This window comes from Klebsiella sp. TF21-TM, from assembly GCF_019753495.1.
GTDB lineage: Bacteria > Pseudomonadota > Gammaproteobacteria > Enterobacterales > Enterobacteriaceae > Klebsiella > Klebsiella quasipneumoniae.
Map to the genome: position 1 here is coordinate 113,824 of NZ_JAIJYL010000007.1, position 56,212 is coordinate 170,035.

General features: G+C 57.2%; 51 protein-coding genes, 1 tRNA gene and 2 pseudogenes (1 of these 54 cut by a window edge). 30 read left to right on the top strand and 24 right to left on the bottom strand.

All coding sequences use genetic code 11. The features are described 5' to 3' along the window. The first annotated feature begins 176 nt into the window (after positions 1–176). The 4 genes from dpaL (at position 177) to K5R89_RS09160 (ending at position 5,248) form a co-directional block, all read left to right on the top strand. Positions 177–1,388, top strand: a complete 1,212-nt coding sequence (dpaL, locus tag K5R89_RS09145; RefSeq protein WP_072413625.1) for a diaminopropionate ammonia-lyase — start codon at positions 177–179, stop codon at positions 1,386–1,388. Positions 1,389–1,510: 122 nt separating this feature from the next. After that, entirely contained in the window at positions 1,511–2,800 is a 1,290-nt protein-coding gene (locus K5R89_RS09150) for an aromatic amino acid transport family protein (RefSeq protein WP_217259080.1), read from the top strand. A 24-nt stretch (positions 2,801–2,824) separates the two neighbouring features. Then, positions 2,825–4,063, top strand: a complete 1,239-nt coding sequence (locus tag K5R89_RS09155; protein WP_217259081.1) for a Zn-dependent hydrolase — start codon at positions 2,825–2,827, stop codon at positions 4,061–4,063. Positions 4,064–4,081: 18 nt separating this feature from the next. Further along, complete coding sequence (locus K5R89_RS09160) at positions 4,082–5,248, top strand: M20 aminoacylase family protein (RefSeq protein ID WP_044521930.1); 1,167 nt, start codon at positions 4,082–4,084, stop codon at positions 5,246–5,248. A 42-nt stretch (positions 5,249–5,290) separates the two neighbouring features. Here the strand turns inward: K5R89_RS09160 and pncB are convergent, their stop codons facing one another. Continuing rightward, positions 5,291–6,493: a nicotinate phosphoribosyltransferase gene (gene pncB, locus K5R89_RS09165; RefSeq protein WP_032428717.1), complete on the bottom strand. Its 1,203-nt coding sequence runs from the start codon at positions 6,491–6,493 to the stop codon at positions 5,291–5,293. Positions 6,494–6,819: 326 nt separating this feature from the next. Between pncB and pepN the strand changes: the two genes are divergently transcribed. Then, positions 6,820–9,435 (top strand): aminopeptidase N, encoded by a 2,616-nt coding sequence (gene pepN / locus K5R89_RS09170; protein ID WP_087827855.1) that lies wholly within the window; start codon positions 6,820–6,822, stop codon positions 9,433–9,435. Positions 9,436–9,532: 97 nt separating this feature from the next. Here the strand turns inward: pepN and ssuB are convergent, their stop codons facing one another. The 5 genes and pseudogenes from ssuB to ssuE all read right to left on the bottom strand — a co-directional run bounded on the left by ssuB (position 9,533) and on the right by ssuE (position 13,777). Next, positions 9,533–10,306 carry an aliphatic sulfonates ABC transporter ATP-binding protein gene (ssuB, locus tag K5R89_RS09175; protein ID WP_023289039.1) on the bottom strand — a complete coding sequence of 258 codons (774 nt, stop codon included), beginning with the start codon at positions 10,304–10,306 and terminating at the stop codon, positions 9,533–9,535. Next, positions 10,303–11,094, bottom strand: coding sequence for an aliphatic sulfonate ABC transporter permease SsuC (gene ssuC / locus K5R89_RS09180; RefSeq protein ID WP_004201413.1), 792 nt, complete (start codon positions 11,092–11,094; stop codon positions 10,303–10,305). Before ssuC ends, ssuB begins: the two co-directional genes overlap by 4 nt. Positions 11,095–11,104: 10 nt before the next feature. Then, entirely contained in the window at positions 11,105–12,250 is a 1,146-nt protein-coding gene (gene ssuD / locus K5R89_RS09185) for an FMNH2-dependent alkanesulfonate monooxygenase (RefSeq protein ID WP_023289041.1), read from the bottom strand. Further along, positions 12,210–13,209 (bottom strand): annotated as a pseudogene (locus K5R89_RS09190) (sulfonate ABC transporter substrate-binding protein). The gene ssuD and the pseudogene K5R89_RS09190 overlap by 41 nt, the downstream one beginning before the upstream one ends. Then, entirely contained in the window at positions 13,202–13,777 is a 576-nt protein-coding gene (gene ssuE, locus K5R89_RS09195; RefSeq protein WP_050532906.1) for an NADPH-dependent FMN reductase, read from the bottom strand. The pseudogene K5R89_RS09190 and the gene ssuE overlap by 8 nt, the downstream one beginning before the upstream one ends. A 248-nt stretch (positions 13,778–14,025) precedes the next feature. Between ssuE and pyrD the strand changes: the two genes are divergently transcribed. Together pyrD and zapC are read left to right on the top strand one after the other, a co-directional pair. Beyond that, complete coding sequence (gene pyrD, locus K5R89_RS09200; protein WP_004201417.1) at positions 14,026–15,036, top strand: quinone-dependent dihydroorotate dehydrogenase; 1,011 nt, start codon at positions 14,026–14,028, stop codon at positions 15,034–15,036. Positions 15,037–15,205: 169 nt separating this feature from the next. Then, entirely contained in the window at positions 15,206–15,748 is a 543-nt protein-coding gene (gene zapC / locus K5R89_RS09205) for a cell division protein ZapC (protein WP_023289043.1), read from the top strand. Here the strand turns inward: zapC and K5R89_RS09210 are convergent. Beyond that, a complete protein-coding gene (locus K5R89_RS09210) occupies positions 15,745–16,854 on the bottom strand; it encodes a YcbX family protein (RefSeq protein WP_065812146.1) in 1,110 nt (369 codons plus the stop codon). The two genes, zapC and K5R89_RS09210, sit on opposite strands and share 4 nt — an antisense overlap. A gap of 99 nt (positions 16,855–16,953) precedes the next feature. On the opposite strand from K5R89_RS09210, the gene rlmKL reads away from it, so the two are divergent. The 6 genes from rlmKL (at position 16,954) to rmf (ending at position 24,872) form a co-directional block, all read left to right on the top strand. Next, positions 16,954–19,059 (top strand): bifunctional 23S rRNA (guanine(2069)-N(7))-methyltransferase RlmK/23S rRNA (guanine(2445)-N(2))-methyltransferase RlmL, encoded by a 2,106-nt coding sequence (rlmKL, locus tag K5R89_RS09215; protein ID WP_064155425.1) that lies wholly within the window; start codon positions 16,954–16,956, stop codon positions 19,057–19,059. Between the two features lie 12 nt (positions 19,060–19,071). After that, positions 19,072–20,979 (top strand): ABC transporter ATP-binding protein, encoded by a 1,908-nt coding sequence (locus K5R89_RS09220; protein ID WP_023289046.1) that lies wholly within the window; start codon positions 19,072–19,074, stop codon positions 20,977–20,979. Between the two features lie 14 nt (positions 20,980–20,993). Further along, positions 20,994–22,262, top strand: coding sequence for a membrane integrity-associated transporter subunit PqiA (gene pqiA, locus K5R89_RS09225; RefSeq protein ID WP_023289047.1), 1,269 nt, complete (start codon positions 20,994–20,996; stop codon positions 22,260–22,262). Next, the gene (pqiB, locus tag K5R89_RS09230; RefSeq protein WP_032455284.1) at positions 22,252–23,889 is read left to right on the top strand and encodes an intermembrane transport protein PqiB; all 1,638 of its coding nucleotides are present in this window, start codon (positions 22,252–22,254) and stop codon (positions 23,887–23,889) included. Before pqiA ends, pqiB begins: the two co-directional genes overlap by 11 nt. Then, on the top strand, positions 23,889–24,452 hold the full coding sequence (pqiC, locus tag K5R89_RS09235) for a membrane integrity-associated transporter subunit PqiC (RefSeq protein ID WP_032455285.1): 564 nt from the start codon (positions 23,889–23,891) through the stop codon (positions 24,450–24,452). Before pqiB ends, pqiC begins: the two co-directional genes overlap by 1 nt. Positions 24,453–24,704: 252 nt before the next feature. Beyond that, positions 24,705–24,872 carry a ribosome modulation factor gene (gene rmf, locus K5R89_RS09240; RefSeq protein WP_002898396.1) on the top strand — a complete coding sequence of 56 codons (168 nt, stop codon included), beginning with the start codon at positions 24,705–24,707 and terminating at the stop codon, positions 24,870–24,872. Between the two features lie 68 nt (positions 24,873–24,940). Here rmf and fabA read toward each other — a convergent pair whose 3' ends face one another. Then, positions 24,941–25,459, bottom strand: a complete 519-nt coding sequence (gene fabA, locus K5R89_RS09245) for a bifunctional 3-hydroxydecanoyl-ACP dehydratase/trans-2-decenoyl-ACP isomerase (protein ID WP_004201428.1) — start codon at positions 25,457–25,459, stop codon at positions 24,941–24,943. Positions 25,460–25,528: 69 nt separating this feature from the next. Then, the gene (locus tag K5R89_RS09250) at positions 25,529–27,286 is read right to left on the bottom strand and encodes a Lon protease family protein (RefSeq protein ID WP_217259082.1); all 1,758 of its coding nucleotides are present in this window, start codon (positions 27,284–27,286) and stop codon (positions 25,529–25,531) included. Positions 27,287–27,471: 185 nt separating this feature from the next. Between K5R89_RS09250 and matP the strand changes: the two genes are divergently transcribed. Further along, positions 27,472–27,924 (top strand): macrodomain Ter protein MatP, encoded by a 453-nt coding sequence (gene matP / locus K5R89_RS09255; protein ID WP_002898404.1) that lies wholly within the window; start codon positions 27,472–27,474, stop codon positions 27,922–27,924. 146 nt (positions 27,925–28,070) lie between these two features. On the opposite strand, the gene ompA is transcribed toward matP, so the two are convergent. Next, positions 28,071–29,141 carry a porin OmpA gene (ompA, locus tag K5R89_RS09260; RefSeq protein WP_044521956.1) on the bottom strand — a complete coding sequence of 357 codons (1,071 nt, stop codon included), beginning with the start codon at positions 29,139–29,141 and terminating at the stop codon, positions 28,071–28,073. A gap of 352 nt (positions 29,142–29,493) precedes the next feature. After that, positions 29,494–30,003 (bottom strand): SOS-induced cell division inhibitor SulA, encoded by a 510-nt coding sequence (gene sulA, locus K5R89_RS09265; RefSeq protein WP_023289052.1) that lies wholly within the window; start codon positions 30,001–30,003, stop codon positions 29,494–29,496. Positions 30,004–30,028: 25 nt separating this feature from the next. Here sulA and K5R89_RS09270 point away from each other — a divergent pair, with 25 nt between their 5' ends. Beyond that, on the top strand, positions 30,029–30,334 hold the full coding sequence (locus K5R89_RS09270) for a hypothetical protein (protein ID WP_156835198.1): 306 nt from the start codon (positions 30,029–30,031) through the stop codon (positions 30,332–30,334). A gap of 17 nt (positions 30,335–30,351) precedes the next feature. Continuing rightward, the gene (locus K5R89_RS09275; protein ID WP_023289053.1) at positions 30,352–30,948 is read left to right on the top strand and encodes a TfoX/Sxy family DNA transformation protein; all 597 of its coding nucleotides are present in this window, start codon (positions 30,352–30,354) and stop codon (positions 30,946–30,948) included. Between the two features lie 10 nt (positions 30,949–30,958). Here K5R89_RS09275 and yccS read toward each other — a convergent pair whose 3' ends face one another. Together yccS and K5R89_RS09285 are read right to left on the bottom strand one after the other, a co-directional pair. After that, entirely contained in the window at positions 30,959–33,094 is a 2,136-nt protein-coding gene (gene yccS, locus K5R89_RS09280; RefSeq protein WP_072413620.1) for a YccS family putative transporter, read from the bottom strand. Positions 33,095–33,111: 17 nt separating this feature from the next. Beyond that, positions 33,112–33,558 (bottom strand): YccF domain-containing protein, encoded by a 447-nt coding sequence (locus tag K5R89_RS09285; protein WP_004201437.1) that lies wholly within the window; start codon positions 33,556–33,558, stop codon positions 33,112–33,114. 124 nt (positions 33,559–33,682) lie between these two features. Here K5R89_RS09285 and helD point away from each other — a divergent pair, with 124 nt between their 5' ends. Beyond that, positions 33,683–35,737, top strand: coding sequence for a DNA helicase IV (helD, locus tag K5R89_RS09290; protein WP_072413619.1), 2,055 nt, complete (start codon positions 33,683–33,685; stop codon positions 35,735–35,737). A gap of 11 nt (positions 35,738–35,748) precedes the next feature. Here the strand turns inward: helD and mgsA are convergent, their stop codons facing one another. Beyond that, positions 35,749–36,207 carry a methylglyoxal synthase gene (mgsA, locus tag K5R89_RS09295; RefSeq protein WP_077271465.1) on the bottom strand — a complete coding sequence of 153 codons (459 nt, stop codon included), beginning with the start codon at positions 36,205–36,207 and terminating at the stop codon, positions 35,749–35,751. A 154-nt stretch (positions 36,208–36,361) separates the two neighbouring features. On the opposite strand from mgsA, the gene K5R89_RS09300 reads away from it, so the two are divergent. Next, positions 36,362–36,775, top strand: coding sequence for a CoA-binding protein (locus tag K5R89_RS09300; protein ID WP_023289057.1), 414 nt, complete (start codon positions 36,362–36,364; stop codon positions 36,773–36,775). A 30-nt stretch (positions 36,776–36,805) separates the two neighbouring features. On the opposite strand, the gene hspQ is transcribed toward K5R89_RS09300, so the two are convergent. Beyond that, positions 36,806–37,123, bottom strand: coding sequence for a heat shock protein HspQ (hspQ, locus tag K5R89_RS09305; RefSeq protein WP_023289058.1), 318 nt, complete (start codon positions 37,121–37,123; stop codon positions 36,806–36,808). Positions 37,124–37,182: 59 nt separating this feature from the next. Continuing rightward, complete coding sequence (gene rlmI / locus K5R89_RS09310; protein WP_023289059.1) at positions 37,183–38,385, bottom strand: 23S rRNA (cytosine(1962)-C(5))-methyltransferase RlmI; 1,203 nt, start codon at positions 38,383–38,385, stop codon at positions 37,183–37,185. Positions 38,386–38,575: 190 nt separating this feature from the next. On the opposite strand from rlmI, the gene K5R89_RS09315 reads away from it, so the two are divergent. The 3 genes from K5R89_RS09315 to yccX are packed head-to-tail and all read left to right on the top strand — an operon-like array spanning position 38,576 to position 40,266. Beyond that, positions 38,576–39,130: a YbhB/YbcL family Raf kinase inhibitor-like protein gene (locus K5R89_RS09315; protein WP_087827848.1), complete on the top strand. Its 555-nt coding sequence runs from the start codon at positions 38,576–38,578 to the stop codon at positions 39,128–39,130. Positions 39,131–39,147: 17 nt separating this feature from the next. After that, on the top strand, positions 39,148–39,936 hold the full coding sequence (locus K5R89_RS09320; RefSeq protein WP_087827847.1) for an AraC family transcriptional regulator: 789 nt from the start codon (positions 39,148–39,150) through the stop codon (positions 39,934–39,936). Positions 39,937–39,984: 48 nt separating this feature from the next. After that, positions 39,985–40,266 (top strand): acylphosphatase, encoded by a 282-nt coding sequence (gene yccX / locus K5R89_RS09325; protein WP_004201446.1) that lies wholly within the window; start codon positions 39,985–39,987, stop codon positions 40,264–40,266. Here the strand turns inward: yccX and tusE are convergent. Together tusE and yccA are read right to left on the bottom strand one after the other, a co-directional pair. Then, positions 40,263–40,592 (bottom strand): sulfurtransferase TusE, encoded by a 330-nt coding sequence (tusE, locus tag K5R89_RS09330; RefSeq protein ID WP_004201447.1) that lies wholly within the window; start codon positions 40,590–40,592, stop codon positions 40,263–40,265. The two genes, yccX and tusE, sit on opposite strands and share 4 nt — an antisense overlap. Before the next feature lie 87 nt (positions 40,593–40,679). Continuing rightward, positions 40,680–41,339, bottom strand: a complete 660-nt coding sequence (gene yccA, locus K5R89_RS09335; protein WP_002898458.1) for an FtsH protease modulator YccA — start codon at positions 41,337–41,339, stop codon at positions 40,680–40,682. 268 nt (positions 41,340–41,607) lie between these two features. Here yccA and K5R89_RS09340 point away from each other — a divergent pair, with 268 nt between their 5' ends. From K5R89_RS09340 to K5R89_RS09355, 4 genes are all read left to right on the top strand, one after another. Further along, positions 41,608–43,260 carry an ABC transporter substrate-binding protein gene (locus K5R89_RS09340; protein WP_023289063.1) on the top strand — a complete coding sequence of 551 codons (1,653 nt, stop codon included), beginning with the start codon at positions 41,608–41,610 and terminating at the stop codon, positions 43,258–43,260. Between the two features lie 119 nt (positions 43,261–43,379). Next, a tRNA-Ser gene (locus K5R89_RS09345) sits at positions 43,380–43,467 on the top strand. Between the two features lie 322 nt (positions 43,468–43,789). Continuing rightward, the gene (locus tag K5R89_RS09350) at positions 43,790–46,216 is read left to right on the top strand and encodes a glycogen/starch/alpha-glucan phosphorylase (RefSeq protein ID WP_217259083.1); all 2,427 of its coding nucleotides are present in this window, start codon (positions 43,790–43,792) and stop codon (positions 46,214–46,216) included. A gap of 63 nt (positions 46,217–46,279) precedes the next feature. After that, on the top strand, positions 46,280–46,621 hold the full coding sequence (locus K5R89_RS09355) for an STAS domain-containing protein (protein WP_065881799.1): 342 nt from the start codon (positions 46,280–46,282) through the stop codon (positions 46,619–46,621). 44 nt (positions 46,622–46,665) lie between these two features. On the opposite strand, the gene K5R89_RS27390 is transcribed toward K5R89_RS09355, so the two are convergent. Together K5R89_RS27390 and K5R89_RS27395 are read right to left on the bottom strand one after the other, a co-directional pair. Next, entirely contained in the window at positions 46,666–47,475 is an 810-nt protein-coding gene (locus tag K5R89_RS27390; protein WP_223822591.1) for an EAL domain-containing protein, read from the bottom strand. A 111-nt stretch (positions 47,476–47,586) separates the two neighbouring features. After that, positions 47,587–48,201 (bottom strand): annotated as a pseudogene (locus tag K5R89_RS27395) (CSS-motif domain-containing protein); the annotation flags it as partial. Positions 48,202–48,602: 401 nt separating this feature from the next. Here K5R89_RS27395 and K5R89_RS09365 point away from each other — a divergent pair. From K5R89_RS09365 to K5R89_RS09380, 4 genes are all read left to right on the top strand, one after another. Next, positions 48,603–49,619 (top strand): iron ABC transporter substrate-binding protein, encoded by a 1,017-nt coding sequence (locus K5R89_RS09365; protein WP_032455292.1) that lies wholly within the window; start codon positions 48,603–48,605, stop codon positions 49,617–49,619. Positions 49,620–49,640: 21 nt separating this feature from the next. Further along, the gene (locus tag K5R89_RS09370; RefSeq protein ID WP_165455287.1) at positions 49,641–51,215 is read left to right on the top strand and encodes an iron ABC transporter permease; all 1,575 of its coding nucleotides are present in this window, start codon (positions 49,641–49,643) and stop codon (positions 51,213–51,215) included. Position 51,216: 1 nt separating this feature from the next. Further along, a complete protein-coding gene (locus tag K5R89_RS09375) occupies positions 51,217–52,245 on the top strand; it encodes an ABC transporter ATP-binding protein (protein WP_023289069.1) in 1,029 nt (342 codons plus the stop codon). A 244-nt stretch (positions 52,246–52,489) separates the two neighbouring features. Beyond that, on the top strand, positions 52,490–53,389 hold the full coding sequence (locus tag K5R89_RS09380; protein WP_064158249.1) for a GGDEF domain-containing protein: 900 nt from the start codon (positions 52,490–52,492) through the stop codon (positions 53,387–53,389). 17 nt (positions 53,390–53,406) lie between these two features. On the opposite strand, the gene K5R89_RS09385 is transcribed toward K5R89_RS09380, so the two are convergent. Together K5R89_RS09385 and K5R89_RS09390 are read right to left on the bottom strand one after the other, a co-directional pair. Then, positions 53,407–54,240: a helix-turn-helix transcriptional regulator gene (locus K5R89_RS09385; RefSeq protein ID WP_023289071.1), complete on the bottom strand. Its 834-nt coding sequence runs from the start codon at positions 54,238–54,240 to the stop codon at positions 53,407–53,409. After that, positions 54,237–54,386 carry a hypothetical protein gene (locus K5R89_RS09390; RefSeq protein ID WP_217259085.1) on the bottom strand — a complete coding sequence of 50 codons (150 nt, stop codon included), beginning with the start codon at positions 54,384–54,386 and terminating at the stop codon, positions 54,237–54,239. Before K5R89_RS09390 ends, K5R89_RS09385 begins: the two co-directional genes overlap by 4 nt. Positions 54,387–54,501: 115 nt before the next feature. Here K5R89_RS09390 and K5R89_RS09395 point away from each other — a divergent pair, with 115 nt between their 5' ends. After that, the gene (locus K5R89_RS09395; RefSeq protein ID WP_023289072.1) at positions 54,502–55,269 is read left to right on the top strand and encodes a phytanoyl-CoA dioxygenase family protein; all 768 of its coding nucleotides are present in this window, start codon (positions 54,502–54,504) and stop codon (positions 55,267–55,269) included. 13 nt (positions 55,270–55,282) lie between these two features. On the opposite strand, the gene K5R89_RS09400 is transcribed toward K5R89_RS09395, so the two are convergent. Next, positions 55,283–55,624 carry a PTS fructose-like transporter subunit IIB gene (locus K5R89_RS09400; protein ID WP_023289073.1) on the bottom strand — a complete coding sequence of 114 codons (342 nt, stop codon included), beginning with the start codon at positions 55,622–55,624 and terminating at the stop codon, positions 55,283–55,285. A gap of 15 nt (positions 55,625–55,639) precedes the next feature. Further along, on the bottom strand, positions 55,640–56,212 hold the 3' portion of the coding sequence (locus K5R89_RS09405) for a [formate-C-acetyltransferase]-activating enzyme (RefSeq protein ID WP_048297195.1). Its footprint extends 303 nt past the window's final position; 573 of the gene's 876 nt are visible here — the last part of the coding sequence; its start codon lies beyond the right edge, outside the window; it ends in the stop codon at positions 55,640–55,642.

A 56,212-nucleotide genomic window follows, 5' to 3' on the forward strand; every position in this document is an offset into this window, starting at 1 on the left:
ACAGGCAGTGGGAAAGCGGCATATCGCGACAAAAAGCCTCTCACACTCTGACTTAACCAATTTAAAGCGACCGTCCTGTCTCAGGCCGCACGGATCCGTGCACCCGTCGTTTAGGCGGAATGGTCGCAAATAACGTTATCGTCGCAGGACGATATGAAAATAGAGGTGCCTGAATAGTGGACACAATTAAATTTCAACTCAACGCCCGGCGGCAGCCCTATGGCCAGGGAGCAGACTTGAGTCTGCTCAATGAAAACGTGGGGAACGAAGTGCTGGCATTCCATCAAAAATTTCCTGATTACCGGGTCACGCCGCTGCGTAAGCTGGAATTTTTAAGCCAGCGGCTGGGCCTGGGGTCGATCCATATAAAAGATGAAGCCCAGCGATTCGGTTTGAATGCGTTTAAAGGATTAGGCGGATCTTATGCGATGGGGAAATATCTCGCCGCTCTGCTTGAGCGAGATATTACTACGTTGAGCTTTGCCGAGCTTAATTCACCAGCGATTAAGGCGCGTATCAAGGACATCGTATTTGTGACTGCTACCGACGGTAACCATGGACGTGGCGTGGCGTGGGCGGCTGAGCAGCTTGGGCTGCGTGCGGTGGTGTATATGCCAAAGGGCTCTTCACCGGTACGCGCGCAGAATATTCGCCGGCATGGCGCCGAATGCACGATTACTGAACTGAACTACGACGACACAGTTCGGCTGGCGGCCAAAACCGCGCGCGAGCAGGGATGGGTTTTACTCCAGGATACCGCCTGGCAGGGCTACGAGCAGATCCCCACATGGATCATGCAAGGCTATATGACCCTCGCTGTTGAAATCTGGCAGCAATTGGTAGAAAGCGGGGCGCCGATGCCGACGCATCTGTTTTTACAAGCCGGTGTCGGGTCGTTTGCCGGCAGCATCATGGGATATTTCATCGAAAAGATGCAGCAGCAGGCTCCCACCATCATCATCGTTGAGCCGCACAAGGCGAACTGCCTGTATCGCTCGGCAACCATTAATGACGGGCTGCCGCACAGCGTCGGCGGGGATATGTCAACCCTGATGGCCGGGCTTGCCTGTGGTGAACCTAATATCACCAGCTGGCCAATGCTCCGCGACCATGCCACCTGTTTTATTTCCGCCGACGATTGTCTGGCCGCCAATGGCATGCGCCTGCTGGCCGCTCCGCGACCAGGTACTGACGAACCTTTTGTCTCCGGGGAATCCGGCGCTATCGGCACTGGCGTGCTTTACGCGCTGATGACTCAGCCGGAGTATCGCGAGCTTGCCGAATCTCTGCGCCTGAATGCCGATGCACAGGTTCTGTTAATCAGCACGGAAGGAGATACATCACCCGATGTCTATGAAGACATCGTCTGGTTTGGACGTAATGGTTGAGCGCTATCGACAATAACAAGGGGGCCATCTTACCTACCCTACGAGCCCTCGGTGTGACAAGCGTTCTGACTCATAACGAAAACATACGCGCTTTCGCGTCATGCACAGAGAGAACCTGACCGATGAATACTGAAAATATAATTATCAATAAAGGATGTTCCGATCCCGCAAAGTGGCATAGCGAAGATACCGTTTGGGTCCTTGGCCTTTTCGGTACCGCAATTGGCGCCGGGGTGCTGTTTCTGCCGATTAATGCCGGAATTGGCGGCTTCTGGCCGCTGCTGATTGTTTTTGTCCTCGCTTTTCCTATTACTTATCTGGCTCACCGCGGTCTGGCGAGATTCATTTACTCTTCCAATACGCCGGAAAGCAGTATTACCGATGTTATTGGCGAGCATTTTGGCGCGCTGGCGGGAAAAGTGTTTACCGTCATCTATTTCTTCGCCGTCTATACCATTCTGATTATGTATGCGGTGGCAATCACCAACACCGCGCAGAGCTTTATCACCCACCAGTTGGCAATGGCCGAGCCGCCCCGGTCGCTGGTGGCCATCGTTCTGATCCTCGGGCTGATGTTTATCGTCCGTTTTGGACAGCGTTTGATAATGCGGGTGATGAGCACCCTGGTTTATCCCTTTATTATCTCGCTTATTTTTATGGCACTTTTTCTGATTCCGCACTGGAACGGCGCAATTTTGCAAACCGTAAGCTTCAGCGCCACAGGCGATGGGCAGGGGATCATGTTATCCCTCTGGATGACCTTCCCGGTACTGGTGATGTCGTTTAACCACTATCCCATCATTTCGCCGATGGTGGTGCGCCAGAAGCAGCGTTACGGTCTGGCGCTCGCTGAGAGGAAATGCGCGCAGATCCAGCGCTACGGTATCCTGCTCATGACGGTGGTGGTGCTGTTTTTTGTTCTCAGCTGCGTGTTAAGCCTGTCGCCGCAGCAACTGGCGGAAGCCAAAGCCCAGAATCTGTCGATTTTGTCCTATCTGGCCAATCAGTACGATACACCGATTATTGCCTGGCTATCGCCGATTATCGCCTTTGTCGCTATTACTAAATCATTTCTTGGCCACTACATCGGCACCTATGAATCGCTGCGCGACCTGATTCTGGAGGCCGCCGCCGCACGCGGGAAAAAACCTGGCATTCGCCTCGTCGACGCGGTCATCCTGGTGTTTATGGTGTTTACCTGCTGGTTCGCCGCGTACAAGAACCCCAGTATCCTCGGTATTATCGAATGCATCAGCGGTCCCACCGGGGCAGCAATTCTTCTGCTGTTGCCTATGTACGCCATTCATAAATTACCGGTGCTTGCCCCCTGGCGCGGTAAAGCGAGCAACGTTTTCGTCACCCTGATCGGGCTTATCACCGTCTCTGCCATTTTTTACGGCATGTTCCAATAACCACCATCACTAGCGAGATGTTTTATGAGTCATTTTCTGCAGATTAACGGCCAACGGCTTATCGATTCCCTGTATGCGCTTGGCGAATATGGTGCGCTGGAAGGCGGCGGCGTATGCCGCCTGGCAGCGACGGCCGAAGATAAAGCCGGCAGGGACTTTGTTGTAGCCCGCATGAAGGCCCTGGGCCTGAGTGTGTCTATTGATGCTATCGGTAATGTCACCGGTGTTTATCACGGCGAGGAGACGTTGCCGATGGTGATGATGGGGTCACATATCGATACCGTCGCTACCGGTGGGTTATACGATGGCAACTACGGCGTTATGGCCGGCCTTGAGGTGATTGCCACCCTCCAGGATGCCGGGATCCGCCCCCGACGACCGTTGGCGGTAACCTTCTTTACTAACGAGGAGGGGGTGCGATTTCAGCCCGATATGATGGGCAGCGTGGTGTTTGCCGGCGAGTATCCGTTGGCGCAGGCGCTCGCGGCAAAAGATCTCGACGGTATCACGCTCGATGAAGCGCTGCGTAACATTGGTTATAAGGGCGAACGTCAGCCGGGAGATATGGCGGTAGATAGCTACGTTGAGCTGCATATCGAACAGGGACCGATTCTTGATAAAGAGCAAATTGATATTGGCGTTGTTACCGGCGTACAGGGTATTTCGTGGCAGGAATTTACCCTGAGAGGCGTATCGAATCATGCGGGTACTACCCCAATGTCCATGAGACGCGATGCCGGGCTGGCGGCTGCGAAAATCGCTGTTTTTGCCCGTGAGCTGGCGCTAAGCCTTGGTGGTGATCAGGTAGCTACCGTTGGGCATTTCAGCGTGAAGCCTAATCTGATCAACGTTATTCCCAACCATGTCGTTATGTCAGTGGATCTTCGCAATACCGATAATGCGATCTTATGTCTGGCGGAGCAGCAACTGGCAGAATTTGTCGCAAAAACGTCGCAGGAAGAGGGCGTGGAGATAACCAGCCGCTCACTGGTGCGCTTTGAACCGGTCATTTTTGCCGATGAGATCGTCAATGCGGTGGAAGCCGAGGCGGAGCGTCAGGCGCTCTGTTACCGACGTTTGCCAAGCGGCGCTGGACACGATGCACAATTTATGGCGTCGGTATGTCCCGCCGGGATGATTTTTGTCCCCTGCGTTGATGGCATCAGTCACAACGTCAAAGAACACAGTGCGGCCAAAGACCTGATTGCTGGCGCCAATGTGCTGCTGCAGGTGGTTTTACAGCGCGCCCAGCGTATGGACTAATGTTTACAGGAGCAGAGAATGAATCAGCAACAGTTAAAGCAGCAGCTTATCGCCTGGCGTCACTATTTGCATGCCCATCCGGAAAGCGCCTTCGAGGAGCAGAATACTTCACGGTTTATTGCCGAAAAGCTTGAGGCCATGGGCATTGAGGTACACCGCGATATTGGCAAAACCGGGGTAGTGGGGAGATTGAAATGCGGCGATGGCAAGGGCGTTATCGCTATTCGTGCCGATATTGATGCCATTCAATTGACCGAACAGGGAGACCGGTCTTACCGCTCCATGACCGCCGATCGGATGCACGGCTGCGGGCATGATGGTCATACCTGCATTGCATTGGGCGCGGCGCAGTTGCTATTGCAGCGGCAGAATTTTAACGGCACGGTCATCTTTGTTTTTCAGCCTGCTGAGGAGCCTGGCTATGGCGCCAGAGCGATGATGGACGATGGCGTTATTGAACGCTTTGGCATTGAGGAAATCTACGGTCTGCATAATATGCCGGGTATGAAAGCCGGGACTATCGCCACGCGAGTCGGTGGCATTATGGCCAGTGAAGATAACTTTATTATTCGTATTCAAGGGCAGGGAGCGCATGCGGCGCGGCCGCATATGGCGAAAGATCCGCTGGTAATTGCGGCGGAAATCATCCTGGCTTTGCAGACAATTGTTTCGCGAAATGTTGATCCGAACGTGCCAGCGGTCATTTCCTGTACTGAACTGCACACCGATGGCATCCGCAATGCGATTCCGACGCATGTTGAAATCAAAGGGGATACGCGCAGCTTTGTACCGGAGGTGCAGATGCTGCTCGAAGAACGAATGCGTACCATTAGCGAAGCAATTTGCGCGATGCACGGTGCTAGGTGCCAGTTCAGCTATACCCATGAATTTGCGCCAACGGTGAACTGGCAGAAATGCGTTGATGTGGCGGTCACCGCTGCGATTAACGTGGTAGGGGCTGAGAAGGTGGACGGCAACGTCGCACAGATGATGATTTCGGAGGATTTTGGCGCTTTTCTGCAAAAAATCCCCGGCTGTTTCATCTTTTTAGGCAACGGCGATGGTTCAGATGCTCAGGGCAATACACCGTTGCATAATGCCTGCTACGACTTTAATGATGAGATATTGCTAACTGGCGCGGAGTATTTTGCCGAGGTCGTCAGAACCCGTCTGCCGCAGGAGTGATATTGATTGGCCCGATAGCAGAATGCCGTCGGGCCATGTTTTTTAGCTTGCCTTTTTAATCGGCGGCAGGTCAAACGCCTCGCGCAGGGCACGGACGAAGGCCTTATCGTGGCAGATGGTTTTCCCCGGGCTGTCGGAGAGTTTCGCCACCGGTTTGCCGTTACATTCCACCAGCTTAATCACGATATTGAGCGGTTTAACCTGCGGCAGATCGCAGGTTAAACGGGTACCAATACCAAAGCTCAGCTTCACCCGCGAGGCGAAGTGGCGATACAGGTCGACGGCTTTCGCCAGGTCGAGATTATCGGAGAAGACCAGCACTTTGCTCAGCGGATCGATGCCCAGCTTCTGGTAATGGGCGATGGCTTTTTCACCCCATTCCACCGGGTCGCCGGAGTCGTGGCGCAAACCCTGATAGCGGGTGGCGAACTCCGGACCGAAATCGCGCAGGAACGCATCCATGGTGATGCAGTCGGTCAGCGCGATGCCCAGCTGGTCAGGATACTCTTCCAGCCAGGCGGCGAGGGCCGCCCGCTGGCTGCTGGCCAGGTTCGGGCTGATCTGCTGGTGGGCCTGGAACCACTCATGGGCCTGGGTGCCCATCGGGGTTAAGTTCAGACGGCGCGCCAGATCGTAGTTGCTGGTGCCGACAAACCAGGGCTCCTGCTGCAGGCGTTGCACAATGGCTTCCTGTACATCGCGTGAAAAACGACGGCGGGTGCCGAAATCCATCAGGCGGAAGGCGCTCATATCGAGGTCAGCGGTCATGGTGGCGAAGTCGCCTAGCTTATGCTCCAGCGCGTTTAGCGCTTGTTCAACGCCCATCTCGGGTGAACGGTAGCGATGGACCAGCTCGCTTATCACCGCCAGCAGGGGGACTTCCCACATGATGGCTTCCCGCCACGGACCAGTGAGGCGAATGTTCAGCTTGCCGTTGTCATTGGCGACCGTGACCTGGCGCGGGTCATAGCGAAAATCGCGCAGCCAGTCGAGGTAATCCTGGCGAAAAAAGGGAAGGGTGGACAGCCAGCGATATTCATCATCCCGCAGCCTCAGATCGCGCATGGACTCCACCTGCTCGCGGATCGCGTCGGCATAAATGCCGAGCAGGTCGTCTCCACGGCAGCGAAACTCCGCCGCCACATGTACATCGCCGTAGCGGTGGAAGACAGCCTGCTGCATGTGCAGCTTGTAGGCATCCGTATCAAGCAGCGAATGCAGTACAGGAGAAGTGAATTGTGTCATGGTGCGCAGTAGCATCCTCTCACTGGAGCGTTCCATCGAAACCAACGCGGAAAAAGGAGGCGGAGTATACCTTTATTACCCGGCTCTGTCCCGCGATGGCGAGCGATGGCGACGCTGACGGTCATTTGCGAGGCCTAGTTTAATATATTGAACATGGATCACACCACAAGCTTTGCGTCGGGTCGAGGGCAATTCGTGCCGCGAGTGTTAACAAAATGTAGCGATTTTCGTGTTTCACGTTGAAAAGATGAAGATTCTGCATAGCGCGATTGACACAACAGGAATAGACTGGGACGACACTTTACCGAAGATGCTAAAGGTTTTTTATGACACAACAGCCCCAAGCCAAATACCGCCACGACTATCGTGCGCCGGAGTATCTGATTAGCGATATCGATTTGACCTTTGACCTGGATGCCGCAAAAACCGTTGTTACGGCCGAGAGCAAGGTCTCCCGCCATGCGGCTGCGTCTGATGTGCCATTGCGCCTGGACGGCGAAGATCTGACCCTGATTGCTCTGCAGGTGAACGGCCAGCCGTGGAGCGACTATAAAGAAGAAAACAATCAGCTGGTGATCGGCGGCCTGCCGGAGCATTTCACCCTGACCATCGTCAATGAGATCAGCCCGGCGGCGAACACCGCGCTGGAAGGCCTGTATCAGTCAGGCGAAGCGCTGTGCACCCAGTGTGAAGCGGAAGGTTTCCGCCATATCACCTGGTACCAGGACCGTCCGGATGTGCTGGCGCGCTTTACCACCAAAATTATCGCCGATAAAGCCAAATATCCGTTCCTGCTCTCCAACGGCAACCGGATGGCGGAAGGGGAACTGGAGAACGGTCGTCACTGGGTACAGTGGCAGGATCCCTTCCCGAAGCCGTGCTACCTGTTTGCGCTGGTGGCCGGTGATTTCGACGTCCTGCGCGACACTTTTACCACCCGCTCCGGGCGTGAAGTGGCGCTGGAATTGTACGTCGATCGCGGTAACCTCGACCGCGCGCCGTGGGCGATGACCTCGCTGAAAAACTCCATGAAATGGGATGAGGAGCGCTTTGGCCTCGAGTACGACCTCGACATCTATATGATTGTCGCCGTCGACTTCTTCAATATGGGAGCGATGGAAAACAAAGGGCTGAACGTCTTTAACTCCAAATATGTCCTGGCCCGCACCGACACTGCCACCGATAAAGACTATCTCGATATCGAGCGGGTGATTGGGCATGAGTATTTCCATAACTGGACCGGCAACCGCGTCACCTGTCGCGACTGGTTCCAGCTCAGCCTGAAAGAGGGGCTGACCGTGTTCCGCGATCAGGAGTTCAGTTCCGACCTCGGCTCGCGGGCGGTGAACCGCATTAACAACGTGCGCACCATGCGCGGGCTGCAGTTTGCCGAAGACGCCAGCCCGATGGCGCACCCGATCCGCCCGGATAGGGTTATCGAGATGAATAACTTCTATACCCTGACGGTCTATGAAAAGGGTGCCGAAGTGATCCGCATGCTGCACACGCTGCTGGGTGAAGAAAACTTCCAGAAAGGGATGCAGCTATATTTCGAACGTCATGACGGCAGCGCCGCCACCTGCGACGATTTCGTCCAGGCGATGGAAGATGCTTCTAACGTCGACCTGTCGCACTTCCGCCGCTGGTACAGCCAGTCCGGCACGCCGATTGTGACCGTCCACGACGACTATAACCCGGAAACCGAGCAGTATACGCTGACCATCAGCCAGCGCACGCCGCCGACCGCCGAGCAGGCTGAGAAACAGCCGCTGCATATTCCGTTTGCCATCGAGCTGTACGATAACGAAGGTAAGGTGATCCCCCTGCAGAAGGGCGGTCATCCGCTGCACCCGGTGCTTAATGTGACTCAGGCTGAGCAGACCTTCGTCTTTGATAATGTCTATTTCCAGCCGGTCCCGGCCCTGCTGTGCGAGTTTTCAGCACCAGTGAAACTGGAATACAAGTGGAGCGATCAGCAGCTGACCTTCCTGATGCGCCATGCGCGGAATGATTTCTCGCGCTGGGATGCGGCGCAGAGTCTGCTGGCGACCTACATCAAGCTGAACGTCAACCGTCATCAGCAGGGACAGCCGCTGTCGCTGCCGGTGCACGTGGCGGACGCCTTCCGCGCGATTCTGCTCGACGAGAAGATTGACCCGGCGCTGGCCGCCGAGATCTTAACCCTGCCGTCGGCCAACGAAATCGCCGAGATGTTCGCCATTATCGATCCTATCGCCATCGCCACCGTGCGCGAGGCGCTCACCCGCACCCTGGCGAACGAGCTGGCGGACGAATTCCTCGCGGTATATAACGCCAATAAGCTCGACAGCTACCGGGTGGAGCACGCCGATATCGGTAAGCGAGCCCTGCGCAATACCTGCCTGCGCTATCTGGCGTTCGCAGAGCCGACGCTGGGCGATAAGCTGGTGGCGGCGCAGTATCACCAGGCGGATAACATGACCGACGCGCTGGCCGCGCTGTCGGCGGCGGTTGCCGCTGAGCTGCCGTGCCGCGATGCGCTGATGCAGGAGTATGACGACAAATGGCATCAGGACGGCCTGGTGATGGACAAGTGGTTTATCCTGCAGTCCACCAGTCCGGCGGCCAATGTGGTCGAAACGGTACGCGGTCTGCTGAACCATCGTTCGTTCAGCATGAGCAACCCGAACCGCGTGCGGTCGCTCATCGGCGCTTTCGCCAGCAGCAACCCGGCGGCGTTCCATGCTGAAGACGGTAGCGGCTACCAGTTCCTGGTGGAGATGCTGACCGAGCTTAACCAGCGCAACCCGCAGGTCGCATCGCGACTGATTGAGCCGTTGATTCGTCTGAAGCGTTATGATGAGAAACGCCAGGCGCTGATGCGCGCCGCGCTGGAGCAACTGAAGGGGCTGAAGGATCTCTCCGGCGATCTGTACGAGAAAATCAGTAAGGCGCTGGCGTAACGGTGGCAAAATCCCCGGTTGCGCTCTCGCTTACCGGGGCTACAGCGCTGTGCGATTTGGTAGCCCGGCCGAGCGAAGCGCGGGCCGGGGACGTTAGTTAGCCATGACTAAACAAACGCGGTGCGCTCTCGCTCTTGCCGCGTTTCATCACCCGATCCAGCACCTCCGCCTCCAGCTCGGCCAGCTTCGCCGAACCGGTGCGCCGCGGTCGCGGAATATCCACGTTCAAATCGAGACCGATCTTCTTCTCTTCAATCAACAGCACCCGGTCGGCCATCGCCACGGCTTCGCTGACGTCGTGGGTCACCAGCAGGACCGTAAAGCCATGCTCCTGCCACAGGGAGACGATCAGCTCCTGCATCTCCAGACGGGTGAGGGCGTCCAGCGCCCCCAGCGGCTCGTCCAGCAGCAGCAGGCGCGGGCGATGGATCAGTGCGCGGGCCAGCGCAACGCGCTGCTTCTGCCCGCCCGACAGCGCCGCCGGCCACTCCTGCGCGCGGCTCTCGAGTCCGACGCTGGCCAACGCCTGCAGGGCGGCGTCGCGCCAGGCGCCTTTTAACCCCAGCCCCACGTTATCAATCACCGTTTTCCACGGCAGCAGGCGCGCATCCTGAAACATCATCCGGGTGTCGTCCTGGATCGCCGCCAGCGGCGTCGCGCCTGCCAGCAGCTCGCCGGCATTCGGCTTTTCCAGGCCCGCCAGCAGGCGCAGCAGGGTGCTTTTTCCGCCGCCGCTGCGGCCCACCACCGCCACAAACTGGCCGCTGGGGATATGCAGATCCAGCTCGTTAAGAATGGTGTTGTCGCCATAGCGTTTAGTCACCCCGTTCAGCAGCAGCGGGATACCTGGGTTCAGACGGGCAGTGTTCATGCGTTAGCCTCCTGAAGATGATACGCCGGGTTCCAGCGCAGCCAGAGCCGCTCCAGCAGCTGGGCGCTGACGTCGGCCAGTTTGCCAAGAATGGCGTAAAGAATGATGGCGACCACCACCACGTCGGTTTGCAGAAATTCACGCGCATTCATCGCCAGGTAGCCGATACCGGCGTTCGCCGAGATGGTTTCGGCGACAATAAGCGTCAGCCACATCAGACCGAGGGCAAAACGCACGCCGACCATAATCGAGGGCAGGGCGCCGGGTAAAATCACGTGACGGAAAAGAGCAAAGCCGGATAAACCATAGCTGCGCGCCATCTCCACCAGCCCACGGTCGATATTGCGGATCCCGTGCCAGGTATTGATATAGATCGGGAACAGGGTGCCCAGCGATACGAGGAAGATCTTGGCGGTCTCATCGATGCCGAACCACAAGATCACCAGTGGGATCAGCGCCAAGTGCGGCACATTGCGCAGCATCTGGATCGACGTGTCCAGCAGGCGCTCGCCCCAGCGTGACAGACCGCTGATCAGGCCGAGCACCAGTCCAATGGAGCCGCCGATGGCGAAGCCGACCAGCGCCCGCCACGAGCTAATGGCCAGATGCTGCCACAGCTCACCGCTGGCCGAGAGCGTCCAGAACGCTTTCAAAACGCCCTCCGGCGAGGGCAGCACCCGCGTCGACAGCCAGCCGACGGACGACGCCAGCTGCCAGACAATGACCGTTCCCACCGGCAGCAGCCAGGGGGCGAGGCGTAATAACAGGGGATGGGTTGATTTTGCCATCAGTGCCTCCTCAGCTCTGCGCCACTTTACGCGGGATAAACTCGTTGGCGACGGCTTCCCCCTGCAGACGCAGGTTGTGCGGCTGCGGAACAGATGGCACCGCGACGTCGAGCAGCGGGAACAGCAGCTCGCCGACCCGATACGCCTCTTCCAGATGCGGATAGCCGGAGAAGATAAAGCTATCGATACCCAGCGCGGCGTATTCATTGATCCGTTCGGCAACGGTAGCGGCATCGCCCACCAACGCGGTTCCGGCGCCGCCGCGCGCCAAACCGACGCCAGCCCACAGGTTGGGGCTGATTTCCAGCTTATCGCGTCGACCGTTGTGCAGCGCCGCCATCCGCTGCTGGCCGACGGAGTCGGTTCTGGCGAAGGCCGCCTGGGCGCGGGCGATAGTCTCATCATCCAGATGGGAGATAAGGCTGTCCGCCGCTTGCCAGGCTTCCTCATTGGTTTCCCGCACGATCACGTGCAGGCGGATGCCAAAACGCACCCGGCGACCGTGCCGGGCGGCTTTCTCCCGCACCTGAGCTATCTTCTCTGCCACCTGGGCCGGCGGTTCGCCCCAGGTAAGATAGAGATCGACCTGCTCAGCGGCCAGATCCTGCGCTACCTCAGACGATCCGCCGAAATAGAGCGGCGGACGCGGCTGCTGGAGCGGCGGGAACAGCAGTTTGGCGTCGCGAACGCGCTGATGCTTGCCGTTAAAGGTGACAGTCTCCCCCTCCATCAGCTTGCGCCAGATATGGGTAAATTCAGCCGAGGCCTCATAGCGCTCGGTGTGGTCGAGGAAGACACCGTCGCCTGCCAGCTCGGCGGGATCGCTGCCGGTGACCAGATTGAACAGCGCCCGGCCGTTCGACAGTCGGTCCAGGGTCGCCGCCTGGCGCGCGGCCACCGTCGGCGACACCACGCTTGGCCTCAGGGCGACAAGAAATTTCAGCCGCTGCGTTACCGGGATCATCGAGGCCGCAACCAGCCAGGCATCTTCACATGAGCGCCCGGTCGGGATCAGTACGCCGGTGAATCCCAGCCGATCCGCCGTCTGCGCGATTTGCTGCAGATAGCCGTAATCGACCGGACGGGCTCCCTCTTCGGTACCCAGATAACGACCATCACCATGGGTCGGTAAAAACCAGAACATATTCAGACTCATGATTTCGCTCCTTGTGCGGCGGCGGGCTGCCAGATGCGGGCCCGGATATCAACTTTTTTCGGCACCAGCTTGTTCTCATAGAACAGGTCGGCCGTCTGCTGCTGGCGAGCGGCGGTTTCAGCGCTCACCGGGGTAACCGAGGTGGGGGGACGATGGTCCAGGTAGCTGGCGATCACCGCTTCCGGTAATCCCATCGTTTTTGCCAGCAGCGTAATGCTTTGCGCACGCTGGCTATGGGTCAGGGCATCGGCCTGGGTAAAGGTATCGAGTACGCCCTCAATAAAGGCGCCATTGCGTTCAGCGTAAGGGCGGGAAGCGAGATAGAAGGATCCCGTCTGTTTCAGGTCGGTTCCGTCGGTCAGCACCCGGGCGCCGCCCTGCAGCAGCGCGGCGGAGTAATACGGATCCCAGATCGCCCAGGCGTCGACATTGCCCTGCTGGAAGGCGGCGCGCGCATCGGCGGGGGCGAGATAGACCGGCTGAATGTCGCTAAACTTCAAACCTGCGAGCTGCAGGGCGCGCAGCAGCAGATTGTGGGAGCTGGAGCCTTTCTGAAAAGCGACCTTTTTCCCTTTTAGCTCAGCCACGTTATGAATCGGGCTGCCCTGCGCCACCAGAATCACTTCCGCTTTGGGCTTTGGCGGTTCCGAACCGATATACACCAGATCGGCGCCGGCCGCCTGCGCAAAGATAGGCGGAATGTCGCCAGTGCTGCCAATATCGATGCTGCCGACGTTCAGCGCCTCCAGCATCTGCGGACCGGCCGGGAATTCAATCCACGAAATATGGGTTTGCGGGTAGCGCTGCTCCAGCAGCTGATGGCTTTTCGCCAGCACCATGCTGACGCTGCCTTTCTGATAGCCGATGCGCAGGGCGTCAGGCGCCGCCGGGGCGGCATGGCCCAGGGCGGAGAACAGCAGCAGCCCGCCGAGGGTCAGAGCGCGGAGAGGATTAAGCATGTTCCACCCCACGCAGAGACGTTAACGATGGGGCGCGGCTGCTGGGGCGATGCAGCGCCTGCCAGAAGGTCTCCAGGGCTTCATCGAGGCGCCGCTGCAGGTTCGGGGTGAACTGCGGCTTGTGCTGGTAATCGGTCACCTGGCTGTCGTCGGCGAAGACGCCATGGAGGATCTCCTGAGCCTTGAGGGCATTCAGCACCGGCTTCAGGGCGTAGTCCACCGCCAGCATGTGGGCGATGGTGCCGCCGGTGGCCAGCGGCAGCACGATTTTGCCCTCCAGCGCCCGCTCAGGAAGCAGGTCGAGCAGCGTTTTCAGGGCGCCGGAAAACGAGGCTTTATACACCGGCGTGGCGATGATCAGTCCGTCAGCCCCGGCCAGCTGCTCATTGAGCGTCTGCAGCGCCGGGTTGTCAAAGCGAGCGTACAGGAGGTCTTCCGGGGCAAAGTTCTGCAGATGCCAGTGGCAGACTTCGATATCGGCGGCGGCGAGCGTCTCTCTGGCGTATTCCAGCAGGGCGCTGGAACGGGAAGGGTAACGCGGGCTGCCCGCAAGCGTAATGACGCGCATCTCTCTCTCCTTATAACTAAATGTTTGCATTTATCTATAATTGATAACATTTGTAGTGAGTGTGACAGAGGGCCATTCTTTCCCTAAATGATTTATCCACCGTTAGATAGCCGAAAAGCGCATAACGGCGCGCGGGGAGGTAATCGTTTGCGCTGATGGGGGATTTTTTGTCGCAGGTCAATTCCCTTTCCGCAACAGATCGCACATAATACGCCCCCGGTTTGCACACCGGGAATCCAGGAGAGTTCATGTACTACCCCTTCGTTCGTAAAGCCCTTTTTCAGCTCGATCCTGAGCGCGCTCATGAAGTTACCTTTCAACAATTACGCCGTGTCACCGGGACGCCGCTGGAAATACTGGTTCGCCAGAAGGTGCCGGCCAGGCCTGTCACCTGCATGGGGCTGACCTTTAAAAACCCGCTGGGTCTGGCGGCCGGGCTGGATAAAAACGGGGAATGCATTGACGCGCTGGGCGCGATGGGTTTTGGATCCATTGAGATCGGCACCGTGACGCCGCGTCCGCAGCCGGGCAACGATAAGCCAAGGATCTTCCGTCTGGTGGATGCAGAGGGGTTGATCAACCGCATGGGCTTTAATAACCATGGCGTCGATAACCTGGTTGAGAACGTGAAGAAGGCGCATTTTGACGGCGTGCTGGGCATCAATATCGGCAAAAATAAAGACACGCCGGTTGAGCACGGGAAAGATGATTACCTGATTTGTATGGAAAAAGTCTATCCCTACGCCGGCTATATCGCCATTAATATCTCCTCGCCGAATACCCCGGGGCTGCGCACGCTGCAATACGGCGAAGCGCTCGATGATTTACTCTCCGGTATTAAAAATAAGCAGCTTGAGCTGCAGCAGAAGCATCAAAAATATGTTCCGGTCGCCGTGAAGATCGCGCCGGATCTTTTGCCTGAGGAATTGATCCAGGTTGCCGATAGCCTCGTGCGTCATAATATTGATGGCGTGATTGCCACCAATACCACCCTCGATCGTTCTCTGGTTCAGGGAATGAAACATTGCGATGAGACCGGCGGACTTAGCGGTCGTCCATTACAATTAAAAAGTACCGAAATTATCCGTATGCTTTCCGCTGAGCTCAATGGCCGCTTGCCTATCATTGGCGTGGGCGGTATTGATTCCGTGATTGCCGCGCGGGAAAAAATGGCCGCCGGAGCATCGCTGGTGCAGATCTATTCCGGATTTATTTTTAAAGGTCCGCCGCTGATTAAAGAAATTGTTACCCACATCTAATCTTTTCCTCCTCTGAATCCCACCCAGGGCTTTATTTCCGGCCCTGGTTGTTTTATATTCCCTCACTGTTGCTTATTTAAACATTTTAGACTTTTCTTAATTTTAGAAAATATTCTGCGGCAAGTCGCAACAACTTTGCAGAGGCGTATGAAAGGGGACAGGGGGAAAAATGCGGATTAAACCTGACGATAACTGGCGTTGGTATTACGATGAAGAGCACGACCGCATGATGCTCGATCTGGCCAATGGCATGTTATTTCGCTCGCGCTTCGCCCGGCGCATGCTGACCCCGGACGCTTTTGCCCCATCGGGATTCTGCGTCGATGACGCCGCGCTCTATTTCTCCTTTGAAGAAAAATGCCGCGATTTCGAGTTGTCGAAAGAGCAGCGGGCGGAATTAGTCCTCAACGCATTAACCGCGATCCGTTTTCTCAAACCGCAGATGCCGAAAAGCTGGCACTTCGTCGCCCATCCCCATCACTGGCAGCCGAGCGGCGGCGACGCGGCCTGCGTCTGGCTGAGCGATACCGGGGAGCAGGTCAATTTGCTGGTGGTGGAGCCGGGCGATAACGCCGCGCTTTGTCTGCTGGCCCAGCCGGGTCTCACGCTTGCCGGCCGCGTTATGCAGCTGGGCGATGTGATTAAAATCATGAACGACAGGCTGCAGCCGGCGCAAAGCGCGGTCAGCTACAGCCTGGGGCAGGCGGTTTAAGGCGCCAGGCGCAGGGCCGTTTTCGGCACGCAGCTGCAGGCGAGAATGGTGCCATCTCCGGCGACCGCATTTTTCTTTAACGGACTCACTTCCCCTTCTTCAAGACGGATGCGGCAGCTGCCGCAGATCCCCGCCCGACACGAGTAGGGTACGCGAATGCCCTGTTGCTCCAGTTGTTCCAGCAGCACCTGCTGGTTATTGCCGGTAAATTGTTGACCCTGCCATTCAATGGCAACCGTGGTCTGCTGCTGCGCCTCGGGAGCCGGGGTATCGTCGCTTTCGCCGGCGCCGTAGGCTTTCGCCGGGCCGCGGGCGAGGATTTCCACTTCATCCCCCACCCGGATCACGCCGCTGTTACGGGCAATCAGGTTCTGACCAAAGTCGACATCGCCATTATCCTGCGCGGTGCGGAAGCGCTTTAAGGTTTCCAGCGGCTCTCCGCTGGGATGTTTCTGCCCGCGCTCCGGACTGACGGTGGTAAAAATGCAGCGGCTGCACGGCTTGGCGACGTCAAATACCACCTCGCCGACGCGGATCACTTTCCAGCTGTCTTCATCCCAGGCCGCCGCGCCGGTGACCACGAGATTAGGCCGAAACTGTTCTATGCTTACGCTTGCCGGGCAGCGCTGCTGCAGGTCGCGCAGCGAGGCCTCGTTAGCCAGCAGGTAAGGGTAGCCGTCGGCGAAGGAGAGCGGTATCGCATCGTGGCGCTTCACCCGGCGGGTTAACTGTGGCCCCAGCCAGCGCAGCTGGACATCGCGATTGAAAAAGCCGCTGAGCCACTGATTAACGGCGGCGGGCGCGATAAGGGCGGTAAAATGGTTGCCCCAGACTTCTGTCGGCTCGGCCTGAGGGGCGAAATCGTTAAAACGCACCACGGCGCTGCTGCCGTCCGGTGCGGTCAGGTGAAGGCCATCATGCAGCGGCGCCGGAATAAATTTCACCATTTGCGGAAACTGACGGGCGGTAATAAAGGTGCCGTCGGTTTCGGTGACCATAAACAGGCGATCGAAGGCCAGGCCGCTGATATCGGCAAAGGCGTGGGTCAGGCCCATGCCGCGCATGGATTTAACGGGATGAATAAAAAGACGCGAGAGCGTTACCATACGCTGCCTCCGGGTTCCAAAAATAAGCCTATAACTTTATGACATAGGGCACATATTGGCTATAATGCGCACCAATTTTCTTTAAGTAAAAGTGACGATATGAATTCTCTGTTTGCCAGTACGGCTCGTGGGCTGGAAGAGCTGTTAAAAACTGAACTGGAAGGGCTTGGCGCGACGGACTGCCAGGTAGTCCAGGGCGGGGTCCATTTTCAGGGGGATACGCGCCTGCTGTATCAAAGCCTGATGTGGAGCCGGCTGGCTTCGCGCATCATGCTGCCGCTGGGCGAGTGTCGCGTATACAGCGATCTGGATCTGTACCTCGGCGTACAGGCCATTCCGTGGACGGAGATGTTCAACCCTGGCGCCACGTTCGCCGTGCATTTTAGCGGTCTCAATGAGGAGATCCGCAACAGCCAGTACGGTGCGCTGAAGGTCAAAGACGCCATTGTCGACAGCTTCACCCGTAAGAACCTGCCGCGCCCGAACGTCGATCGTGAGTCGCCCGATCTGCGGATCAACGTCTGGCTGAACAAAGAGACGGCGCACATCTCGCTGGATCTGAGCGGCGAAGGCCTGCACCTGCGCGGCTACCGCGATGGCACCGGTATGGCGCCGATCAAAGAAAACCTCGCGGCGGCGATCGTGATGCGCTCCGGCTGGGTGCCGGGCACCCCGCTGCTCGATCCGATGTGCGGCTCCGGTACCCTGCTGATTGAGGCGGCGATGCTGGCGACCGACCGCGCGCCGGGCCTGCACCGCGGCCACTGGGGCTTTGGCGGCTGGGCGCAGCACGACGAGGCCATCTGGAAAGAAGTGAAAGCGGAAGCGCAAACGCGCGCCCGTCAGGGGCTGGCGGCATATGGGTCACGCTTCTATGGCTCTGATGTCGACGAACGCGTCATTGACCGCGCCCGTCGCAACGCCCGTCGGGCCGGCATCGGCGAGCTGATCGATTTTGAAGTCAAAGACGTCGCCCAGCTGAATAATCCGCTACCGAAAGGCCCGTACGGCACCGTGATCAGCAACCCGCCTTACGGCGAGCGTCTGGAAAGCGAGCCGGCGCTGATCGCTCTGCACAGCCTGCTGGGCCGGATCATGAAAAGTCAGTTTGGCGGCTGGAACCTGTCGGTGTTCAGCGCCTCGCCGGAGCTGTTAAGCTGCCTGCAGCTGCGCGCCGACAAACAGTTTAAAGCCAAGAACGGCCCGCTGGACTGCGTACAGAAGAATTATCACCTGGCGGAGAGCGAAGGCGGCAAGCCGGCGATGCTGGCGGAAGATTTTGCTAACCGTCTGCGTAAGAACCTGAAGAAGTTTGAAAAATGGGCCCGTCAGGAAGGCATTGAATGCTATCGCCTGTACGATGCTGACCTGCCGGAATACAACGTGGCCATCGACCGCTACGCCGACTGGGTGGTGGTCCAGGAATATGCCCCGCCGAAAACCGTCGATGCGCACAAAGCGCGCCAGCGCCTGTTCGATATTATCGCCGCGACCATCGCCGTACTGGACATGGCGCCTAACAAGCTGGTGCTGAAGACCCGCGAGCGGCAGAAGGGGAAAAACCAGTACCAGAAGATGGCGGAGAAGGGCGACTTTATCGAGGTGCAGGAGTACAACGCGCGCCTGTGGGTCAACCTCACCGACTACCTGGATACCGGTCTGTTCCTCGACCACCGTATCGCCCGCCGTATGCTCGGCCAGATGAGCAAAGGCAAGGACTTCCTGAACCTGTTCTCCTATACCGGCAGCGCCAGCGTCCACGCCGGTCTCGGCGGCGCGCGCTCCACCACCACGGTGGATATGTCGCGCACCTACCTGGAGTGGGCGGAACGCAACCTGCGTCTCAATGGCCTGACCGGCCGCGCGCATCGCCTGATGCAGGCGGACGTGCTGGGCTGGCTGCGGGAGAGCACCGAGCAGTTCGATCTGATCTTTATCGATCCGCCGACCTTCTCCAACTCCAAACGAATGGAAGATGCTTTCGACGTCCAGCGCGATCACATTCGCCTGATGACCGATCTGAAACGTCTGCTGCGTAAAGGCGGCACCATTATGTTCTCGAATAACAAACGCGGTTTCCGTATGGATCATGACGGGCTGGCGGCGCTTGGCCTGAAGGCGCAAGAAATTTCGCAAAAAACGCTGTCGCAGGATTTTGCCCGCAACCGTCAGATCCACAACTGCTGGCTGATTACCGCAGCCTGAAAGGAATAAAGAATGTCACTGATTAGTATGCACGGCGCCTGGCTTTCCTTCAGCGATGCGCCGCTGCTGGATAATGCCGAGCTGCATATCGAAGATAACGAACGCGTCTGCCTCGTCGGACGTAACGGCGCCGGTAAATCGACCCTGATGAAGATCCTCAACCGCGAGCAGGGGCTGGATGACGGGCGCATTATTTATGAACAGGATCTGATTGTGGCGCGTCTGCAGCAGGATCCGCCGCGCAATGTCGCCGGTACGGTGTACGATTTTGTCGCGGAAGGCATCGCCGAGCAGGCGGCCTACCTGAAGGCCTATCATGACGTGTCGCATCAGGTCATGACCGATCCGAGCGACAAAAATTTAAATGAACTGGCGCGCCTGCAGGAGCAGCTCGATAACCTGGGGCTGTGGCAGCTGGACAGCCGCATTAACGAAGTGATTGAGCAGCTTGGTCTCGACGCCAACGCGCAGCTGGCATCCCTGTCCGGTGGCTGGCTGCGTAAAGCGGCGCTGGGCCGCGCGCTGGTCAGCGGGCCGCGCGTGCTGCTGCTCGATGAACCCACCAACCACCTGGATATCGAAACCATCGACTGGCTGGAAGGGTTCCTCAAAACCTTTAAAGGCACCATTATCTTTATTTCGCACGACCGCTCCTTTATCCGCAATATGGCGACGCGCATCGTCGACCTCGATCGCGGCAAGCTGGTGACCTACCCGGGCGATTACGATCAGTATCTGCTGGATAAAGAGGAAGCCCTGCGGGTTGAAGAGCTGCAGAATGCGGAATTCGACCGCAAGCTGGCCCAGGAAGAGGTATGGATCCGCCAGGGGATCAAAGCGCGCCGCACGCGTAACGAAGGCCGCGTTCGCGCCCTGAAGGCGATGCGTCGCGAGCGCGGTGAGCGCCGGGAAGTGATGGGCAGCGCCAGAATGCAGGTTGAAGAGGCTTCGCGCTCCGGCAAAATCGTGTTCGAAATGGAGAACGTCAACTACCAGGTTGATGGCAAAGTGCTGGTGAAAGATTTCTCCGCGCAGATCCAGCGCGGCGACAAGATTGCCCTGATTGGCCCCAACGGCTGCGGGAAAACCACGCTGCTGAAGCTGATGCTTGGCCAGCTGCAGGCCGACAGCGGGCGGATCCACGTCGGCACTAAACTGGAAGTCGCCTACTTCGACCAGCACCGCGCAGAGCTGGATCCGGATCGGACGGTGATGGATAACCTCGCGGAAGGTAAGCAAGAGGTGATGGTTAACGGTAAGCCGCGCCATGTGCTGGGCTACCTGCAGGACTTCCTGTTCCATCCAAAACGGGCGATGACCCCGGTGCGCGCGCTCTCCGGCGGGGAACGTAACCGCCTGCTGCTGGCGCGTCTGTTCCTGAAACCCAGCAACTTATTGATTCTCGATGAACCGACAAACGACCTGGATGTCGAAACGCTGGAGCTGCTGGAAGAGCTGATCGATGGCTATCAGGGCACCGTGATGCTGGTAAGCCACGATCGTCAGTTCGTGGATAACACCGTAACCGAATGCTGGATCTTCGAAGGCGGCGGTCGCATCGGCCAGTACATCGGCGGCTATCACGATGCCCGCGGCCAGCAGGCCCAGTCGTTGGCGCAGAAGCAGCCGGCAGCGAAAAAAACGATGGAAGTCGCTCAGCCAAAAGCAGAAACTGTCAAACGCGGTGGGAACAAACTAAGCTATAACCTGCAGCGCGAGCTGGAACAGCTGCCGCAGAAGCTGGAAGCTCTCGAGGCCGAACTGCAGACGCTGCAGGAACAGGTTGCCGATCCCGACTTCTTTGGACAACCGCACGATCGCACGCAGCAGGTGCTGGCAAAGCTGGCCGAAGCGGAACAGGCGCTGGAAGCAGCCTTTGAACGCTGGGAATATCTCGAAGGATTAAAGAACGGCGCCTGAGCCGAGGAGTTGTCATGTGCGATCATCATCATGCTGCGCGACATATTTTATGTCCCCAATGTGATTTGCTGGTGGCTTTGCCGCAGCTGGAGCATCGCCAGAAAGCCGCTTGTCCGCGCTGCGGTACAACGTTAACTACCACGTGGGACGCGCCTCGCCAGCGTCCCACGGCTTACGCGTTGGTCGCGCTGTTTATGCTGCTGTTGGCCAACCTGTTTCCATTTATCTATATGAAAGTGGGCGGGATCAGCAGCGAAATAGAGCTGTTGGAAATTCCCAATGTGTTATTTACCGAGGATTACGCCAGCCTCGGCACCTTCTTTTTACTCTTTGTGCAACTGGTACCGGCCTTTTGCCTGGTCACCATTCTGCTGTTGGTCAATCGGGTCAGGATGCCCGCTGGCCTGAAAGCGTTTCTGGCGCGAATTCTGTTTCACCTGAAGACGTGGGGCATGGCGGAGATCTTTCTTGCCGGCGTGCTGGTGAGCTTCGTTAAGCTGATGGCCTATGGCGATATCGGTATCGGTCTGAGCTTTGTTCCGTGGTGCATGTTTTGTCTGCTGCAGTTACGCACTTTCCAGTGCGTCGACCGCCGCTGGCTGTGGGATGATATTGCCCCCATGCCAGCCATTAGCCAACCGCTGAAGGTCGGAGTGGCCGGCATCCGCCAGGGGCTGCGCTCCTGCGCCTGCTGCACGGCGGTGTTACCCGTCGACCAGACGGTCTGCCCGCGCTGTCATAGTAAAGGAACGGCGCGGCGTAAAAACAGCCTGCAGTGGACGCTGGCCCTGCTGGTGACCTCATTTATCCTCTATCTCCCCGCCAATATTATGCCGATCATGATCACCGATCTGCTGGGCGATAAAATGCCGTCAACCATCATGGCCGGGGTAATTTTACTGTGGAGCGAGGGGTCTTATCCGGTGGCGCTGGTGATTTTTATTGCCAGTATTATGGTGCCGACGCTAAAGATGATCGCTATCGCCTGGCTGTGCTGGAATGCCAATGGCAACGGTGCGCGCGATTCGGAACGCATGCATCTGATCTATGAAGTGGTGGAATTTGTTGGCCGCTGGTCAATGATTGATGTTTTTGTCATCGCCGTACTCTCTGCGCTGGTGCGCATGGGAGGGTTGATGAATATCTATCCCGCCATCGGCGCGGTTATGTTTGCGCTGGTGGTGGTGATGACCATGTTTTCAGCCATGACGTTTGATCCCCGTTTACTGTGGGATCGTGAGCCAGATTCAAGCCATGAGGAAAGACAACAACATGGAAAATAAGAGCGGAGAAGCGAAAGTGCAGAAGGTGAAGAACTGGTCACCGGTGTGGATCTTCCCTATCGTCACTGCGCTGATCGGGGCGTGGATCCTGTTTTATCATTACAGCCATCAGGGACCTGAGGTCACGCTGATCACCACGAATGCGGAGGGGATTGAAGGGGGAAAAACCCGTATCAAGAGCCGTAGCGTGGACGTTGGGGTGGTGGAGAGCGCCACGCTGACCGACGATTTAACCCACGTGGAAATCAAAGCCCGCCTCAATTCCGGGATGCAGAAATTACTGCACAACGATTCCGTCTTCTGGGTGGTGAAACCGCAGGTAGGGCGCGAGGGGATCAGTGGCCTGGGAACATTATTGTCCGGGGCCTATATTGAACTGCAGCCGGGGTCGAAAGGTACGGTGCCGGAGCAGTATCCGCTGCTTGATTCTCCGCCGCTGGCCTCGCCGGACGCCAAGGGGATCCGTATTCTGCTGGAGAGCAGCAAGGCGGGCCAGCTGTCGCCAGGCGATCCGGTGCTGTTCCGCGGCTATCGCGTGGGGTCGGTGGAAACCAGCACCTTCGACACCCAGAAACGTCGTATCACTTATCAGTTGTTCATCAATGCGCCCAATGACCGCCTGGTAACCACCAATGTCCGCTTCTGGAAGGACAGTGGGATCGCTGTCGATTTGACCTCGGCGGGGATGCGCGTCGAGATGGGCTCGCTGTCGACGCTGTTTGGCGGCGGCGTGAGCTTCGATATTCCGGAAGGACTGGATCTCGGCGAGCCGGTGGCGAATAAAACGGAATACCATCTGTTTGACGATCAGAAGAGCATCCAGGATTCGGTCTTTACCGAACATATTGACTATGTGATGTTCTTCAAAGACTCAGTTCGCGGCCTGCAGCCCGGCGCGCCGGTAGAGTTCCGCGGCATCCGTCTGGGAACCGTCGGCAAAGTGCCATTCTTCATCCCCGGTCTGAAGCAGCGTTTGAACGACGACTATCGCATTCCGGTGGAAGTGCGGGTTGAACCGCAACGTCTGATTAACCAGCTGGGCGGCGATCCGAATATTCGCGCCCACATTGACGATCTGATCAACCGCGGACTGCGCGGCTCGCTGAAAACCGGCAATCTGGTGACCGGCGCGCTGTATATCGATCTCGACTTCTATCCGAAGGCGCCGCCGCGCGGGAAAATGCAGGAGTTTAACGGCTATCCGATTATCCCGACCATCAGCGGTGGTCTGGCGCAGATCCAGCAGCGTCTGATGGATGCGCTGGATAAGATTAATAACCTGCCGCTCAATCCGTTGCTGGAGCAGGCGACGAGCACCCTGGCGCAGAGCGAGAAGACCATGCAGCACGTGCAGACCACGCTGGATAGTCTGAATAAGATCACCTCCAGCCAGTCGATGCAGCAGTTGCCTGCCGATATGCAGACGACGCTGCGCGAGCTGAACCGCAGCATGCAGGGCTTCCAGCCGGGCTCCGCGGCCTACAATAAGATGGTGGCCGATATGCAGCGTCTGGATCAGGTGCTGCGCGAGCTGCAGCCGGTCCTGAAAACGCTCAATGATAAGAGCAATGCGCTGGTATTTGAGGCGAAGGATAAAAAAGACCCACAGCCGAAGGGAGCGAAATAATGAAAAAATGGTTACTCGCGGCAACCGTATGCGTGCTGACGGCATGCAGTAGCGGCGGCGAAAGCAAAACGTATTACCAGCTGCCGGTGGCGCAGGGCGGCGCACAGCGCGCCGCCAGCCAGGGGGCACGTCTGCTGTGGGTTGAGCAGGTCAGCATCCCGGATTATCTGGCGGGTAACGGGGTGGTCTACCAGACCACCGACGTACAGTATGTGATCGCCAATAATAATCTGTGGGCCAGCCCGCTGGACCAGCAGCTACGCACCACGCTGGTGGCGAACCTGAGCCAACAGCTGCCGGGCTGGGTGGTGTCATCCCAGCCGCTGGGTAGCGAACAGGATACGCTCAACGTCGCGGTCAACGGCTTTCACGGACGCTACGACGGGCGGGTTATCGTCAGCGGTGAGTGGCTGCTGAAGCATCAGGGGCAGCTGATCAAGCGCCCGTTTAACATCGTGCTTAAGCAGGATCAGGATGGATATGATGCGATGGTCAAGACCCTGGCGCAGGCGTGGAGCCAGGAGGCGGCAGCCATTGCCAGCGAGCTTAACCGTCTGCCATAAGTAAAATTCATCACGCTGATCTGCCGCGCGGTTCATCTGAGCCGCGCGGCTTTTTTTTGTCAGGTCAGTTCGTTACCGGCCGGTGTGCCAGGTGAACAAAAAATGAACTCTTATATAGGTCACAAATATGACAATGGCGTGAATTTTGCGCATTGACGTCGCCTTCATTTCGCGGTATTCGTTACCCGTGGCTGCACAATTTGCGACCACTGTTTTCTTTTCCACCAGATCAAAGAATGAGGGAAACGAGGCATGAAGAGACAAAAACGAGATCGCCTGGAACGGGCACATCAACGCGGATATCAGGCGGGTATCGCAGGAAGATCGAAAGAAATGTGTCCATACCAGAGCTTGAATCAACGCTCATGGTGGCTGGGAGGCTGGCGAGAAGCCATGGAGGACAGGGTACTAACGGCCTGACACTGTCTCTTTAAAAAAGAAGCCTCCGCATAGCGGGGGCTTCGCCTTTTAATCGCTGCTGAACGTTATCAGAAAGCGGAAGTATCCTGGAACAGACCCACTTTCAGATCGCTTGCGGTGTAGATCAGACGATCGTCAACCAGCACTTCTCCATCCGCAAGGCCCATAATCAGACGACGGTTAACGATGCGTTTGAAGTGGATGCGGTAGGTCACTTTTTTCGCGGTCGGCAGAACCTGCCCCGTGAATTTCACTTCGCCAACGCCCAACGCACGGCCTTTGCCTTCGCCGCCGAGCCAGCCGAGATAGAAACCTACCAGCTGCCACATGGCATCCAGGCCCAGGCAGCCCGGCATCACCGGATCGCCGATAAAGTGGCAACCGAAGAACCACAGGTCCGGGTTGATGTCGAGTTCGGCCTCAACATAACCTTTGTCGTAGTTACCACCGGTTTCGGTCATTTTGATGACGCGGTCCATCATCAGCATGTTTGGCGCCGGCAACTGCGGGCCTTTCGCGCCGAACAGTTCACCACGACCAGAGGCAAGAAGATCTTCTTTTGTATAGGATTCGCGTTTATCTACCATGTTTTCAGTAAGCCTTATTTTAAGTTCGGGACGCAGGATAGCTAACACGTGTAAGCTGAACAAGTCCGATCAGTTAGAACTTGTCCCACCTAACCAGCGTAGCGGCCACGGAAAACGATGGCGAGTCTCCTGCTGGGTCGCCTGCGCTATCCGCTCCTGAATGGTTTGTCGCAGCGTCTGTCCTTCACCGTCCCACATCAGCTGGGTCAACATTGGCAGCGCTTCGGTAATATCGTCTATTGCCCAGATAGCAAACTGATTGTCGGCAACGGCCTGACGCAGCTCGTGGGTCAGACTAAGATGGCGAACGTTGGCGGCAGGGATAATCACGCCCTGTTTTCCGGTGAGACCGCGCTGCTGACAGATTGTGAAGAAACCTTCAATTTTTTCATTCAGTCCGCCTACCGGCTGCACACGACCAAACTGGTCGACGGAGCCGGTGATCGCGATGCTCTGATTAATCGGCACGTTGGCCAGCGCGCTGATTAAGGCGCAAAGTTCCGCCATGGAGGCGCTGTCGCCATCCACTTCACTGTAGGACTGTTCAAAGGTCAGCGAAGCGGAGAAGGGGAGTTGTTGCTCCAGCTCCAGCTCGGACATCAGAAAAGCCTGCATGATCATCATGCCTTTCGCATGGATGTTGCCGCCCAGCTCGGCTTTGCGTTCGACGTCGATAAACTCGCCGTCGCCAATGTGCACGACGCAGCTGATGCGCGAAGGTTCGCCGAAGGCGCGTGGATGACCGGGGAATTCAATGACCGAGAGGGCGTTGATCTGCCCGACGCATTCGCCTTCGGTTTCAATCAGGATCTGTTCCTGCAGGATTTCATCCTGCATACGCTCCGCCAGGTAGCCTTCACGCCACTCCCGGCGCGCCAGCATCGTCTGCATCGCTTCGCCGGTAATCTCTTCGCCTTCGCAGAAGGCGGCAGACTCACGCAGCTGGCGGGCTATCCATAGCGGGCTGAGCGGCAGGGTCTCCTGGTCGCCGGTGTAGCGCGTCCCTTCATCGATCAGCAGTGGCCAGGCATCGCTCGCCGGGCCCGGTAGCTCCAGCTGCTGCGCATTCTGCCATACCCACTGGCACCAGGCCTTCAGCGTATCGGCGTCCGCAAACTGCAGGGTGTCTTCATACTCGCTATAGATAGCCTGGGCAGAGAGCTCTGGCTCCATTTCCTGGAAATCGGCCAGCGATTCGCGTTCGCCCACCAGCATGACTTTCAGGCTCAGCGGCATGGAAGGGATGCTGACCGGCAGCGGCCGTGATTCATCAATGGAGAGCCAGTCAAAGCGCTGACGGGTCACCATATTTTTCAGGCGCATCCACAGCAGCGGTTGCGCCAGTAATGCGCGTAGTGAGAGCACCAGCACGCCGCCGTTGGCCTGATGGACCAGGCCAGGCTGGAGTGTGATTTCACCATTAAACTGGCGTACGCAGCCAAACAGCTGTTCCGCCTCCAGCCAATCGGCCGCCACGACCGAAGCGGTACTGGCAAAATTATCTTCAGCGCGTTGCGCCGGCGTGAGCGTCACGTGAGCGCCGTTAACCTCATAGCGAACTCCGTGAAGCGGTGCGGCAGGCTCGTGCAGCGTGCGAGTTTCAGCCGCCAGCCATTGCAGATATTCCGGCTCCTCAGGGGCTTTCACCAAAATGAAGGAGGAGACTGCCGGGGTGTACAGCAGTTGCTCAAGCGCATAGAACAACCGCGGCTGCAGATCGCCCGAGAGGGAGGGGGCCGGATGAGAGAGTTCAGCTTGAGCAAACAGCGCCTGGTAAGGTTCCAGATCAGGCGCAAGGTCGGTTCGGGTCAGTTTCGTAATGGTCAAAGTCGCTGTTTTTTAGTTAGATGTAAAGCGCGCAATTATACCTGATGCCGCGTCTGAGCACACGGAGGATTATGGCTACCCCGATGATTACCCGGCCATCCACATCACGAATAATGATTTATATTCAGCACATCAGGAAAAAACTGATATCCTGAAATGAGTTACACGGTCACATTGAGATCGCAATGAAATATCAACAACTGGAAAATCTTGAAAGCGGCTGGAAATGGAAATATCTGGTAAAGAAGCACCGGGAAGGTGAGCTGATTACCCGCTACATTGAGGCCAGCGCTGCGCAAGCTGCGGTAGATGACTTGCTGACGCTCGAGAATGAACCTGTGCTGGTGCATGCCTGGATTGAGCAGCATATGAATCCGGCGCTGATGAACCGCATGAAACAGACCATCCGTGCGCGACGGAAACGCCATTTTAACGCCGAGCATCAGCATACGCGTAAGAAGTCGATCGACCTTGAGTTTGTCGTCTGGCAGCGCCTTGCCGGTCTGGCGCAGAGGCGAGGGAAAACCTTGTCCGAAACCATCGTCCAGCTGATTGAGGATGCTGAGCATAAAGAGAAGTATGCCAGCAAAATGTCGAGCCTGAAGCACGATCTGCAGGTTCTGTTAGGTAAGGAATAGCGGGCTGCCCGTTCAGTGGTGACTAAGGCGCAGGTCGCTCCACACAGGCTATCATCCGCCTCTAACGGCCATCAGTCTTTAGCCGCTAAAGCGAGCGAGAAGACATAAAAAAACCCGCCGAAGCGGGTTTTTTCATCAGTTATAACTTAAGCCGCAGGCTGAGTTACAACTTCTTTGTAGCCTTTAACTTCGATCTCTACACGACGATCCGGAGCCAGGCAGTCGATCAGGGCAGCGCGAGCTTTCACGTTGTCACAGGTGTTGCCAGTAACCGGGTTGGATTCACCCATGCCGCGAGCGGAGATTTTGCCAGCCGGGATGCCTTTAGCAACCAGGTAGTCAACAACGGACTGAGCACGTTTCTCAGACAGCTGCTGGTTGTAAGCTTCGGAACCGATGCGGTCGGTGTAGCCCAGAACAACAGCGGAACCGTCTTTCGGATCCATGTTGCTCAGCTGGGTGTACAGCTGATCCAGAGCCTGCTGACCTTCCGGTTTCAGGGTTGCTTTGTTGAAGTTGAACAGTACGTCAGACTTCAGGGTGAAGTGCTTGGTCGCCACTTCCGGAGCCGGAGCCGGAGCCGGAGCTACAACCGGTGCAGCATCTTCCTGACCGAAACGGTAGGAAACGCCCAGGCTCAGCATGCCGTTATCAGGACGGGTACCCACAGTGCCCGCGTCGCCGATGTTGTTAACCCACTGGTATTCCAGACGGGTAGCGATGTCACGAGTAACAGCCCACTCTACGCCGCCAGCAAATACTGGGGAAACGCCAGTGTCGTGTTCGCTACGGGAAACGCCGGTAGAAGCGTAGTTGCCTTTGGAGTCAGCGCGCCAAACCATGCCGCCCAGACGGGTGTAGATGTCCAGATCGTCAGTGATCGGGTAACCCAGTTTAGCGGTCAGCTGAACGCCCTGAGCTTTGAAAGCACCGTTGTCAACGCTGCCTTTATATGCCATACGGCCCAGCCAGTCGTAACCCATTTCGAAACCGAGGTACGGGTTAACCTGGTAACCACCGAACGCACCAGCACCGAGCTGATCGTTACGGGTCGGACCATTGTTGCCCTGGAAACCGTTACCGTAGAAACCGGTGTCGTGATACTGGGACCAACCCAGTTTACCACCTGCATACCAGGTGTTATCTTTCGGAGCGGCCTGCGCTACGGTAGCGAAGCCAGCCAGTGCCACTGCAATCGCGATAGCTGTCTTTTTCATTTTTTGCGCCTCATTATCATCCAAAATTCGCCATGAAGTTACAAAAGACCTCACGGTTAAATCCTTCACCGGGGGCGTGACTTGTTGTTAACTATGCTGATACATGCAGCGTAAGCCGATCACCCCTGGCGATGTAAAGTCTACAACTTAGTTCGAAACTTACAAGTGTGAACTCTGTCAGGCATATGAAAAAAAAGGGTTGTGTACACAATATTTAACAAATGTGGTTGATTTTCGTACACGAAAAAAAGGCACAAATGCCCGTGTGGCAGGCATTCCGCGAAAAAAACCTTAAAAAACGCTGTGCCATTACTACCGGTAAAAAAAATTCCAGGAATAATCCTAATTTCACTCAATGATACAAATTTGAGTGAATTTTTAGCCCGCTGAGTTGTCTGCCGAGCGTGCCCTGATTTCGGACCGGGCGCATGATGAATCCCATCGCGCAGCCTTCCTGGGCTGCATGCACCAGACGCTCATGTTCGTCAGCGGTTAACTCCTCCGCAAGCCAGCAGATAACCACACTATAGTTACCGGTACGCAGGGCGCGGATCATCGAGTCTAAAGTGTGACTGGGGGAGAGCTGGCTAATTTGCATGACCTTAGACAGCGGCAGACCGGCGGACTGAACCCACTCGCGGCTAAGCTTTTGCTGCGGCGTAAGCCACAGCTGCCAGCGAGACTGTTGACCCAACTGCTGTAATAAAGGTAGCAACAACAACTGTGTCATCATGGGTTGATCTTCACGATAGACAATTTCACTGATCAGCCCATTGGCGGCCTGTTCGCCAGAACGATGAGCGTAGTGGGCTGCCGGAGCAGAGGCCTGTGCTGAACGGTTTGCATGAGCTGAAGTAAACATAGTCTATCCCGCCTGTAGTTACTGTATGCATATACAGTATATCCACCAGGGGAAAAGATCAACCGCAATTTGTCATTTTGCTGGTGGAAATTTAATCGCTTTCAGCCATCCTGACGGTACAGGTTTGCGGCTACTCGCAACACCATCCTTAACACCGGCTAATCCTTTTTCTCCTGTCTGCCAGTTGCAGCAACAGCTGCAATTTTCTGAAAGCGTCTCGCAAAACCGCATTCTGGTGGAAAAGCAGGCAAAAATCATCTTGCTGCTGTCAGGGAAGTCCCTTATGTTTTCCCTTAGCGGATCCGTTAACAACTTAAGTTTAATTACATGATTCACAAAGGAATGATCATGAGAAAACTCGTATGTCCGCGGCTCCCGCAATTTCAGGCCTGCGTCTCTCCGCTGGGTCAACTTCACTCTCGCCCCCTGTTTGGCGGCTACAGCCTGGCTATCGAAGATACCGTGTTTGCGATGGTGGCAGAGGGGAATATTTATCTAAAGGCCTGCGAGCAGAGCGCTGCCTATCGGGTAGAACACCATAATCCTTTATTGATGCTGCGCCGACACGGGCGCATCGTGCCGCTAAAGTATTATCAAATCGACGATGCCTTGTGGCGCGATGAGAAACAGCTTTTCCGCTTGTCGCTGATGTCGTGGCAGAGCGCCCAGCGTGAAAAATATCGCCGCCGGTCGTCGGGACGCCTGAAGGATTTACCCAATATCAGTTTTCATATGGAATTGCAGCTGATTCACTCGGGCATACCAGACGTGTTAGCACTACGGGAGGTGGGCGCCCGCCAGGCCTGGCTAAAGCTGCGCGAGAATAATGCTTCCCTATCGCACAACGTCTTGCTGGCGCTGGAGGGGGCTATCGTTGGCGTTCATGCCGCCGCGCTCCCGACGCCACGGCGTCAGGAGCTTCTGGAATGGGCGTCTGCGCGCTAATGGACAACGGTTATTCCGTTTGAGCGTGTACCCGCTGCTGCAGGCGGCAGATTTCAGGCAACAGCGCCAGCAGCAGGCCAATCTGCTGTAACACCAGGGGCTCTTTACTGTCCGCGCGAGGCTCCAGATGGTGGATCCGGCTTTGCAGGCTGGTCAACGCCTTCTGCACCCGCTGTTCATCCGCTGGGGTATGATGCAGGGCATCATCGACATAGCAGACCGCATCATCGAGCAGGGCGAGGATGTCCGGCGTGGACAGTTTTTCCCGATGCGCGCCGAGAGCGGAAATGTAGCTGGTGAAGGTATGATTGAGACACAGCAGGCGAAAGGCGGTCTCACGCTGGGCGGCATCCGCCCGTGGTTCCGTCGACAAGTTCGAGACGACGGAAGCCAGCTCAGCATCGCGGTTGTAGGCGTCACGGCGTGCGACACGGTAGGCCAGCCGGTTGTCGCGGCCCTGGTGGTACTGCTCCAGGATGGCATCCAGATAACGGCAGTTCGCGTTTAGCGCCCGGTCCAGCGCCCGCGGCAGGTTGCGGAATTTCCAGTCCGGCCAGATGAAGCTGACCGCCGCCCAGGCGATGGCGCAGCCGATCAGCGTATCAATGATGCGCGGCAGCGCGACTTCAAAACCTTCGCCAAGCAGGTTAAAACACAGCAGCACCAGCAGCGTAATAAACATGGTGGCATGGGCGTACTGCACGTTACGAAAGGCGAAGAACAGCACGCCGGTGAGGACGATCAGCAGCAGCTGCCCTTCAACCGACGGTACCAGCAGGAGGACCGGCAGGCCGATCGCCACCCCGACCAGCGTGCCGATGATCCGCAACGCCAGGCGATGGCGGGTGGCGTTATAGTTCGGCTGACAGACGAACAAACTGGTCAGCAGGATCCAGTAGCCGTGCTGAAGACCGGTAAACTGGATGAAGGCATAGCCAGCGCAGAGCACCAGCGACATACGCACCGCGTGGCGAAAGAGGGCTGACTCTGGCGACATATTGCGCTGCAGGCGCAGCCAGATATCGTTCAGTCCGCCGAGCCTGTCGTCGGCCAGCAGCGTCTCTGTATTACTCCCGGTGGGCGCGGTGGTTTGCACCGATTCAATCGTGGCCAGCTGAGCATCAATGGCGCGCAGGTTATTGAGTAAATAGCCAAGGGCGTTGAGCTGCTCATCGGATGCGCCGCTGGCGCGTACGCGCTCAAGTGCCGCATCGAGATGCATAAACGCCCGTTCGAAATGGGCATCATGCTGATAGGGTTCGCGCAGCAGAATCGCCCGCGAGAGTTTCTGGCAGGCCTGCGCCTGCATCGAAAGCATGCGCTGGAAACGGAACATCACATCGCTGTAGCGGAACTGGTCGCGCAGGGTCTGGTACTGAATATGCGATGAGCTGGCGCGTTCATGAATATCCTGGGCCACAAAGTAATACTGCAGCGTACGACGAGTACCACGCTGTCCCCGGTCGCCTCGTAGTCGGGTCAACAGTGAGACCTTGGTTTGGTTAAGGGTCGCCACCAGTTGGCCGTTGGCGAGGGCCAGATCGTACAGCGGCGCCTGGCTCTCATCCTCAAGGTCTGGATCAAACAGCCGGGATTTGAGCTCCAGATAGCGGGCCAGTTGCTCATAGCTACGCGCCAGGTTGTCCTGCAGTGGACGAATTGGAAAAATCAGATGGCCGGACAACGTCAGCAGGTTGTACCACACGGCTCCCGCCAGCAGGAACAACGGCTGCAGATACCAGTGATCGTACAGCGTGACGCCGAGCATGGTGTAGATGGCGATAAGCAGGGCGCCGAAGGCAATGGTCGCATAGCGCTGTCCGAGGCCGCCAAGCAAAATAAAGCCGATGGTAGACACGGTCAGACCAAGGGCAAACAGCGGCGGCCACGGAAACAGCAGCTCCACGGAGGCGGAGGCGATAAAAAAGCAAACCAGAGTAATGGCGAGGTTGCGCAGACGGCCCGCCAGACGGTCATCAAGGTCGGTCAGCGCCGCGGCCACGACGCCGAGAGTGAGGGGGATGGTCAGTTTGACTTCGCCGATCCACCAGGGAAACAGCGTCGTGCCGCAGAGCGCAATAAAAATGCGTACGTTATAAAGCCAGGCGCTGTTCCAGGTGTAGCGGCGTAGCAGGGGGCTAATCATGTCCGTGTTCCGTTCGGTTACTGAAAGCGACGACGCGCATTGGCTTCGCGCGCGGCGCGCGCGGTTTCCACAGAGACGACCCGGCGACCCACCGGCCAGAGGGCGATGGCGGCGATTTTAAAATTAGCGATCCCCACCGGGATGCCAATGATAGTCAGGCATTGGGCGATGCCGCTGAAAATATGCATCAGGCACAACCACCAGCCGAAAAAAATGAACCACAGAATGTTCAGGATGGTGCCGCCGGCGTTCAGCAGGCTGTTTTGGCGACCTGGCTCGAGCTCATCAACATGAATCGCCTCGTTACCATAGGGAAATAACGAAAGGCGAGTGATTTCCCAGCAGGAACGAGTCAGCGGCAGCGTGACGATCAGCATAATGCTGACCAGGGTGGCGAGCAGCCAGCCTAAAGTGGTGGCGAAGCCGCCAAGGATAAAGTTCAAAATATTCAGAATGGTACGCATAAAGCCTCGGTTTTGCCCTGTGGATAATAAGACCTGACAATTGTAACGTTTTTTTGCGCTGGAGCACCTGGTCCGGGGCGGTTAAACTGAAAAACAATCCACCCTGATTGAAAATCGACATTATATGGAACTTAAAGCGACAGCATTGGGCAAACGCATGGCTCAGCATCCTTATGACAGGGTGCAGTTACTGAATGCCGGGGTAAAGGTTTCCGGCGATCGTCATGAGTATCTTATCCCTTTCAATCAGTTATTGTCAGTGCATTGTAAGCGCGGTCTGGTCTGGGGCGAACTGGAGTTTGTGCTGCCGGACGATAAAGTCGTGCGTTTGCACGGTACCGAATGGAGCGAAACGCAGCGCTTTTATCACCATTTACACACGCTCTGGCAGCAGTGGAGCACGGAAATGAGCGATATCGCCGCCGGGGTGCTGAAGCAGCAGCTGACAGCTATCGAACGCACCCGGGCAGAAGGTAAGTGGCTGACGCGTCAGCAGGTGGCGGATGTTCAGGATAATATTCGCCATGCGTTAACCGGGCTGCCGATGCCCACCAGCCGGCTTGACGCCTTTGATAACTGCCGGGAGCTGTGGCGGGAATGTCAGCGCTGGTTAGGGGATATTGAAGCGGCGCGTCAGGCCCATAACCAGGCCTTTACCGAGGCGATGCTGGAACAGTATCGCGGCTTTTTTAACGGAGTGGAATCCTCCCCGCTCAATCCGTCGCAGGCGCGAGCGGTGGTGAACGGCGAGCACTCCCTGCTGGTGCTGGCGGGAGCGGGCAGTGGTAAAACCTCGGTGCTGGTGGCTCGAGCGGGCTGGCTGCTGGCGCGGGGAGAAGCGGCGGCAGAGCAAATTCTGCTGCTGGCATTTGGCCGCCAGGCGGCGCAGGAGATGGATGAGCGGATCCGCGAGCGTCTGGCATCAGACGATATTACCGCCCGCACCTTCCACTCGCTGGCGCTGCATATTATCCAGCAGGGCAGCAAAAAAGTGCCCACCATCAGTAAGCTGGAAAGCGATACTGCGGCCCGCCACGCATTGCTGCTGAAAAGCTGGCAAAAGCAGTGCCAGGAGAAAAAAGCGCAGGCGAAAGGCTGGCGCCTGTGGCTGGAAGAGGAGATGGGCTGGCAACTGCCGGAGGGGGACTTCTGGCAGGATAAAAAGGTGCAGCGGCGGATGGCCAGCCGGCTTGACCGCTGGGTCAGCCTGATGCGCATGCACGGCGGCTCCCAGGCAGAGATGATCGCCGGCGCGCCGGATGCGGTACGCGATCTGTTCAGTAAACGGGTGAAGCTGATGTCGCCCCTGCTGAAAGAGTGGAAGGCGGCGCTGAAGGCGGAGAATGCAGTCGATTTTTCCGGCCTGATCCATCAGGCGGTCAATATTCTCGATAAAGGCCGCTTCGTTAGCCCGTGGAAACACATTCTGGTGGATGAATTTCAGGATATTTCGCCGCAGCGAGCCTCGCTGCTGGCCGCGTTACGCCGGCAAAATAGCCAAACCACGCTCTTTGCCGTTGGCGATGACTGGCAGGCGATTTACCGGTTCAGCGGGGCGCAGCTCTCCCTGACCACCGCGTTCAACCACTACTTTGGCGAAGGGGACTGCTGTGCGCTGGATACCACCTATCGCTTTAACGGGCGTATTGGCGAAATAGCCAATGGTTTTATCCAGCAGAATCCGCATCAGTTAAGCAAACCGCTGAACAGCCTGACCGCGGGAGATAAAAAGGCCGTCACTCTGTTAGCCGACGATAAGCTGGACGATCTTCTGGATAAATTGAGCGGTTACGTTAAGCCCGAGCAGCGGATCCTTCTGCTTGCCCGCTACCATCATCTGAAGCCCGAGGCGCTTGATAAAGCGGCGACGCGCTGGCCGCACCTCCAGCTTGATTTTATGACTATTCACGCCAGCAAAGGTCAGCAGGCCGACTATGTCATTGTGCTGGGACTGCAGGAGGGAGTGGATGCGTTTCCGGCCCCAGCGCGCGAGTCGATCATAGAGGAGGCGCTCCTGCCGCAACCGGAAGATTTTCCGGATGCGGAGGAACGTCGACTGCTGTACGTGGCCATAACCCGTGCCCGTCACCGGGTGTGGCTGTTATTTAACAAGGCGCAACCGTCGCCGTTTGTCGAGATCCTGCAGGCGCTGGATGTGCCTGTGGCCAGAAAGCCGTGATCGCGGTTCGATTATTTCAGGCGCTCGGCAAGATATCGCGGATAATCCGGGATCAGAATATCGAGCGGTTGAGCGAAGTGCGACGACTGGATAATAAAGTCAGCGGTGGAGACGTTAGTGGCGACCGGAATGTTCCAGACCGTGGCCAGACGCAGCAAGGCTTTGACATCCGGGTCGTGGGGAACGGCGTTCAGCGGATCCCAGAAGAAGATCAGCACGTCGATTTTCCCTTCTGAAATGAGGGCACCCACCTGCTGGTCGCCGCCCATCGGACCGCTCAGCATGGCATTGACCTCCAGCCCGGTAGCCCGGGAGACCAGGTTGCCGGTAGTGCCGGTGGCGTACAAAACATGTTGTGCCAGCAGCGCCTGATGGCGAGCAACCCATTTCATCAGCATATCTTTACAGTGATCGTGAGCCACCAGCGCGATATGTTTTTGCGCAGGCAGGGTACGTGTTGTCAGTTCCATATTTTCATTCCGCATTTTGACCTGCTGACAGATTACTGAATGTGGCTGTTGCTGCAAGCATCAGGGATGAAAATTTTGCTGAATCTGCGGGTTAGCCTGGATGGCCCCCTGCTGCGGATTAGCATACACTTAGGTGAAATAGCAGGAGGAAACCATGAAAGAGAACGATATTGCCGAAATCCTGACCTCGACACGGACGATTGCGCTGGTCGGCGCCAGCGACAAACCTGACCGTCCTAGCTACCGGGTCATGAAGTATCTGCTGGATCAGGGGTATCACGTTATCCCGGTTTCGCCGAAGGTGGCAGGCAAGACGCTGTTGGGGCAGCAGGGCTATGGAACGCTTGCCGATGTTCCGGAAAAGGTCGACATGGTTGATGTCTTCCGTAATTCAGAAGCGGCATGGGGCGTGGCGCAGGAGGCGATTGCTATCGGCGCGAAAACGCTGTGGCTGCAGCTGGGGGTGATCAATGAACAGGCCGCGGTGCTGGCCCGAGAAGCCGGGTTAAACGTGGTGATGGATCGTTGTCCGGCCATTGAGCTACCGCGACTGGGATTAGCAAAATAATAAACAAAACCCCGCCTGGCGGGGTTTTGTTTAATTGCGAAGGCGCGGCGCCTGCAACTGCTGACGAATTGTTTTGGCCAGCTCGTCGAGGGACGGCTGCTCCGGATGTTCGTCGCGGGGTTCGCTGCTCAGCTGCGCTTCTGCCAGATAGGTGTGGATGGGTTGGCCATCATCATCTTCCATCACTACATGGTACCAGGGGGCCGCGCGCAGTTCGTCATTGGCGGCAATTTCATCTTCTTCCGGTTCCGCGAGCGAGTACTCGGGATCGACATCGACGATGACGCCCAGGTAGCCCAAGAGCGTATGACGGACCTGTTGGCCGATACCGAATTTGCTGGCTATCATAGGCACCTCCTGGGAAACATGAATACTCCCTATATGAGGCTCATGTTTCGTTTTTCAAGTTACATGACGCGACAGGCAAACCCCTTCAGATACAGCCCTTCCGGATAGGTTGCGATCACCGGATGGTCGGCAGCCTGACGGAACTGTTCTATAAATTGTACATCACGTCCGGCATCAATTGCGGAATCCGCGATGATTTTCTGAAATAAATCGGTGGTCATCAGGCCGGAGCAGGAGAAGGTCAGCAGCACGCCGCCGGGGTTCAGCAGCTGGATCGCCAGCATATTGATGTCTTTATAGCCACGGCAGGCGCCCATCAACTGGCTTTTATTTTCTACGAATTTCGGCGGATCCATCACGATGACGTCGAATTTCTCCCCTTGATCGCGGTATTTACGCAGCAGTTTGAACACGTCGTCGCGAACAAACTCCGCTTTGGACAGATCCAGTCCGTTGAGCTCCACGTTCTGGCGCGCAACGTCGAGCGCTTCCTGCGAGGTATCCACGCTGGTGACCTGGCGGCAGCCGCCCATCAGCGCCGACACCGCAAAGCCGCCGGTATAAGAGAAGCAGTTCAGCACCCGTTTGTCCGCCACGTAGCGACGGGTCGCCAGGCGACTGTCGCGCTGGTCGAGGTAATAGCCGGTTTTGTGCCCGCCCTGGATATCGACCAACAGCTTCATGCCATGCTCAGCGATCGGCAGCAGCGCTGGCGGCAGTTCGCCCACTACCGGCCCCTGGGCCAGCTCCAGCCCCTCTTTTTTACGCACCGCGACATCGCTGCGATCGTAAATGGCGCAGTCCGGGAACAGGCTCTGCAGGGCGCTGATGATGGCGGCGCGCTGGTATTCGGCGCCTGCGCTGAGGAGCTGCAGCACGAAAAAGTTGCCAAAGCGGTCGATTGTCACGCCCGGCAGCCCATCGGACTCGCCGGCGATCAGACGGTAGCTGTCGAGGCCATCGCGCTCGGCCAGCCAGGCACGCCAGGTTTGCGCCTGCTGCAGGCGGCGTTCAAAGAAGGCGTTATCAATGGCTTCGTTGCGATCGAAGGTCCACACGCGGGCGCGGATCTGCGACGACGGCGAGTAAGCGCCGCGGGCCAGCCATTTTCCCTGATGGTCAACGATATCGATGGTTTCACCGCTGCGGGCTTTACCTTCCATGCGGGCGACGCCGCCGGAGAAAATCCACGGATGGCGACGCAGCAGGGATTTCTCGCGTCCTTTGGCTAACACTAAGCGGGGGAATAGGGAATCTGTCATGGAGCTACCTTTAAGCAACGGGAATGTCGGCACCGAAAAATGGCGCGTAGATTAGCACACCTGGCGCATACAAGCATCTTTCCCCCGCCAGGCGCGGTTGAGCGTTTCGGCACAAAATGCAGGCGCTTCAGCACATTCACTTTGCGCGGCGTTTCATACTCTGTCTTCTCACCCCCAGGAGGAGAAGACGATGAAAACAGGTATGCGGATAGTTGTGGCGATGGTTGCGGCAGTGAGCAGTGGCGCGATGGCCGCGCCGTTTAGCGTGAGCAGCAATGATATGCGTGACGGGCAGCCGCTGGCTCAGAAGCACTGGTTTACCGGTTTCGGCTGCACAGGAGGCAATGTCTCTCCACAGCTGACATGGAAAAACGCCCCGGCAGGCACGCGCAGCTTCGCGGTCACCGTCCGGGATCCTGATGCGCCTACCGGCAGCGGCTGGTGGCACTGGACGTTAGTCAATATTGCCAGAAGCGTCTCTTCTCTGCCCGCTGGCGCGGGAGATAAAAACAGCGCTACACTGCCGGGCGGAGCGGTACAGGGCCGCAACGATTTTGGCTATGCCGGCTTCGGCGGCGCCTGCCCGCCGGCGGGAGATAAACCGCATCGCTACCGTTTTACGGTGTGGGCGCTGGATATCCCCACGCTGCCGGTGAATGCCGATGCCAGCGGGGCGCTGGTCGGGTATCTGTTACACAGCCATGCTCTCGCCAGCGCCCAGTTGACGGCGACGGCCGGGCGCTAAAATAAAAGGGTGGTCGGATGGAGAGTATTCATTTTCAGCATAACGCCCTGACCGCCGCGGAGATCACCACCCGACGGCTATGCAGGCTGCATCGGGTGCGTCTGTTCGCCCCGGCGCTCTGTCGGGTAAAGCGCGGCAGCAAGGTGATTGTGCAAGGGGAGAGCCGGGTGCTGGCGACCCCGCAACAGCTGATTGTTTTGCCGGCAGACGTTGAGCTGGAGGTGATTAACCAGCCGGAGAATGGCCTCTTTTGCTCCGATCTGCTGTCGCTGACGCCCGAGCTGTTGACGGCGTTCAAGACCCGCTATGTCAGTGAACCACCGCCCGGGCGTCTGACCTCGCTCTGCGCCCCGGTGACGACTGAGCTGGCGTTTATGTGGCAAAGCGTTCTGCAGGCGGTGCGGGAAGGCTTGTCCCCCTCTCTGCAGCAGCATCAGACCATGGGCCTGCTGCTGGCCTTGCACGAGGCGGGTTATGCCGGCCCGCTGCTCGTCGAGCGGCAGCAGGATCTGTCGGCGCAGGTTCGACAACTGGTCATGCTGTCGCCAGCGCAAGCGTGGAGCGTGTCGCGGATAGCGAAAATGCTCTTTCTCGGCGAGTCCACGCTGCGCCGTCGGCTGCAGCAGGAATCGCAGAGTTTTCGCCAGATTGTCGAAGAGGTGCGGATGGCCCATGCCCTGGGGCAGCTGCAGACCACTTCGCGGCCCATCGGGGAAATTGCGCAGAACAGCGGATATCAGTCGGGATCGCGCTTTACCGCGCGCTTCCGTCAGCACTATGGTTTACTGCCAAAGCACGTACGCTGAATGAATTTGCTATCCTCAGCGTAAAGGGTGAGCGAAAAGGAGACGATGATGGCCAGTATCTGCACGATGGCATGGGTTTACGGTTCGGTTCAGGGCGTAGGGTTTCGCTATTCGACACAGCGGGAAGCGCTGCAGCTGGGATTGACCGGCTATGCCCGTAATCTGGACGACGGCGGCGTGGAAGTGCTTGCCTGCGGCGAGGCGGAGCAGGTGGAGAAACTCATCGCCTGGCTGAAAGCCGGTGGGCCGCGCAGCGCGCGGGTTGACCGAGTGTTGACTGAACCCCATCAACCCACCCGCAGCTGGGACAAGTTCGCGATCCTCTATTAGATGCACTTCACCGGCTTCGGCAGACCGGCGATTTTGGTCGCTTGTTTGGCGGGGCCTTTCGGAAACAGGCGATAGAGATAGCGGCTGTTGCCTTTCTCTTCGCCAAACTTGTTGGCCATCGCCTTTACCAGCATGCGGATCGCTGGTGAGGTGTTGAATTCAAGGTAAAACTCGCGCACAAAGCGCACCACTTCCCAGTGCTCAACGGCGAGCGTTATCCCTTCCTGCGCGGCGATGACGTCGGCCATCGCCTCGCTCCACTGGGTGGTATCTTTCAGATAGCCTTCGCTATCCGTCTCAATTTCGTTGCCTTCAAAAATAAACATAATTTTTCACATACCGCCTGAAACTGGCCGCAGTGTAGCAAAAAAAAAGGCCCCGCATAAGCGAGGCCTTTGTTAGCAGGGGAACGGTTAGTCCCGGCTGGCGAAGCCCAGGATGCTCAGCAGGCTGACAAAGATGTTGTACAGCGAGACATACAGGCTGACCGTGGCGCGAATGTAGTTGGTTTCACCACCGCGGATGATGTTGCTGGTCTCGAACAGGATGGCGCCCGAAGAGATCAGGATGAACACCGCGCTAATCGCCAGGTGCAGCGCCGGCAGCTGCAGGAACAGGTTAGCGACCATACCAATCAGCACCACGACCACGCCGGCCATCAGCATCCCGCCGAGGAAAGACATATCTTTGCGCGTCGTCAGCACGTAGGCCGAGCAGCAGAAGAAGACCAGCGCCGTACCGCCCAGCGCCAGGCCGATCAAATCGCCCATACCGGCAGAAAGGTACGCGTTCAGCATCGGTCCAAGGATATAGCCGAGGAACCCGGTGAAGGCGAAGGCGGAAATAATCCCGGTGGGCTTATTCGCCGTTTTATAGGTCAGGAACATCAGACCGTACATCCCCACGAGGGTTAAAATCAGCCCCGGGGAAGGAAGCATCAGCACCGTGCTGGCGGTAGCGGTGATGGCGGAAAACGCCAGCGTCAGGCTGAGCAGGAAGTAGGTGTTACGCAGAACCTTGTGCGTGCTGAGCAGCGAGGAACGGTCACGCGATGATGTAATTATGCGATCCATGAGTCACTCTCTTATGACAGATGTAATTAGGTATAAAGAATAAGAAAAACAAGCGTGAAGCCCTAATGCTTTTACCCATCTTTACTTAGCTTTTGCCGCTTTTGACTAGCATAAAATTCTGCATGGATTGGAAAAAGCGATATGTTTTCGCGTTTCGCTTCGGTGAGCCGATCGAAATCTTATAGGTTACTGAAAAATATTGCTTTATTGAAATTCTGCGACTAAGTGTGGAAGGGGGAATAACTCCGTACGTTAAAGGCAAAGGGAAATGACATTACATCAAAACAATCACATCACGCGAACGCTGCTGGCAGTCAGTATGATAGCAATGATCGGCGGGGCGCAGGCGGCGCAGGTGCCGCCGGGCACCCAGCTGGCGGAAAAGCAGGAGCTGGTCAGAAATAACGGCAGTGAACCAGCCTCGCTCGATCCGCACAAAGTCGAGAGCGACGTTGAAAATAATATTATTAGCGATCTCTTCGAAGGTCTGGTCAGCGTATCGCCTGCGGGGGCGGTCGAGCCCCGGCTGGCGGAACGCTGGGAAAACAAGGACAACCAGCTGTGGACCTTCCATTTACGTCCCGGTCTGACCTGGTCCGACGGCACGGCCATCACGGCGCAGGATATCGTCTGGAGCTGGCAACGGCTGGTCTCGCCGGCCACCGCCTCCCCCTATGCAAGCTACCCCGGCAATATGCATATCACCAACGCCCGAGAGATTGCCCTGGGGCAAAAGGGCCCCGAGACGCTGGGGGTGAAAGCCCTAAACGACACCACGCTGCAGGTCACCCTGACTCAGCCGAATGCTGCCTTCCTGGCGATGCTGGCGCACCCCGCGCTGGTGCCGATCGACAAAGTACTGGTGGAGCGTTTTGCCGATAAATGGACCCGGCCAGAGCATATCGTCACCAGCGGGCCCTATAAGCTGACCCAATGGGTGGTGAATGAACGGCTGGTGGCTGAACGTAATGTGAAGTACTGGGACAATGCGCACACGGTTATCAATAAAGTCACTTACCTGCCAGTCTCTTCCGAGGCCGCCGATGTCAATCGCTACAAAGCGGGGGAGATCGATATTGTTTACACGGTGCCGATCAATCAGTTTGCGCAGTTGCAGAAAACCATGGGCGACCAGCTGGACGTTTCGCCACAGCTGGCGACCTATTACTACGAGTTCAATACCACCCGGCCGCCGTTTAACGACGCGCGCGTGCGTCGGGCGCTGAATATGGCGCTTGATAAAGATATCATTGCCGGAAAAGTACTTGGCCAGGGCCAGCGCCCGGCCTGGGTGATCAGTCAGCCGGATATTGGCGGCGTGACGCTACACAACCCGGACTATGCCAGCTGGCCGCGCGAGAAGCGGATTGCCGAGGCGAAAAAACTGCTGGCGCAGGCAGGGTACGATGAGCGGCACCCACTTGTCTTTACCCTGCTATATAACACCTACGAGTCACATCAGCGCATCGCCATCGCCGCCAGCTCTATGTGGAAGAAAAACCTCGGCGTCGAGGTGAAGCTGCAGAACCAGGAGTGGAAGACGATGCTGGATACGATGCATACGCATAATTTTGACGCCGTCCGCTACGCGTGGATTGCCGACTACGACGATGCCGCCTCCTTCCTCAATACCTTCCGCACCGGGGATAGCGAGAACACCAGTCAGTACAGCAACCCGGCTTACGATGAGGCGCTGCACAACGCGGCGAAAGCCACCGACGTGGCGACCCGCGGCAAATACTATCAGCAGGCGGAAGATCTGCTGGCGCAGGATGTTCCCGCCATTCCGGTCTATCACTATGTGCGTACCCATTTAGTGAAGCCCTGGGTGGGCGGCTTCACGCCGGACAAACTGGGGTACTACTACACCAAAGATATGTACATAAAGAAACTGCCGTCCGCGAGCGGCGATGGGCGCTGATTTTCTGTGCGAACTGCCTGAAATTCAGACGAATAACACAGATTTGTTTGTTTTTAAGGCAGTTGAACAAAATGGTGCTTTACAGCATCCGCCGAGGTGTTTATAGTGCGCCTCACACCGGAAGTGTGGCCGAGCGGTTGAAGGCACCGGTCTTGAAAACCGGCGACCCGAAAGGGTTCCAGAGTTCGAATCTCTGCGCTTCCGCCATATAAAAGAAGGGGTTACCGAAAGGTAACCCCTTTTTGCTTTTCCCTTTGACCATCCCAACCGCGCTTCATCCTGACCTTCGACTTCGTAAACCCGCCATGCGAAATCTCGTTGACTCTGTCAGCGCCGCAGCGTAATCAGCTGGCGAAAATAAAACCACCAATCCGTTTAAAAGGAGGAATGTTAATTGTTCCGAAGCACGATATAAGCGAATTGATGCTCAGGAATAAAAAACTTTCCGCAAAAAAACTTCGTCTATACTTGGAAAAATGATGATTTACCTGCCACGGTTTTACGCAGAAAAGAGACCAGTGAGGTCAGCATGCCTGTCATTAATCCGCAAGATATCAAAGAATTACGGGCGTTGGTTGAAGAGCAATTAAAATACACGCTGTGTGTCAGCTTAAATAAAGCCACGCAAGGCGATATTTTTAACGCGGTGGCGCTGGCCATTCGTCATTTTCAGCAGGACCATTTTCTGTCGAGCCAGGCGCGGCAGCGCGGAGCGCGAAAAAAGCGAGTTTACTACCTGTCGATGGAGTTTTTACTCGGCCAGTCGCTGCGTAATAACCTGGTGAATATGAATTTACTGTCGGAGATGCGCCAGGGGGTCAATGACCTGGGGTTTGATCTTGAACGCCTCCTTGACGAGGAGCCTGACGCCGCGCTGGGTAACGGCGGGTTAGGGCGCTTAGCCGCTTGCTTTATCGACTCGATGGCCACCCTTGACATTGCAGCGTCCGGGCATGGCATCAAATACGAATATGGCCTTTTTCGCCAGTCCTTTCAAAACGATCAGCAGATCGAACATCCTGATGACTGGCACTCCATGCATTCCCCATGGCTGGTGGAGCATCACGCCCAGCACATTCTAATCCCGCTGGGGGGGTATATCGAGCACAGCGAAGATATTGATGGTAATTACAACCCGATGTGGCTCGGCTGGAAAACTATCGTTGGTATTCCCCATGACTATTTTGTTTCCGGCTACCGGGATACGACCACCAACAAGCTGCGTCTCTACAGCGCGGTAGCCTCTGACTCCTTTAATATCCATATTTTTAATCGCGGCGATTATATCAAGGCGGTGAGTGAAAAAATCGCCTCGGAGAATATTTCAAAAATACTCTATCCTTCCGATGAGGTGCTGACCGGAAAAGAGCTGCGGCTGACCCAAGAATATTTTCTGGTGGCCTGTACGCTGCGGGATATATTTCGTGACTACGCTGAGGTTAATGACGACATTACTTTGCTGGCGCAGCATGTGGCTATTCAGCTTAATGACACCCATCCGGCATTGGCGGTGGTGGAGCTGATGCGGATCCTCGTGGACGAATACCGACTGCCCTGGGAGCAGGCGTGGGAGATAACGCAAAATACCTGCGCCTACACCAATCATACGCTGATGCCGGAAGCGCTGGAGACCTGGCCGGTGTCGTTGTTTGAGAAACTTCTGCCGCGTCATTTGCAGATTATATTTGAGATTAACCACCGTTTTCTCGAAGCGGTGGCCCGGCGCTGGCCGGATAAAAATCATCTGTTATCTTCGCTGTCTTTAATTGACGAACATCATGATAAGCAAATCCGCATGGCTAATCTGGCCATTGTCGGTAGCCATCGCGTGAATGGGGTGGCGTGGCTGCACTCAGAATTGGTCAAAAAACAGCTGGTGCCTGACTTCTATTTTATCACCCCGGAGAAATTCATTAATCAGACCAACGGCGTCACACCGCGTCGTTGGGTGCAGCAGGCTAACCCTGGGCTGGCAGAATTTTTGCACCAACAATTGGGGGAGGGGTGGCCAACCGATTTACCCCAGCTCTCCCGTCTGGAAAACCTGGTGGACGATCCGGCCGTTATTGACAATATCCGGGCCATAAAATTTGCCAACAAAACCGCGCTCAGCCAGCTGGTGGCGCAACGCTACGGCATCCCGCTGGATCCGCTGGCCATGTTTGACTGTCAGGTCAAACGTATTCACGAATACAAACGACAGTTACTCAATATTCTTCACGTGATCGCGCTGTACCTGGAGATCAAAGAGGCAGGGAGAACAATGGCGCCTAAGGTCCATTTGTTTGCGGGTAAAGCGGCGCCGGGCTACCGGATGGCGAAGCTGATTATTCAGTTGATTAATACCGTTGCCCGAAAAATTAACAGTGACCCGCAGGTCGCCGGGCAGCTTAAAGTGGTTTTCCTCGAAGATTATAAAGTCTCGCTGGCGGAAAAAATTATTCCCGCCACGGATCTCTCTGAGCAAATTTCCACCGCCGGAACCGAGGCGTCCGGCACCAGCAATATGAAGTTTGCCATGAACGGCGCGTTAACTATCGGCACCTATGATGGGGCGAATATCGAAATCCGCGAGGCAGTGGGGATCGATAATTTTTATCTGTTTGGCGCGGTGGCGGAAGAGATTGAAGAGAGCCGACGCCTCGGGCGTCACCATGCGTTCTATCATCAGAATCCGGCTATCGCGCGAGTGGTCGATAGCCTGGTGTCCGGGCAGTTTACCGCCGATCGCGAACGGTTTGCGCCGCTGCATCAGATGCTGACGGGGGCCGATCATTATTGCCATCTGCTGGATTTCGACAGTTATTGTCAGGTGCAACAGCAGGCGATGGCTGATTTTGAACAACCGGATCGCTGGCACCGCCGGGCCTTGCTCAACATTTGCCGGATGGGGGAGTTTTCCAGCGACAGAACTATCCGCGGCTACGCCAGGGATATCTGGGGCATTACCCGCTAAAAAAGCACACGCCGAACAGAACTGAGTCGCGTTGACAGGTGTCAGCCAACATTGAGGATAAAGATGAACGTTGAATTACATACTGAGCAGGGTGTCAAAATTATCGTGCCCCTGGTGCGTCGACTGGATGCTTCCGTTGTCTCGGCGTTTAAGCAGCAGGTCCTCGAGGCCATCGACGGGGAGACGAAAAACGTACTGCTGGATCTGAGCCATGTCGAGTTTATCGACAGCAGTTGCCTGGGCGCCCTGGTATCCATACTCAAGAGCGTCAGTGGGCAGGGAGAGCTGGTGCTGTGTTCGCTCAACGGGACGATCCAGGACCTGTTCAAGCTTACCCGTATGGATCGTATCTTTTCTATTAAAGAGAACCGTCAGGAGGCGCTGAACCTGTTTGCTCAGGGATAAGGTGTGTGCAGGGCAGGATTGCCGCCGGGTTACTGACCGCCCGCTTATTCTTCGATAATCCGTGCCTTCGGTTTACTCAGCAGGAGCATCACCAGCGCGACGTAGGGCATCGGCTTCCAGAAGAAGTAGCCCTGCAGCAGAGGAATATTCTGGCGATTGAGGTAATCCAGCTGGGCCTGGGTTTCAACGCCCTCGGCAATGATGCGCAGTGAAAGCGTTCGGGCCATCTCTATCACGCAGTCCAGCAGCTTGCTTGACGGCGTCTCTCCGGTCACGCGACCGACAAAGCTTTGATCGATTTTAATGTAATCAAACACCAGTTCGTGCAGATAGGAAAGCCCGGAATAGCCGGTACCAAAGTCGTCCAGCGCGATGGAAAACCCGCAGTTGTGTAACCTGTTGAGCTTGTCGACCACCGCCCCATTGAGTAACAGCGGTTCCTGCTCGGTGATCTCCAGCATCAGCTTTACCGCTTTACCCTCAAAGCCGCGCTGAAAGTGCAGACAATCATCGATAAACGTCGGGGAGTTAATATGCGACGCGCTGATGTTGAGGCCGATATGAAACCCATCCGGTAGTTTATTAAAGAGCGGTCTCATCTGGGCGGTTACCTGCGCCATCAGGCTGCGGGTCAGCGGAATAATTAAGCCGGTACGCTCGGCCAGCGGTATAAATTCAGCAGGTGAACGCGAGGGCGTGGTGGTGTTTTGCCAGCGTGCCAGTATTTCCACACCGTATATCTCACCGGTTTTCCCGTTCACCAAAGGCTGGTAGTAGGGAATGATATAGCCCTGGGTGATGGCGTAGCGCAACTTTTCCTCTTCAGAGGTGTAAACATTGAGAAATTTACGCATCAGAAAATAAAACAGCAGCGAAACAGAGAAAATAAAAATCAGCAAACCGGCGCCATTATTCACCAGGCGGCCGGGGCTTAAAAAAGATGACTCGGGATAGGCAATGCGAAACGGATAGGCCGGCGAGGTAAAAACGCTCCGGCTTGGATCAGCAGCCTGTGGCTGGACATCGCCATGCCTGGTAATCATTTGATCCTGAACCCATAGGGCCAGCCCATTGCTATCCGAATCGCTATATAGCGCATCGCGCAGATGGACGTCGCTGATAGTGACAATTACCCGGATCTGCGCTGAGTGCGTCTGATAGATCAGCACCGGACGCTTATTGACCATCATTCTGGCCGGGAGCAGCATCAGAGGTTCGTCAGATAAAGAAACAGGGCTGAGCGTCAGGACCCGGTTGCCGGGCAGGGACGAGCACCACACCTGGCCCTCTTTTATCAGCATAATGGTGCGCAGATGCGGCTGCAGGGCGGCTTCCGTTCCAAGCTGAAACTGACCCTGTTCCGAGCACCCGCTGCGGCTAACGTTCATCGCCGTCACCGTTGCTGTGCGGGCCTCATCCAGAATAACGGCGATTTTCGTCGCCGCCTGGCGGGCGGCGGCGACTTGGGCGGCCTGGTCGGAATGCCACAGTTGCCAGTTAATGACGAACACGCCAGCCAGAGATACCACCAGCGCCAGGGAAAAGGCAATCCATGCGTTTCGCCGCTTTATCTCTTTCATTTATCGTGCGTGCCAGGGTGAGTGTGCATAAAGTTAACCATCCCTCTGACGGTAAAGGTTTTTAATGATCGTAGAAGGGGGATATCTTTCGCGATGACGGCGCATATTAAAAACATGATCAGTATCACAATACCCGCCGGCAAAGACCGCAGATAACGTGCAGAGGCGGCTGCTCTGTCACGAAGGCAATAAAATAATCGCAGCTTAATGTTTTCTTAATCTAAATTTCGGGAACGGATGGTTTTAAGCATTTTCTAATCCCTAATAACAGACCGGCGCTATTTTTTGCTTTTTTAAGTTTATGATAATTGTTTTCATTATCATTCTTTTTTTGCTGTGATTTAATCCTCTCCGCTCAGGCTATTTACCATTAATTGCCCTATTTCATTAAGGATGCGTTCATGAAATCTCGCTTATCGCCCCTCCGCACGGCAGCGCTGGTTGCCGCTTCTCTGTTTCTGGCGCCGCAAGGGATGGCGGCTGACGGTCAGGACGGGATTGTGGTCTACAACGCCCAACACGAAAATCTGGTGAAGTCGTGGGTGGATGGATTTACGAAAGAGACCGGTATTAAAGTCACGTTGCGCAATGGTGATGACAGCGAGCTGGGTAATCAGCTGGTTCAGGAAGGCGCCGCGTCGCCAGCCGATGTGTTTCTGACCGAGAACTCGCCGTCGATGGTGCTGGTTGATAATGCCAAACTTTTCGCCCCGCTGGATGCGGCGACCCTGCAGCAGGTTCCGGCGCAGTACCGCCCTCAGCACGGTCGCTGGATCGGCATCGCCGCGCGCAGCACCGTCTTCGTCTATAACCCGGCGAAAATCAGCGAGGCGCAGCTGCCGCACTCGCTGATGGATCTGGCAAAACCGGAGTGGAAGGGCCGTTGGGCGGCTTCGCCATCGGGGGCGGATTTCCAGGCTATCGTCAGCGCGATGCTGGCGCTGAAGGGCGAGCAGGCGACCCTCGACTGGCTGAAGGCGATGAAAACCAACTTTGTCGCCTATAAAGGCAACAGCACGGTGATGAAAGCGGTCAACGCCGGGCAGATCGACGGCGGGGTGATCTACCATTACTATCGCTTCGTTGACCAGTCAAAAACCGGCGAGAACAGCAAAAACACCCAACTGTATTACTTCAAACACCAGGATCCAGGGGCCTTCGTCAGCATTTCCGGCGGCGGCGTGCTGGCCTCCAGCAAACATAAAGCGCAGGCGCAGGCCTTTATTAAATGGATCACCGGTAAGCAGGGACAGGATGCGCTGCGCACCAATAACGCCTTCGAATATGCGGTGGGGGTAGACGCGGCCTCTAACCCGAAACTGACCCCGCTGAAAGATCTGGATGCCCCGAAGGTAGAACCTTCCTCGCTGAACAGTAAAAAGGTCATTGAACTGATGACGCAGGCTGGCCTGCTCTGATCCTGAGGAAGTGATGTTGCTATGTCTGTTCTGAGTCTGTCGCTCGGAAAGAAAACAGGACGCCTGCCCGAGCGCAGGCGTCCTGCATTTCCGATGGTTGCCTTAGCGCTCCTGTTTTCATTGCTGGCGCTGTTGCCGTTAGGGTTTGTGGTGGCGGTCGGATTCGATACCGGCTGGCCGACAATCAAAGCGCTGGTCTTTCGCCCGCGGGTAGGCGAGCTGCTCAGCAATACCCTGTGGCTGACGGTGCTGGCGGTCCCCATCAGCATTGTGCTTGGCGTGACGCTGGCCTGGCTGACGGAACGTACCGCGCTGGCCGGGCGGCAGCTGTGGTCGGCGCTGGCGTTGGCCCCGCTGGCCATTCCAGCCTTTGTTCAGAGCTACGCGTGGGTCAGCGCTGCGCCCTCGCTGCATGGCCTGGGCGCCGGGGTGTTTCTTTCCGTGCTGGCCTACTATCCGTTTATCTATATGCCGGTGGCGGCCGTGCTGCGCCGACTCGATCCCACGCTTGAAGATGTCGCCGCATCGCTGGGCACTCCGCCGTGGAAAGTGTTCTTTCGGGTGGTCCTCCCGCAGCTGCGGCTGGCTATCTGCGGCGGTGCGCTGCTGGTGGCCCTGCATCTGCTGGCGGAATATGGTCTGTATGTGATGATCCGCTTCGATACTTTCACTACCGCCATTTACGATCAGTTCCAGTCGACCTTCAGCGGTCCGGCCGCCAATATGCTGGCGGGCGTGCTGGCTCTGTGCTGTCTGGCGATCCTGCTGCTGGAGAGCGCTTCGCGCGGTAAAGCGCGCTATGCGCGTATCGGCGCCGGGGCGGCGCGCGAGCAGAAGCGCCTGGTGCTGGGTAAAGGGGCCGCTTTCGGCGCGCAGCTGCTGCTTCTGTTGCTGGTGTTGCTGGCGATGGGGGTGCCGTTGCTGGTCCTGGGGCGCTGGCTGTGGCTGGGCGGTATCGACAACTGGCTGCATGCCGATCTGTGGCATTCCCTGCGTCAAACGCTGCTGCTGGGGGCGGGCGGGGCGCTGCTGACGACGGTCTGCGCGATCCCCATCGCCTGGCTCGGCGTGCGCTATCCGCGTCCGCTGTTCCGCCTGCTGGAGGGGTGTAATTACATCACCAGCTCGCTGCCCGGCATCGTGACCGCGCTGGCGCTGGTCACCGTCACCATCCACTATGCCCGTCCGGTGTACCAGACCGAAGTGACGCTGTTTCTGGCCTATTTGCTGATGTTTATGCCGCGGGCGCTGATTAACCTGCGCGCCGGTATCGCCCAGGCGCCGGTGGAGCTGGAAAACGTCGCCCGCAGTCTCGGACGCAGCCCGGCCCGCGCCCTGTGGAGTATCACCATGCGGCTTGCCGCCCCGGGGGCGGCCGCCGGCGCCGCGCTGGTGTTCCTCGGCGTCAGCAATGAGCTGACCGCCACGCTGCTGCTCTCGCCGTTAGGCACCCGCACGTTGTCGACCGGATTCTGGGCGTTAACCAGCGAGATCGACTACGTGGCGGCGGCGCCCTACGCGCTGTTGATGATCGTCATTTCGCTGCCGCTGACGGCGGTTCTCTATATGCAGTCGAAAAAAATGGCAGGGTTGTAACATGCTGGAATTGTCTTCTGTTTCGAAATCCTTCGCCGACGCGCAGGTCCTCGATAATATTCATCTTCAGGTGGCGCCGGGTAGCCGGACGGCTATAGTGGGTCCGTCGGGTTCGGGAAAAACCACGCTGCTGCGCATTCTCGCCGGTTTCGAAACGCCCGACAGCGGGCGGATCGTGATGCACGGCGCGCCGCTGTTTGCCGAGGGCGTGTTTGTTCCTGCCCACCAGCGTCGGATCGGCTACGTTCCGCAGGAGGGGGCGCTGTTTCCTCACCTCAATGTGGCGGACAATATCGCCTGGGGACTGGACGCCAGCCGCGAGGAAAAACGTCGCCGGGTGGGCGCGCTGATGGAGATGGTCGCCCTCGACCACAGCCTGGCGCGCCACTGGCCGCATGAGATCTCCGGGGGCCAGCAGCAGCGTGTGGCTCTGGCTCGCGCCCTGGCCCAGCAGCCGGCGCTGATGCTGCTCGATGAACCCTTTTCTGCCCTGGACACCGGACTGCGCGCCAGCACGCGCAAAGCGACCGCCGATCTGCTGGCGGAGACCGGTATCGCCTCGATTCTGGTGACCCATGACCAAACCGAAGCGCTGTCGTTCGCCACACAGGTGGCGGTGATGCGCCAGGGGCGTTTCGCCCAGGTGGGGACCCCGCTGGCGGTTTACGCGCAGCCGGTGGATGAAGAGACGGCGCTGTTTCTCGGCGATGCCCTGATCCTCCCCGCACGGCTGAGCCCCGGGCGGGCCAGCTGCGCGCTGGGCGACCTGGCGACAGACGCAGGGCATCCTGCTGGTGAAGGTAAGGTGATGTTGCGTCCGGAACAGCTGAGCGTCAGCGTGAGCGGGCCGCAGGAAAGTACCGCCACCATCCGCGATGTTGATTTCTCCGGCCAGCTCTCCACGCTGACGCTGTCGATGTCCGGGCACGATCGGCCGATTGTCCTGCGAACCGTAAGCCAGCCGGCGTGGCAGCCCGGCGCGACGGTGCGACTGACGGTCAGCGGCAAGGCGCGAGTGTTCAGCGGCTAATCTCTGAGCAGGCGCCGCCGGTTATCGGTGGCGCCGCACGGAAAGCTAATCAGCTGATGGATTTAGCCGATAGTATCCGCGCCACTGACCTCGTCGCCATGGAGTGGTAGTACGTTGGAACAATTCCGCGGGGTCAGTCTACCTCATCGCCGTTTTGTCGGCGCGTCGCTTTTTCATTCGTCCCGCTGCGCTTAACTGCTATCCTGTCCCGCGATCGGCCCTGTGGTTACCATGAGACATCGCTATGCCTGAATGCCTTATTCCTGCGAAACGCCCCATTCCGTCCGCTTTGGCGCGGGGTACGCTACTGCCTGCGCTGCTGGTTATCGTCGCCGTCGCTGTCGGCTGTGCGCTGGTGTCGCCGCCCATCGGCACGTGGCGAGAAATCCTGGCCAACCCCGGGCTCTATATCGATATGCTGGCGCTGCTGTTTCTGGTGTTTATGCTGTGGAGCTCAGCGAAGGTGCGGATGAGCCATATTGCCGTCAACTGGGTGCGCTATGGGCTGCTGCTGTGGATTGCCGGCGGCACGTTCGATGTGATGGATGAGATGGTGGTTCAGCCGCGCTGGATGGGCTACTACTGCGAAGATCTGCTGCGCCTCTCCGGGATGCTGCTGACCGTGGTGGGCGTCTACAAAATTATTGAGCGCATCAACCTGCTGTACGTTGACGCGCGCTCGCAATCCCTAAAAGATGAGCTCACTCAGTTGCCCAACCGCCGCTTTTTTATCGATACCATTCGCGAAAAGTCCGGACATGCGTTGGGGCTCATGATCCTGGATATCGATTTTTTTAAGAAAATCAACGATACCTGGGGCCACCTGGTGGGGGATGAAGTGTTATTTTCCCTGGGGAAACAGCTGGCGAAACTGACCAGCGAGCAGGTCCTGCCGGCGCGTATCGGTGGGGAAGAGTTTGCCATTATCGTCGATGGCCTGTCGGAGCCTGAGCTGCACGATCTGGCGCAGGCGATCCTCGACAATGCCCGCACCATCCTGATCAATCATCAAACACCGCTGTCGATCAGCATTGGCGTCGGAACCTGGCGGCCGGGCGAAGCGCAGGAGACGTTTATCCGCAAAGTCGACGAGGCGTTGTACAAGGCCAAGCACAACGGGCGCGGGCGCGTGGAGTGGGCGTAATATTCCGACACGGCAGGTTAGGCCTGCTGCGCGCTGCGGCAGTGTCGCCGATACTCTGACGGCGAACGCTCGGTGTAGCGTTTGAAGACCCGGCAAAAATAGTTGCTGTCGACAAAGCCGCAGTTATGGGCGATCTCTTTCACCTTCAGGTCATAGCCGCGCAGCAGCTGTTTTGCCTTTTCAAGACGCACCCGGGTCAGATATTCGTTAAATCCCACCGAGCCTGATTTCTGAAAAATATGCGAAAGATAGTTGGGCGTGATGTGAAAACGTCTGGCCACTGATTCCCGCGTCAGCGGCAGGCTCAGATTTTCCTCGAGATAGTCCTGAACGGCAAGAAACAGATCCCGGCTGCGACTGACGCGCATTTCCAGCCCAACCAGCTGTTCGCGACAGTGGCTCAGTAGCGCGGCGACCACCAGCCGGGCGGTCAGCGGATCGGGCTGCAGGCTGACTTCATTCAGGCTCAGCAGCAGGTAAGAGCCCACGCGCGGCCCGAGGCGGGCAACGCTTTGCTTCTCCGTGTGCAGGCTTTTCCCGTCCCAGCGCTGAATACTGAATCCCAGTTTCTGCCGGCCAAACAGGATACTCAGGGTAGTGGCCGGGCCGGTCCACTGCGGCAGCGTCCACTTTCCCGCCTGCACGTAGAGTACCTGCAGCGCGGTTAACGTCGAAGCGGCTAGCGGCAGCCCCTGTTCATTAAGCTGACCCTCCAGCACAATTTCCAGACGTGGAAACGGTACGTTGAAGGCAAGGGCAGGCACGGAGATATCCGGCTCAGGAAATCTCACCTGTAAGCGATCTTTTTGACCGATTAACCGATGCAGTATATCCGGCAGATCTTCAATCATTCTTTGCCCTCAGCATGCACATTATCCTGTTGATGATAATCTATTTTTTCCTCCCCGGCAGCGTTTGTTAAGCCATTTTGCGCGGTGGATTCCCGGTCAGCTACAGCACAGGCATCGCCGAAAACGTGATTGTTGACGCCCATCACACTTTGTTGGCTCGCGTACGTATGTCCAGTTTTTCGTAGCGTTCGCCTCCTGTCATGCCGCGGATGGACCAGTAGAGTTTGTTTGTGTTATCGGAACGTTAAAAAGGAACGCAACATGAACTCATCATCAGCTAGCTTTCTCGATGCGTTAGGCGCCAGCCTGGCGCTCAGCGCGCAAATGAAACACGAGCTCGACACCCTCGGCTACACCGTTGTGCATAACGTCGTTGACGCCCAGTGGCTGAGCGAAATGCGACGGCTAATTGATACCCTGGTCGAGCGCGAAGGCGACAATCTGGCGATGGAACATCATCAGGAAGCGACCGCGACGCGGATCGCCAACCTGGTGAATAAGGGGGTTATCTGGGAGAAAGTCTGGGCTCATCCGCTGATCCTCTCCGCCTGCCGCTATATCTTCAACGGCGATTTTAAAGTCTCCAGCCTCAACGCGCGCGAGGCGTTATATAACGGCGGCCACCAGCCGCTGCACGCCGACTGGAAAAAGCCGCGCCCGGATTTTCCCAAAGTCCACCTGGTGAATACCATCTGGGCGATAGACGATTTGAGCGCCGCCAACGGCGCGCCGCGGATTATCCCCGGTACCCACCTGCGTCCTGAGCTCCCGGAAGAGGTACTGGCCGACCCGGAGCAGGCCCACCCTGATGAAATCGTGTTTGCTGCGCCGGCCGGGAGCGTGATGATTTACAACGCTCACGCCTGGCACGGCGGCACGCGTAATCGTGAGGGCAGCAGACGACGTGTGCTGCATGGGTTATACATCGATCGCGCGGATACGCCGCAGCAGGACCAGCGGCGCTGGTTGACGCCCGAGACGGCCAGCCGCCTGACGCCAGCGCAAAAGTGGTTGCTGGATGTAGAGTAAGGCCTGTCGCCGGTCAGGGAAGTTCAACATAGACGACCGGCTTTTTCATGATGCTTTTCACGGCCTCGACGATCTGCTGCGGCTGCAGCAGGAAGCTCTTGATGCTGGTTTTAATCGTCCGCAGGCCGCGAAAGCGCTGGGCGTCGTCAATTTCGATATCCGTCACCAGCAGCACCACTTCGGCGCGGGCGATATCTTCTGCGGTAATGCGATTTTCAACGCCGAGCGCGCCCTGAGTTTCCACCTTAAGATGCCATTTTTCATGATGACCGACCTTTTCCAGCCGTTCGGCAGCCATATAGGTGTGCGCCACTCCGCTGACGCAGGCGGTGACGGCGATAATATTGAAGTCCATAACATCCTCCTGGCGTTAACCGCCGATAGTGACGTGGAATCCGGCCGCTTCGGCCATTACCCGATAAGGTTGAATGTCCGCTTCGTCAGGCGCTTTCACCCTGGCCAGCGCCCAGGGTTTGCCCAGCAGACGGTATTTGGGCTCGCCGTATTGATGAAATGGCAGCAGGTGCAATTCTGTAAGATTAAAAGGTGCGAGAAAGTTCAGAATCTGGCGAAAATTATCGACGCTCATGGTATAGCCCGGGATCAGCGGCACGCGTGGGATGAGGTTGATCTCTCTAGCCGCCAGCTGGCGAAAATTATCCAGTACCCGCGGCTGATTGATTCGCAGTAGCGACAATGCCCGCTCAGGTTCCATGATTTTAAAATCAAATAACACCTCGTCGCAGGCTTCAGCCACCGGTAAAAAACGGTTGAAGGGCCCGTCGCCAGCGGTTTCGATGGCGGTGCGGATCCCCCACTGGCGCAGGCGCTGGAGAAAGCGGGCGGCAAATTCGGCCTGCATGAGCACTTCACCGCCGGAGAGGGTGACACCGCCGCCGGAGGCGCGGAAGAAGACTTCATCCTTCAGCACCTCATGAAGGAG

What these genes read in the sequence shown, in the direction of transcription:
- K5R89_RS09355 (WP_065881799.1), top strand. Translation starts at nt 46,280, where the DNA reads ATGAACGTTGAATTACATACTGAGCAGGGTGTCAAAATTATCGTGCCC.
- K5R89_RS09385 (WP_023289071.1), bottom strand. Translation starts at nt 54,240, where the DNA reads ATGATTGAAGATCTGCCGGATATACTGCATCGGTTAATCGGTCAAAAA.
- rmf (WP_002898396.1), top strand. Translation starts at nt 24,705, where the DNA reads ATGAAGAGACAAAAACGAGATCGCCTGGAACGGGCACATCAACGCGGA.
- pyrD (WP_004201417.1), top strand. Translation starts at nt 14,026, where the DNA reads ATGTACTACCCCTTCGTTCGTAAAGCCCTTTTTCAGCTCGATCCTGAG.
- K5R89_RS09395 (WP_023289072.1), top strand. Translation starts at nt 54,502, where the DNA reads ATGAACTCATCATCAGCTAGCTTTCTCGATGCGTTAGGCGCCAGCCTG.
- pqiC (WP_032455285.1), top strand. Translation starts at nt 23,889, where the DNA reads ATGAAAAAATGGTTACTCGCGGCAACCGTATGCGTGCTGACGGCATGC.
- pepN (WP_087827855.1), top strand. Translation starts at nt 6,820, where the DNA reads ATGACACAACAGCCCCAAGCCAAATACCGCCACGACTATCGTGCGCCG.
- K5R89_RS09400 (WP_023289073.1), bottom strand. Translation starts at nt 55,624, where the DNA reads ATGGACTTCAATATTATCGCCGTCACCGCCTGCGTCAGCGGAGTGGCG.
- K5R89_RS09370 (WP_165455287.1), top strand. Translation starts at nt 49,641, where the DNA reads ATGTCTGTTCTGAGTCTGTCGCTCGGAAAGAAAACAGGACGCCTGCCC.
- matP (WP_002898404.1), top strand. Translation starts at nt 27,472, where the DNA reads ATGAAATATCAACAACTGGAAAATCTTGAAAGCGGCTGGAAATGGAAA.
- pncB (WP_032428717.1), bottom strand. Translation starts at nt 6,493, where the DNA reads ATGACACAATTCACTTCTCCTGTACTGCATTCGCTGCTTGATACGGAT.
- pqiA (WP_023289047.1), top strand. Translation starts at nt 20,994, where the DNA reads ATGTGCGATCATCATCATGCTGCGCGACATATTTTATGTCCCCAATGT.
- hspQ (WP_023289058.1), bottom strand. Translation starts at nt 37,123, where the DNA reads ATGATAGCCAGCAAATTCGGTATCGGCCAACAGGTCCGTCATACGCTC.
- ssuB (WP_023289039.1), bottom strand. Translation starts at nt 10,306, where the DNA reads ATGAACACTGCCCGTCTGAACCCAGGTATCCCGCTGCTGCTGAACGGG.
- K5R89_RS09155 (WP_217259081.1), top strand. Translation starts at nt 2,825, where the DNA reads ATGAGTCATTTTCTGCAGATTAACGGCCAACGGCTTATCGATTCCCTG.
- ssuE (WP_050532906.1), bottom strand. Translation starts at nt 13,777, where the DNA reads ATGCGCGTCATTACGCTTGCGGGCAGCCCGCGTTACCCTTCCCGTTCC.
- rlmI (WP_023289059.1), bottom strand. Translation starts at nt 38,385, where the DNA reads ATGACAGATTCCCTATTCCCCCGCTTAGTGTTAGCCAAAGGACGCGAG.
- ssuD (WP_023289041.1), bottom strand. Translation starts at nt 12,250, where the DNA reads ATGAGTCTGAATATGTTCTGGTTTTTACCGACCCATGGTGATGGTCGT.
- rlmKL (WP_064155425.1), top strand. Translation starts at nt 16,954, where the DNA reads ATGAATTCTCTGTTTGCCAGTACGGCTCGTGGGCTGGAAGAGCTGTTA.
- K5R89_RS09285 (WP_004201437.1), bottom strand. Translation starts at nt 33,558, where the DNA reads ATGCGTACCATTCTGAATATTTTGAACTTTATCCTTGGCGGCTTCGCC.
- K5R89_RS09220 (WP_023289046.1), top strand. Translation starts at nt 19,072, where the DNA reads ATGTCACTGATTAGTATGCACGGCGCCTGGCTTTCCTTCAGCGATGCG.
- K5R89_RS09350 (WP_217259083.1), top strand. Translation starts at nt 43,790, where the DNA reads ATGCCTGTCATTAATCCGCAAGATATCAAAGAATTACGGGCGTTGGTT.
- K5R89_RS09380 (WP_064158249.1), top strand. Translation starts at nt 52,490, where the DNA reads ATGCCTGAATGCCTTATTCCTGCGAAACGCCCCATTCCGTCCGCTTTG.
- K5R89_RS09375 (WP_023289069.1), top strand. Translation starts at nt 51,217, where the DNA reads ATGCTGGAATTGTCTTCTGTTTCGAAATCCTTCGCCGACGCGCAGGTC.
- zapC (WP_023289043.1), top strand. Translation starts at nt 15,206, where the DNA reads ATGCGGATTAAACCTGACGATAACTGGCGTTGGTATTACGATGAAGAG.
- yccA (WP_002898458.1), bottom strand. Translation starts at nt 41,339, where the DNA reads ATGGATCGCATAATTACATCATCGCGTGACCGTTCCTCGCTGCTCAGC.
- pqiB (WP_032455284.1), top strand. Translation starts at nt 22,252, where the DNA reads ATGGAAAATAAGAGCGGAGAAGCGAAAGTGCAGAAGGTGAAGAACTGG.
- K5R89_RS09270 (WP_156835198.1), top strand. Translation starts at nt 30,029, where the DNA reads ATGCATATACAGTATATCCACCAGGGGAAAAGATCAACCGCAATTTGT.
- K5R89_RS09150 (WP_217259080.1), top strand. Translation starts at nt 1,511, where the DNA reads ATGAATACTGAAAATATAATTATCAATAAAGGATGTTCCGATCCCGCA.
- K5R89_RS09340 (WP_023289063.1), top strand. Translation starts at nt 41,608, where the DNA reads ATGACATTACATCAAAACAATCACATCACGCGAACGCTGCTGGCAGTC.
- K5R89_RS09210 (WP_065812146.1), bottom strand. Translation starts at nt 16,854, where the DNA reads ATGGTAACGCTCTCGCGTCTTTTTATTCATCCCGTTAAATCCATGCGC.
- K5R89_RS09320 (WP_087827847.1), top strand. Translation starts at nt 39,148, where the DNA reads ATGGAGAGTATTCATTTTCAGCATAACGCCCTGACCGCCGCGGAGATC.
- K5R89_RS27390 (WP_223822591.1), bottom strand. Translation starts at nt 47,475, where the DNA reads ATGCGTAAATTTCTCAATGTTTACACCTCTGAAGAGGAAAAGTTGCGC.
- fabA (WP_004201428.1), bottom strand. Translation starts at nt 25,459, where the DNA reads ATGGTAGATAAACGCGAATCCTATACAAAAGAAGATCTTCTTGCCTCT.
- K5R89_RS09300 (WP_023289057.1), top strand. Translation starts at nt 36,362, where the DNA reads ATGAAAGAGAACGATATTGCCGAAATCCTGACCTCGACACGGACGATT.
- sulA (WP_023289052.1), bottom strand. Translation starts at nt 30,003, where the DNA reads ATGTTTACTTCAGCTCATGCAAACCGTTCAGCACAGGCCTCTGCTCCG.
- tusE (WP_004201447.1), bottom strand. Translation starts at nt 40,592, where the DNA reads ATGTTTATTTTTGAAGGCAACGAAATTGAGACGGATAGCGAAGGCTAT.
- mgsA (WP_077271465.1), bottom strand. Translation starts at nt 36,207, where the DNA reads ATGGAACTGACAACACGTACCCTGCCTGCGCAAAAACATATCGCGCTG.
- ssuC (WP_004201413.1), bottom strand. Translation starts at nt 11,094, where the DNA reads ATGGCAAAATCAACCCATCCCCTGTTATTACGCCTCGCCCCCTGGCTG.
- yccS (WP_072413620.1), bottom strand. Translation starts at nt 33,094, where the DNA reads ATGATTAGCCCCCTGCTACGCCGCTACACCTGGAACAGCGCCTGGCTT.
- K5R89_RS09160 (WP_044521930.1), top strand. Translation starts at nt 4,082, where the DNA reads ATGAATCAGCAACAGTTAAAGCAGCAGCTTATCGCCTGGCGTCACTAT.
- yccX (WP_004201446.1), top strand. Translation starts at nt 39,985, where the DNA reads ATGGCCAGTATCTGCACGATGGCATGGGTTTACGGTTCGGTTCAGGGC.
- K5R89_RS09365 (WP_032455292.1), top strand. Translation starts at nt 48,603, where the DNA reads ATGAAATCTCGCTTATCGCCCCTCCGCACGGCAGCGCTGGTTGCCGCT.
- K5R89_RS09275 (WP_023289053.1), top strand. Translation starts at nt 30,352, where the DNA reads ATGAGAAAACTCGTATGTCCGCGGCTCCCGCAATTTCAGGCCTGCGTC.
- ompA (WP_044521956.1), bottom strand. Translation starts at nt 29,141, where the DNA reads ATGAAAAAGACAGCTATCGCGATTGCAGTGGCACTGGCTGGCTTCGCT.
- K5R89_RS09315 (WP_087827848.1), top strand. Translation starts at nt 38,576, where the DNA reads ATGAAAACAGGTATGCGGATAGTTGTGGCGATGGTTGCGGCAGTGAGC.
- helD (WP_072413619.1), top strand. Translation starts at nt 33,683, where the DNA reads ATGGAACTTAAAGCGACAGCATTGGGCAAACGCATGGCTCAGCATCCT.